The 56,276-nt window shown below is 68.9% G+C and carries 52 protein-coding genes (1 of these 52 running past the window's edge); 35 read left to right on the top strand and 17 right to left on the bottom strand.

Going from position 1 to position 56,276, the window contains the following annotated elements:
- From J1C47_RS04335 to J1C47_RS04305, 7 genes are all read left to right on the top strand, one after another.
- Positions 1 to 681: the final stretch of a chemotaxis protein CheA gene (locus J1C47_RS04335; RefSeq protein ID WP_207349506.1), read on the top strand. It extends 1,392 nt beyond the left edge of the window; 681 of the gene's 2,073 nt are visible here — the last part of the coding sequence; its start codon lies off the left edge, out of view; the stop codon is at positions 679 to 681.
- 41 nt (positions 682 to 722) lie between these two features.
- Positions 723 to 1,175: a chemotaxis protein CheW gene (locus J1C47_RS04330; RefSeq protein ID WP_207349505.1), complete on the top strand. Its 453-nt coding sequence runs from the start codon at positions 723 to 725 to the stop codon at positions 1,173 to 1,175.
- A gap of 14 nt (positions 1,176 to 1,189) precedes the next feature.
- The gene (locus J1C47_RS04325) at positions 1,190 to 2,929 is read left to right on the top strand and encodes a methyl-accepting chemotaxis protein (protein WP_207349504.1); all 1,740 of its coding nucleotides are present in this window, start codon (positions 1,190 to 1,192) and stop codon (positions 2,927 to 2,929) included.
- 76 nt (positions 2,930 to 3,005) lie between these two features.
- On the top strand, positions 3,006 to 3,470 hold the full coding sequence (locus J1C47_RS04320) for a chemotaxis protein CheW (RefSeq protein WP_207349503.1): 465 nt from the start codon (positions 3,006 to 3,008) through the stop codon (positions 3,468 to 3,470).
- Positions 3,471 to 3,514: 44 nt separating this feature from the next.
- On the top strand, positions 3,515 to 4,402 hold the full coding sequence (locus J1C47_RS04315; RefSeq protein ID WP_207349502.1) for a CheR family methyltransferase: 888 nt from the start codon (positions 3,515 to 3,517) through the stop codon (positions 4,400 to 4,402).
- Between the two features lie 141 nt (positions 4,403 to 4,543).
- A complete protein-coding gene (locus J1C47_RS04310) occupies positions 4,544 to 5,689 on the top strand; it encodes a protein-glutamate methylesterase/protein-glutamine glutaminase (RefSeq protein WP_207349501.1) in 1,146 nt (381 codons plus the stop codon).
- Positions 5,686 to 7,371 (top strand): coiled-coil domain-containing protein, encoded by a 1,686-nt coding sequence (locus tag J1C47_RS04305; RefSeq protein ID WP_207349500.1) that lies wholly within the window; start codon positions 5,686 to 5,688, stop codon positions 7,369 to 7,371. The genes J1C47_RS04310 and J1C47_RS04305 overlap by 4 nt, the downstream gene beginning before the upstream one ends.
- A 207-nt stretch (positions 7,372 to 7,578) precedes the next feature.
- Here the strand turns inward: J1C47_RS04305 and J1C47_RS04300 are convergent, their stop codons facing one another.
- Genes J1C47_RS04300 through J1C47_RS04265 form a run of 8 tightly spaced genes read right to left on the bottom strand, consistent with a single transcriptional unit; the run spans position 7,579 to position 15,014 of the window.
- Positions 7,579 to 8,442: an HpcH/HpaI aldolase family protein gene (locus tag J1C47_RS04300; RefSeq protein ID WP_207349499.1), complete on the bottom strand. Its 864-nt coding sequence runs from the start codon at positions 8,440 to 8,442 to the stop codon at positions 7,579 to 7,581.
- A complete protein-coding gene (locus J1C47_RS04295) occupies positions 8,432 to 9,490 on the bottom strand; it encodes an amidohydrolase family protein (protein ID WP_207349498.1) in 1,059 nt (352 codons plus the stop codon). The genes J1C47_RS04300 and J1C47_RS04295 overlap by 11 nt, the downstream gene beginning before the upstream one ends.
- Positions 9,491 to 9,508: 18 nt before the next feature.
- Complete coding sequence (locus tag J1C47_RS04290; protein WP_207349497.1) at positions 9,509 to 10,333, bottom strand: ABC transporter permease; 825 nt, start codon at positions 10,331 to 10,333, stop codon at positions 9,509 to 9,511.
- A 21-nt stretch (positions 10,334 to 10,354) separates the two neighbouring features.
- Positions 10,355 to 11,200: an ABC transporter ATP-binding protein gene (locus tag J1C47_RS04285; protein ID WP_245396354.1), complete on the bottom strand. Its 846-nt coding sequence runs from the start codon at positions 11,198 to 11,200 to the stop codon at positions 10,355 to 10,357.
- On the bottom strand, positions 11,197 to 12,078 hold the full coding sequence (locus J1C47_RS04280) for a substrate-binding domain-containing protein (protein WP_207349496.1): 882 nt from the start codon (positions 12,076 to 12,078) through the stop codon (positions 11,197 to 11,199). The genes J1C47_RS04285 and J1C47_RS04280 overlap by 4 nt, the downstream gene beginning before the upstream one ends.
- Entirely contained in the window at positions 12,071 to 12,961 is an 891-nt protein-coding gene (locus J1C47_RS04275) for an amidohydrolase family protein (protein WP_207349495.1), read from the bottom strand. The genes J1C47_RS04280 and J1C47_RS04275 overlap by 8 nt, the downstream gene beginning before the upstream one ends.
- Positions 12,962 to 12,993: 32 nt before the next feature.
- Positions 12,994 to 13,965, bottom strand: a complete 972-nt coding sequence (locus J1C47_RS04270) for an ABC transporter substrate-binding protein (protein WP_207349778.1) — start codon at positions 13,963 to 13,965, stop codon at positions 12,994 to 12,996.
- On the bottom strand, positions 13,965 to 15,014 hold the full coding sequence (locus J1C47_RS04265) for an ABC transporter substrate-binding protein (protein WP_207349494.1): 1,050 nt from the start codon (positions 15,012 to 15,014) through the stop codon (positions 13,965 to 13,967). Before J1C47_RS04265 ends, J1C47_RS04270 begins: the two co-directional genes overlap by 1 nt.
- A gap of 151 nt (positions 15,015 to 15,165) precedes the next feature.
- Between J1C47_RS04265 and J1C47_RS04260 the strand changes: the two genes are divergently transcribed.
- Positions 15,166 to 16,398, top strand: coding sequence for a LysR family transcriptional regulator (locus tag J1C47_RS04260; RefSeq protein ID WP_207349493.1), 1,233 nt, complete (start codon positions 15,166 to 15,168; stop codon positions 16,396 to 16,398).
- Between the two features lie 36 nt (positions 16,399 to 16,434).
- Here J1C47_RS04260 and J1C47_RS04255 read toward each other — a convergent pair whose 3' ends face one another.
- Positions 16,435 to 17,415: an asparaginase gene (locus J1C47_RS04255; protein ID WP_207349492.1), complete on the bottom strand. Its 981-nt coding sequence runs from the start codon at positions 17,413 to 17,415 to the stop codon at positions 16,435 to 16,437.
- 106 nt (positions 17,416 to 17,521) lie between these two features.
- Positions 17,522 to 18,541 (bottom strand): GntR family transcriptional regulator, encoded by a 1,020-nt coding sequence (locus J1C47_RS04250; RefSeq protein WP_207349491.1) that lies wholly within the window; start codon positions 18,539 to 18,541, stop codon positions 17,522 to 17,524.
- 423 nt (positions 18,542 to 18,964) lie between these two features.
- On the opposite strand from J1C47_RS04250, the gene J1C47_RS04245 reads away from it, so the two are divergent.
- From J1C47_RS04245 to J1C47_RS04185, 13 genes are all read left to right on the top strand, one after another.
- Complete coding sequence (locus J1C47_RS04245; protein WP_207349490.1) at positions 18,965 to 20,104, top strand: ABC transporter ATP-binding protein; 1,140 nt, start codon at positions 18,965 to 18,967, stop codon at positions 20,102 to 20,104.
- A gap of 115 nt (positions 20,105 to 20,219) precedes the next feature.
- Positions 20,220 to 21,053 carry an ABC transporter permease gene (locus J1C47_RS04240; protein WP_425354540.1) on the top strand — a complete coding sequence of 278 codons (834 nt, stop codon included), beginning with the start codon at positions 20,220 to 20,222 and terminating at the stop codon, positions 21,051 to 21,053.
- Between the two features lie 2 nt (positions 21,054 to 21,055).
- Entirely contained in the window at positions 21,056 to 21,898 is an 843-nt protein-coding gene (locus tag J1C47_RS04235; protein ID WP_207349489.1) for an ABC transporter permease, read from the top strand.
- A complete protein-coding gene (locus J1C47_RS04230; RefSeq protein WP_207349488.1) occupies positions 21,898 to 22,629 on the top strand; it encodes an SDR family NAD(P)-dependent oxidoreductase in 732 nt (243 codons plus the stop codon). Before J1C47_RS04235 ends, J1C47_RS04230 begins: the two co-directional genes overlap by 1 nt.
- Positions 22,630 to 22,645: 16 nt before the next feature.
- A complete protein-coding gene (locus J1C47_RS04225) occupies positions 22,646 to 23,410 on the top strand; it encodes an SDR family NAD(P)-dependent oxidoreductase (protein WP_207349487.1) in 765 nt (254 codons plus the stop codon).
- An 82-nt stretch (positions 23,411 to 23,492) separates the two neighbouring features.
- A complete protein-coding gene (locus J1C47_RS04220) occupies positions 23,493 to 24,725 on the top strand; it encodes an ABC transporter substrate-binding protein (protein ID WP_207349486.1) in 1,233 nt (410 codons plus the stop codon).
- A 61-nt stretch (positions 24,726 to 24,786) separates the two neighbouring features.
- Positions 24,787 to 25,872 (top strand): ABC transporter ATP-binding protein, encoded by a 1,086-nt coding sequence (locus tag J1C47_RS04215; RefSeq protein WP_207349485.1) that lies wholly within the window; start codon positions 24,787 to 24,789, stop codon positions 25,870 to 25,872.
- Positions 25,873 to 25,907: 35 nt separating this feature from the next.
- Positions 25,908 to 26,789, top strand: a complete 882-nt coding sequence (locus J1C47_RS04210; protein WP_207349484.1) for a polysaccharide deacetylase family protein — start codon at positions 25,908 to 25,910, stop codon at positions 26,787 to 26,789.
- A 58-nt stretch (positions 26,790 to 26,847) separates the two neighbouring features.
- Positions 26,848 to 27,174 carry a hypothetical protein gene (locus J1C47_RS04205; protein ID WP_207349483.1) on the top strand — a complete coding sequence of 109 codons (327 nt, stop codon included), beginning with the start codon at positions 26,848 to 26,850 and terminating at the stop codon, positions 27,172 to 27,174.
- A complete protein-coding gene (locus J1C47_RS04200) occupies positions 27,171 to 28,319 on the top strand; it encodes a CobW family GTP-binding protein (RefSeq protein WP_207349482.1) in 1,149 nt (382 codons plus the stop codon). Before J1C47_RS04205 ends, J1C47_RS04200 begins: the two co-directional genes overlap by 4 nt.
- Positions 28,316 to 29,551 (top strand): ABC transporter substrate-binding protein, encoded by a 1,236-nt coding sequence (locus tag J1C47_RS04195; RefSeq protein ID WP_207349481.1) that lies wholly within the window; start codon positions 28,316 to 28,318, stop codon positions 29,549 to 29,551. Before J1C47_RS04200 ends, J1C47_RS04195 begins: the two co-directional genes overlap by 4 nt.
- A 112-nt stretch (positions 29,552 to 29,663) precedes the next feature.
- A complete protein-coding gene (gene ggt, locus J1C47_RS04190; protein ID WP_425354535.1) occupies positions 29,664 to 31,439 on the top strand; it encodes a gamma-glutamyltransferase in 1,776 nt (591 codons plus the stop codon).
- Positions 31,440 to 31,612: 173 nt separating this feature from the next.
- Positions 31,613 to 32,950 (top strand): sensor domain-containing diguanylate cyclase, encoded by a 1,338-nt coding sequence (locus J1C47_RS04185; protein ID WP_207349480.1) that lies wholly within the window; start codon positions 31,613 to 31,615, stop codon positions 32,948 to 32,950.
- Between the two features lie 53 nt (positions 32,951 to 33,003).
- On the opposite strand, the gene ilvA is transcribed toward J1C47_RS04185, so the two are convergent.
- The gene (gene ilvA, locus J1C47_RS04180) at positions 33,004 to 34,269 is read right to left on the bottom strand and encodes a threonine ammonia-lyase IlvA (RefSeq protein ID WP_207349479.1); all 1,266 of its coding nucleotides are present in this window, start codon (positions 34,267 to 34,269) and stop codon (positions 33,004 to 33,006) included.
- 491 nt (positions 34,270 to 34,760) lie between these two features.
- Here ilvA and J1C47_RS04175 point away from each other — a divergent pair, with 491 nt between their 5' ends.
- The gene (locus tag J1C47_RS04175) at positions 34,761 to 35,951 is read left to right on the top strand and encodes a hypothetical protein (RefSeq protein ID WP_207349478.1); all 1,191 of its coding nucleotides are present in this window, start codon (positions 34,761 to 34,763) and stop codon (positions 35,949 to 35,951) included.
- A 404-nt stretch (positions 35,952 to 36,355) separates the two neighbouring features.
- On the opposite strand, the gene J1C47_RS04170 is transcribed toward J1C47_RS04175, so the two are convergent.
- Positions 36,356 to 38,170 carry an adenine deaminase gene (locus J1C47_RS04170; RefSeq protein ID WP_207349477.1) on the bottom strand — a complete coding sequence of 605 codons (1,815 nt, stop codon included), beginning with the start codon at positions 38,168 to 38,170 and terminating at the stop codon, positions 36,356 to 36,358.
- 467 nt (positions 38,171 to 38,637) lie between these two features.
- Between J1C47_RS04170 and J1C47_RS04165 the strand changes: the two genes are divergently transcribed.
- Positions 38,638 to 40,536, top strand: coding sequence for a methyl-accepting chemotaxis protein (locus J1C47_RS04165; RefSeq protein ID WP_245396353.1), 1,899 nt, complete (start codon positions 38,638 to 38,640; stop codon positions 40,534 to 40,536).
- 240 nt (positions 40,537 to 40,776) lie between these two features.
- Here J1C47_RS04165 and J1C47_RS04160 read toward each other — a convergent pair whose 3' ends face one another.
- Positions 40,777 to 41,235 carry a PRC-barrel domain-containing protein gene (locus J1C47_RS04160; protein ID WP_207349475.1) on the bottom strand — a complete coding sequence of 153 codons (459 nt, stop codon included), beginning with the start codon at positions 41,233 to 41,235 and terminating at the stop codon, positions 40,777 to 40,779.
- Between the two features lie 412 nt (positions 41,236 to 41,647).
- On the opposite strand from J1C47_RS04160, the gene J1C47_RS04155 reads away from it, so the two are divergent.
- Positions 41,648 to 42,061: a universal stress protein gene (locus J1C47_RS04155; RefSeq protein ID WP_207349474.1), complete on the top strand. Its 414-nt coding sequence runs from the start codon at positions 41,648 to 41,650 to the stop codon at positions 42,059 to 42,061.
- On the opposite strand, the gene J1C47_RS04150 is transcribed toward J1C47_RS04155, so the two are convergent.
- Together J1C47_RS04150 and cobT are read right to left on the bottom strand one after the other, a co-directional pair.
- On the bottom strand, positions 42,045 to 42,947 hold the full coding sequence (locus J1C47_RS04150; protein WP_207349473.1) for a 2-dehydropantoate 2-reductase: 903 nt from the start codon (positions 42,945 to 42,947) through the stop codon (positions 42,045 to 42,047). The two genes, J1C47_RS04155 and J1C47_RS04150, sit on opposite strands and share 17 nt — an antisense overlap.
- A gap of 113 nt (positions 42,948 to 43,060) precedes the next feature.
- Complete coding sequence (cobT, locus tag J1C47_RS04145) at positions 43,061 to 44,077, bottom strand: nicotinate-nucleotide--dimethylbenzimidazole phosphoribosyltransferase (protein WP_207349472.1); 1,017 nt, start codon at positions 44,075 to 44,077, stop codon at positions 43,061 to 43,063.
- 231 nt (positions 44,078 to 44,308) lie between these two features.
- Between cobT and J1C47_RS04140 the strand changes: the two genes are divergently transcribed.
- Positions 44,309 to 45,097 carry an adenosylcobinamide-GDP ribazoletransferase gene (locus J1C47_RS04140; protein WP_207349471.1) on the top strand — a complete coding sequence of 263 codons (789 nt, stop codon included), beginning with the start codon at positions 44,309 to 44,311 and terminating at the stop codon, positions 45,095 to 45,097.
- A gap of 21 nt (positions 45,098 to 45,118) precedes the next feature.
- Here the strand turns inward: J1C47_RS04140 and J1C47_RS04135 are convergent, their stop codons facing one another.
- A complete protein-coding gene (locus J1C47_RS04135) occupies positions 45,119 to 45,688 on the bottom strand; it encodes an iron transporter (RefSeq protein ID WP_207349470.1) in 570 nt (189 codons plus the stop codon).
- A 193-nt stretch (positions 45,689 to 45,881) separates the two neighbouring features.
- Here J1C47_RS04135 and J1C47_RS04130 point away from each other — a divergent pair, with 193 nt between their 5' ends.
- From J1C47_RS04130 to J1C47_RS04120, 3 genes are all read left to right on the top strand, one after another.
- Positions 45,882 to 47,240, top strand: a complete 1,359-nt coding sequence (locus J1C47_RS04130; RefSeq protein ID WP_207349469.1) for a sugar porter family MFS transporter — start codon at positions 45,882 to 45,884, stop codon at positions 47,238 to 47,240.
- A gap of 256 nt (positions 47,241 to 47,496) precedes the next feature.
- Complete coding sequence (locus J1C47_RS04125) at positions 47,497 to 47,706, top strand: cold-shock protein (protein WP_207349468.1); 210 nt, start codon at positions 47,497 to 47,499, stop codon at positions 47,704 to 47,706.
- Between the two features lie 112 nt (positions 47,707 to 47,818).
- A complete protein-coding gene (locus J1C47_RS04120; protein WP_207349467.1) occupies positions 47,819 to 48,046 on the top strand; it encodes a hypothetical protein in 228 nt (75 codons plus the stop codon).
- Between the two features lie 81 nt (positions 48,047 to 48,127).
- On the opposite strand, the gene J1C47_RS04115 is transcribed toward J1C47_RS04120, so the two are convergent.
- Positions 48,128 to 48,613 (bottom strand): MarR family winged helix-turn-helix transcriptional regulator, encoded by a 486-nt coding sequence (locus tag J1C47_RS04115; RefSeq protein ID WP_207349466.1) that lies wholly within the window; start codon positions 48,611 to 48,613, stop codon positions 48,128 to 48,130.
- Positions 48,614 to 48,816: 203 nt separating this feature from the next.
- On the opposite strand from J1C47_RS04115, the gene J1C47_RS04110 reads away from it, so the two are divergent.
- From J1C47_RS04110 to J1C47_RS04080, 7 genes are all read left to right on the top strand, one after another.
- Positions 48,817 to 50,520: an AMP-binding protein gene (locus J1C47_RS04110; protein WP_207349465.1), complete on the top strand. Its 1,704-nt coding sequence runs from the start codon at positions 48,817 to 48,819 to the stop codon at positions 50,518 to 50,520.
- Entirely contained in the window at positions 50,517 to 51,341 is an 825-nt protein-coding gene (locus J1C47_RS04105) for an enoyl-CoA hydratase-related protein (RefSeq protein ID WP_207349464.1), read from the top strand. Before J1C47_RS04110 ends, J1C47_RS04105 begins: the two co-directional genes overlap by 4 nt.
- A 22-nt stretch (positions 51,342 to 51,363) precedes the next feature.
- Positions 51,364 to 52,272 (top strand): SDR family NAD(P)-dependent oxidoreductase, encoded by a 909-nt coding sequence (locus tag J1C47_RS04100; protein WP_207349463.1) that lies wholly within the window; start codon positions 51,364 to 51,366, stop codon positions 52,270 to 52,272.
- Positions 52,273 to 52,319: 47 nt separating this feature from the next.
- The gene (locus tag J1C47_RS04095; RefSeq protein WP_207349462.1) at positions 52,320 to 53,333 is read left to right on the top strand and encodes a TRAP transporter substrate-binding protein; all 1,014 of its coding nucleotides are present in this window, start codon (positions 52,320 to 52,322) and stop codon (positions 53,331 to 53,333) included.
- Between the two features lie 388 nt (positions 53,334 to 53,721).
- Positions 53,722 to 54,258 (top strand): TRAP transporter small permease, encoded by a 537-nt coding sequence (locus tag J1C47_RS04090; protein WP_207349461.1) that lies wholly within the window; start codon positions 53,722 to 53,724, stop codon positions 54,256 to 54,258.
- Entirely contained in the window at positions 54,251 to 55,546 is a 1,296-nt protein-coding gene (locus J1C47_RS04085; RefSeq protein ID WP_207349460.1) for a TRAP transporter large permease, read from the top strand. Before J1C47_RS04090 ends, J1C47_RS04085 begins: the two co-directional genes overlap by 8 nt.
- A gap of 181 nt (positions 55,547 to 55,727) precedes the next feature.
- Positions 55,728 to 55,970: a DUF1902 domain-containing protein gene (locus J1C47_RS04080; protein ID WP_207349459.1), complete on the top strand. Its 243-nt coding sequence runs from the start codon at positions 55,728 to 55,730 to the stop codon at positions 55,968 to 55,970.
- The last annotated feature ends 306 nt before the right edge of the window (positions 55,971 to 56,276 follow it).

Genomic DNA, 56,276 nt, shown 5'->3' with positions numbered 1-56,276 from the left:
CGCGCCGAGGAGGCCGGGCTTCTGGCGGCCGGGCAGGCGATCTCCGAGGGCGAACTCAACCGGATGATCTTCCAGCCGGGCTTCTCCACGGCGGCGCAGGTGACGGCGCTGTCCGGCCGCGGCGTCGGCATGGACGTCGTCAAGAAGACGATCGACGGCCTGCGCGGCTCGATCGACGTCGACACGCTGCCCGGCAAGGGCACCACCGTGACGCTGCGCCTGCCGCTGACGCTCGCCATCATCGACGGGCTCCTGGTGCGCGTCGGCGACGACCGCTACACGATCCCCCTCGCCGCGGTCGAGGAGTGCCTCGAACTGCCCACCGGCGTCGACAAGGACGCGCGCGGCCGCAGCTTCCTCAACCTGCGCGGCGAGCTGGTGCCCTTCCTGAAGCTGCGCGGCCTCTTCCAGACCGAAGGTGAGCCGGACCCCTATCAGAAGGTCGTGGTGGTCTCCTCCGATTCCATGCGGGTCGGCCTCGTCGTCGATCAGATCATCGGCAACAACCAGACCGTCATCAAGCAGCTCTCGCGGCTGCATTCCGGCCTGAAGACCTTTTCCGGCGCGACCATCCTCGGCGACGGCACCGTCGCGCTCATCCTCGACGTGATGCATCTCGTCGGCTTCGGCCAGAAGCTCGAGGAACGGCGCCGGGCGGAAACTTTGGGCAGAGCGGCATGAGCGGCGGCCAGGCGACGACCACTTCCCGGGAGACCAGACCCATGCATGCCCTGACCATCCGGCTTCAGGACGAGATGTTCGCGCTCGAGGCGACGCATGTCCGCGAGATCCTCGACCCGGTGCCGATCACCCGCGTGCCCAATGCCGGCTCCTTCGTCGGCGGGCTGATCAACGTGCGCGGCAGCGTCGTGCCACTGGCCGATCTGAGGGTCAGCTTCGGCATGGACCGCCCGCCGCAGGACGCCGACACGCGCATCGTCGTCATGGAGATCAGCCTCGACGGCGAACCGATGGTCGCCGGCATCCTCGCCGACAAGGTCTACGACGTCACCGACATCGAGGCCGCCTCGATCGAGGACGCCCCCAAGGTCGGCATGCGCTGGCCCGCCGAATACGTCCGCGGCATCGGCCGCCGCGACGACGACTTCGTCATCATTCCCGACATGCAGCAGATTTTTGGGGCGAGAACCAACCTCGCCGCCGAGAACGGTTAACCAAGGACACCACGATGAAACTCTCGCTCAAGGCGAAATTCGCCACGGCATTCGGCATTCTTCTGATGGTCATAACCGGCCTTGCCGCCGTGGCGATCATCCAGATGTCGCAGATCAACGACAAGTCGACCGAGATCGCCCAGAACTGGCTGCCCAGCGTCGATGCGGTCAACCGCCTCAACACCGCGACCTCCGACTTCCGGATCCTCGAATTCCGCCACATCGTCTCGACCGATCCGGCGGCGATGCGCAACGTCGAAAGCGAGATCAAGGCGGCCGACCAGTCCCTCGCCCAGCTTCGCCAGAACTACGAGAAGCTGATCTCGTCGGACGAGGAAAGACGCATCTACGAGAGCTTTTCCCGGAAGTACGACGAGTATCTGAAGCTCAGCGACAGAATGCTGGAATATTCGCGCCGCAACGAAAACGAGCAGGCCGCGAACCTCATGCAGGAATCGCGCAAGGTCTATGACGACTTCTCCGGCGATCTGGTCAAGCTCGTCGACATGAATGCCCACGCCGGCGCGGCGGCGAGCGCCGAAGGCGACGCGATCTACGCCCGCGCCCAGACCATCCTGTTCACCGTGGTCGGCCTCGCGCTGCTCATCGGCGTCGGCACCGCGGTCTTCCTGACCCGCAACGTCCTCCGCGCCCTCGGCGGCGAGCCGGACTATGCCCGCGAAGTGATCCGCGAGATCGCCGGCGGCAATCTGACGATGCAGGTCACCACCCGCAAGGGCGACAACGACAGCCTCCTCGCCGCCGCCCGCGACATGGTGGGCAAGCTGCAGGCGATCATCACCGAGGTGTCGAGCTCTGCCCGCAACGTCTCGTCGGGCAGCCAGGAGATGTCGGCTGCCGCCGAGCAGCTCAGCCAGGGTGCGACCGAGCAGGCCTCGTCGACGGAGGAAGCCTCCTCGTCGATGGAGCAGATGGCGTCCAACATCAAGCAGAACGCCGACAATGCCAGCCAGACCGAGACGATCGCCCGGCAGTCCGCCCAGGACGCCCAGGCGAGCGGCGAGGCCGTCGGCAAGGCCGTCAAGGCGATGGAGACGATCGCCGAGAAGATCCTTGTCGTCCAGGAGATCGCCCGCCAGACCGACCTCCTCGCCCTCAACGCGGCCGTCGAGGCGGCCCGTGCCGGCGAGCACGGCCGCGGCTTCGCGGTGGTCGCCTCGGAGGTGCGCAAGCTCGCCGAGCGCAGCCAGGCCGCGGCCCAGCAGATCTCCGGGCTTTCCGGCGACACGGTGAAGGCCGCCCAGCAGGCCGGCGAGATGCTGACCCGGCTGGTGCCGGACATCCAGCGCACCGCCGAGCTGGTGTCGGAGATCTCCAACGCCAGCCGCGAGCAGAACGCCGGCGCCGCCCAGATCAACACGGCGATCCAGCAGCTCGACAAGGTGACCCAGCAGAACACCTCGGCGGCCGAGGAAATGGCCTCGACCTCGGAGGAGCTGGCGAGCCAGGCCGACCAGCTGCAGCAGGCGATCGCCTATTTCCGCCTCGACCAGGCGGCCCGCGCGCCGCAGGCCGCGGAAGCGCCCGCCCGGCGCAAGGCGGCGGCCGGCCAGGGCCGCAAGCCCGGCCTCGGCGTCGCCGACATGCACGAGGCGATCCGCGTCGCCGCGCCCACGATGTCCTCCGGCGTCAAACACGCCGGCAAGGGCAAGGGCGGCGGCTTCGACCTCGACATGGATGCCGGCGACGACGATCTGGACGGCCGCTTCGTGCGCAACGGCCGCGCCGCCTGACCGGCGGCAGTGACACGGCTTCCCGGCCCGTCAGGACCGGGAAGCTTGATGCGGACGAGCCGACGAGGACCATGAGATGGCCGACCTGAAGCAGTATGTGACGTTGGGGGTCGCGGACTCGCTCTTCGCGGTTCCAGTGACCCGGGTGCAGGAGATCCTGGAACCCCAGCCCTTCGCCCGGATGCCCCGCGCGCCGGCGGATTTTCTCGGCATCATCGACGTGCGCGGCCAGAGCGTGCCGGTCATCGACCTGCGCCTGCGGCTGGAGATGCCCGCCGCCGAGGACACCCTCGACACGCGGATCATCGTCCTCGACGTCGATCTCGGCGGCGCCATGCGCAAGGTGGCGCTGCGCGCCGACCGGGTGTTCGAGGTCGCCGAACTCGACGGACCGCTGGAGCCGCCTGCGAAGATCGGCATGGGCTGGTCGGCCGACTGCATCGACGGCGTCGGCAGGCGCAACGGCGCCTTCGTCACGGTGTTCGATCTCGACCGCCTGTTCCGCGCCGGCGACGTCGGCGGCGGCGAGATCGCCGCCTGACACCGACGATCCGACCGCAGCGTCATTCCAACGGGACCAGCGTGATGCCTTCCTTACAAGCGCTTGCCGAGCGATCGACTGCCGGACGTGGCGCCGCCGCGATCGACCAGATCGACGTCGCCGACTTCGAGCGCCTCGCCGCGCTCGTCACCATCGAGACGGGCATCAAGCTGCCGCCGGCCAAGCGGCTGATGATCGAGGGCCGGCTGCGCAAGCGCATGCGCGCCTGCAACCAGCCGAACCTCGATGCCTATTGCCGCTTTCTGTTCGACCAGGGCGGGCTGGAAAGCGAGATCACCCACGTCATCGACGTGGTGACCACCAACAAGACCGACTTCTTCCGCGAACCGGAACATCTCGACTTCCTCGAGCAGCAGATGGTGCCGGACCTCCTGGGGCGCCCGCGCTCCGGACGGCGCCTCAAGATCTGGAGCGCGGCGAGTTCGAACGGCGCCGAGGCCTGGTCGATCGCCATGGTGCTGGAAGACCTCGAGCGCAGCCGCCGCGACTTCAGCTACGCCATTCTCGGCACCGACATATCCAACGTGGTTCTGGCCCAGGCCTGCCGCGCGGTCTATCCGATGGAGGCGATGGCGCCCGTCCCCCGCGACAAGCGCCAGCGTTACGTCATGGACAGCCGCGATCCGGAACTGCGCGGCGCGGTGCGCATCGTGCCGGAGCTGCGGCGCCGGACGCGGTTCGAACGCATGAACCTGATGGACGAGCGCTATCCCTACGATCGCGACGTCGACGTGATCTTCCTGCGCAACGTCCTGATCTATTTCGACAAGCCGGACCAGGCGGCGGTCGTCGCGCGGCTCGCCTCGCATCTTCGGCCGGGCGGCTACCTGGTGGTCGGCCATTCCGAATCGATGGTCGTCCAGGAGAAGAATTTGCGGCCCGTCGGCCCGACCATTTTCAGGAAGGGTTAGGGCGCGAAGCGTAAGGATGGTCGCGGCCGGTTCCGCGCCCAGCCGGCCGGGACGCCGAGATAGTCAAGCGTCTCGTCGGCTTCGCCCGCAACGCCCCGGCAGGCCGTGCCGACACCCCGCCCGATGCTCCAGGAGAGCGAGATGTCCACAGAGCGTTCCCCCGCAGCCGCCGAGAAGATCCGCGTCCTGATCGTCGACGACTCCGCCTCCGTCCGCGCGACGCTGAGCGCCGTTCTCGCCGACGATCCGCAGATCGAGGTGATGGGCACGGCGGCAGACCCCTATCTCGCCGCCGAGAAGATCCGCCGCGAGATACCGGACGTCCTGTTTCTCGACATCGAAATGCCGCGCATGGACGGCCTGACCTTCCTGAAGAAGATCATGGCGCAGCGCCCGATCCCGGTGGTCATCTGCTCGAGCCTCGCCAGCGAGAAATCCGACGTGATGATGGAGGCGCTCGCCGCCGGCGCGGTCGACGTGATCACCAAGCCGCGCGTCGACACGAAGCAGTTCCTGACCGATTCCCGCATGCTGATCTGCGACGTCGCCAAGGCCGCGGCGCATGCCCGGGTCAAGGCCGGCGCCCGCCGCGAGGTGCGGCCGGTGATCGAGGCCAAGCACTTCGCCGACGTCGTCATTCCGCCGGTCTCGGAGGCCCGGGCCGCATCGCTGAAGCGCTCGATCCCGAAGACCGAGCCGCTGGTGTGCATCGGCGCCTCCACCGGCGGCACCGAGGCCCTGGCGACGGTGCTCTCGGCGCTGCCCGCCGCATCGCCGCCGATCCTCATCGTCCAGCACATGCCGGAAGGCTTCACCGCCGCCTTCGCCCGCCGCCTCGACGGCTTCTGCGCCGTCACGGTGAAGGAGGCCGAGGATGGCGATCTCGTCCTGCCCGGGCGCGTCCTGATCGCGCCCGGCAACCACCACATGCTGATGCGCCGCACCGCCAGCCGCTACACCGTGGCGATCCAGGAAGGGCCCTATGTCTGCCGCCACCGCCCCTCGGTGGACGTGCTGTTCCGCTCGGCGGCGCAGAATGCCGGGGCGAACGCCATGGGCGTGCTTCTGACCGGCATGGGCGACGACGGCGCCCGCGGCCTCGCCGAGATGAAGGCGATGGGCTCGCCCACCGTCGCCCAGGACGAGGCGACGAGCATCGTCTTCGGCATGCCGCGCGAGGCGATCGAGCTCGGCGCCGCCGGCAAGGTGCTGCCGCTCGGCAAGGTCGCCGAAGAGATCCTGCGGCATGCGATGGCCGCAGCTCCCGCCGCCAGGATCGCCTCGTGAGCGCCCTCGCCCTCCTTCCCGCCGCCTCGTTCGACGACGACGACCACGGCACCGCGACCGCCGGCGGCCTCGCCCCGCACCGCCGCGAACTCGACGCCACCATCGCGCAGATCGAAAGGGTCTTCGTCGGTCTCGGCGAGCGGCTGATCACCTGCGTCGGCCTGCTCGGCGAGATGCAGTCCGCCTTCGGCGCCATCACCGACGCCCATGCCAGCCCGGAACTCGCCTCGGCCGAGGCGGCGATCCGCGCTCTGGTCGGCGAATGCGACCGGCTGCTCGATCGCCTCGACCAGGAGCGCGGGCTGATCCAGCGCCTGACCCGCACCATCGCCACCGCCGCGCCGCAGATCGGCGACCTGCGCCGGACCGTCGCGATGATCGCGGCGATCGCCATCAATGCCCGGGTCACCGCGGCCGGCATGCGCAACCAGGGCACTTCCGAGCTGGCGGTCTTCACCGACGACGTCTTGGAGCTGTCGCGCCGGGCGACCAGCGTGGTGGAACGGCTGCAGGAAGGCCAGGGCCGGCTGCATGCGCTGCTCACCGACGCCGCCGCCCGTAGCGACGGCTTCGGCAAGACCTTCCGGGCGGCGACGGAGCGGCTGCGCGAGCGCATCGAGGTCGACCTGCGCGGCGCCGTCGACGAGCGCGAACGGGCCGCCGAGGTCGGCGCGTCGGCGAGCGCCGCCTGCCGCGCCCTCACCGACGAGGCCTCGGCCATCGTCGCCTCGCTGCAGATCGGCGACAACACCCGCCAGCGGCTCGAACACGCTTCTGCGGGGCTCGCCCTCGCCGACGACGAGCCCGCCGCGCGGCCGGTGATCCTGCGGCTCGAGATGGCCCAGATCGAGGACACCCGCGACCGGCTGGTCGAGGAGACCGGACAGGGCCGCGAGGCGATCCTCGCCCTCTCGCGCCGGATCGACCGCTCCTTCACGACGCTGCGGACCGATCTTGCCAAGGCCGGCGGCTCCGACGCCCCGGGCGCGAAGCGCCTCGCCACGGGCGTCGCCCAGGCGGCGGCGGAACTCTCCCGCTCCGAGGAGGAGCATCGCCACGTCGAGACGCTGGCCGAGGCGATCGGTGCGGACGTCGAACGGTTCGGCGCCTGCGCCGCCGAGATGCGGACGCTGGAGTTCGAGATGCGGCTGGTCAGCCTGAATACGGCGATCACCTGCTCCAAGCTCGGCCACGAGGGCAAGGCGCTCGGCGTCGTCTCGCTGCAGATGCGCGAACTGGTCGGCGAGATGGTGACGCGGGCCGAGAGCGTCTCGACGGCGCTCTGCGAGCTCGGCACCGTCACCGCCGAACTGACCGAGGCGCGCCGGACGTCGGCGGGCCGCAGCCTCGCCACGCTGGTGGCGGATGCCGAAAAGAGCCAGGCCTTCCTGCAGAGCGTCGACGCTCAGTTCCGCGCCGCCGCCACGGTGCTCGAAGACCTCGGCGGTCGTATTTCAGGGCTGACCTCGGACGCCGGCGCCGCCCTCGGCAGGCTGGACGGGCTGGTCGAGGAACTGACCGCGATCGAGGCCGCGCTCTCGGTCCATGCCGGGGCCGGCGGCGACGCGGCCGCAGCCGACGACCACCGCGACCTGACCGACAAGCTGCGCGCCGCCTACACGATGGAGATCGAACGCGTCGTCCACGACGCGGTGCTCGGGGCTTTCGACGGCGAAGAGTAATACGAGATCCGCTCGATCAGAGCGGGGCTCGTATCAAGCCCGCGCGGCGAATGAGCGTCTTTGTTTCCGGCATCACGACGTGATCTGCCGGAAACCGTATGAGGCGCAAGGCGGCAGGGCCGCAGACGCCACCCCGCCGGGACCCCGCATGATGCCCGCCCCCGCGACCGGTCGCGGGCGCCGGCCTCAGGCCGGCGAGCCCGTCCCTTAGCCGCCGGCCAACGTGGCGTCTCCGGCCGCGATCAGATGCTCGGCATGGCCGAAATTGCGCGGCGCCGCGCACATCAGGAAGCGGTAGCCTTCGTCGAGCAGCCGCGCGGCATTCTTCGGCCCGGCATGGGGATGCCCCACGACGACGCCGTGTTCGCCGCAGATCCTGACGATCGCGGCCATCGCGTCGAGCACCGCCTTGTGCTCGGTCTGCCGCGGATAGCCGAGTTCCTGCGACAGGTCGCCCTCGCCGATCAGCACGACGCCGATCCCCGGCACTTCCTTCAGCATCTGCGGCAGGTTGTCGATGCCGGCGGTATCCTCGATCTGGATGACGACGAGGATCTCCCCCTCCGGTGCCAGCGGCCAGACGTCGGCGCGGCGGTAGTATTCGGCCTGGGTGACGCCCCAGTAGCGGGCGGCCTGCATCGGCCCGTCGCCGCGGATGCCCGCCGGCTCGAAGCGCGGCTTGTCCTTCAGCCGGGCGTATCGGCAGGCCGCGACGGCGTTGTAGGCTTCCTCGGCGGTGCTGATATGCGGCCAGACCACCCCGTAGGCCCCGATGTCGAGGGCCTGCTTGGCGAGAAACTGGTTCATCTCGCAGCCATTCGCCGGTATCCGCGCGAGCGGCGTGACGGCGGGGGCGGGCGTGCCCTGCGACAGGATCTGGCCGCGATTGAGCAGATACTGCAGCGTATCGCGCAGCGCAGCGATGTCCCAGCCGCGGTGCTCGCCCTCGAAGACGACGCCGTGATAGGGCGAGGCCTGCAGCTCGACGGCGGTCTCCGGCACGGCCGGGGCGAACAGCGACAGCGCCACTTCGCCGCGCTCGAGGCGGCCGATCAGTCCGTTAAGACGCATGTGAACGCACCTGTGCGGGTTTGCCGGAAGCCATGTCCTTCAGCCGGCGGTCGAGGCGGGGATAGACGCGGCGGGCATTGCCCTCGAAGATCTTCTGGCGCGCGTCTGCGGCAAGGAAGTCGAGCGCGTCGACATAGCGTTTCGTGTCGTCGTAATTGTGCCCCGTCTCGGGGTCGATCCCCTTCACCGCCCCGAGCATCTCGGAGGCGAAGAGGATGTTGTCCTCGCAAATCACCTTGGCGAGCAGCTCGATGCCGGGAAGGTGGTAGACGCAGGTGTCGAAGAAGACGTTCCGCATCAGGTGCTCCGCCAGGAGCGGCCGCTTCAGCTCCTGGGCCAGCCCGCGATAGCGGCCCCAGTGGTAGGGCACCGCGCCGCCGCCGTGCGGGATGACGAATTTCAGCGTTGGAAAGTCGCGGAACAGGTCGCCCTGGATCAGCTGCATGAACACCGTGGTGTCGGCGTTGATGTAGTGCGCGCCGGTGGCGTGGAAGTTCGGATTGCAGGACGACGAGACGTGGATCATCGCCGGCACCTCGAGTTCGCAAATCGCCTCGAACAGCGGATACCAGCTGCGATCGGTGATCGGCGGCCCGAGCCAGCGGCCGCCGGACGGGTCCGGATTGAGATTGACCCCGACGAAGCCGAGCTCTCCGACGATCCGCCGCAGCTCCGGGATGCAGTCGGCCGGGTCCCGCCCGGGAAACTGCGGCAGCTGGCCGACCGGCGCGAAGTTCTCCGGAAGCAGCGTGCAGATCCGATGGATGAGGTCGTTGCTGACCCGCGTCCACTCCTCGGAGACCTGTGCCGTGCCGACGTGATGGGCCATGCCGGAGGCGCGCGGCGAGAACAGCGTCAGGTCGCCGCCCCTTTCCTTCTGCAGCCGCAGCTGCGGCTGGACGCTGGCGACCAGCTCGTCGTCGCCGATCTCGGGCACCCGCAGGCTGGCGCTTCGCGCCCCGTCGACGAGGGCGGCGAGCTGATGGTCGCGGAAGCTGCGCAGCGCCTGGGGCTCGGTGGTGTAGTGGCCGTGAATGTCGATGATCATGGCGGGGCTGAGCTCCTCTCACTCGTCCTCGGTGTAGCGCCACGGCGCGACCCAGCGCTCGAAGCGGATGGCGATGGCCGTGTAGACGACGCCCATCAGCATCAGGCAGATGATCGGCACGAACATCGCGGCGGTGTCGAACTGGTTGCCGTATTTGATGATCATCGCGCCGAGGCCGGTGATGGCGGTGAAGAATTCGGCGACCACCATGCCGATGATCGCGCGGCCGATGCCGAGCCGGATGCCGGTCATCATGTAGGGGAGCGAGGCCGGCAGGATGACCTTGACGAAGATCTCCCGCTCCGAGGCGGCGAAGGCGTTGCCGACGTCGATCAGCTGGCTCGAGACGTTGCGCACGCCGCTCGCCGTGTTGATGAGGACAGGGAAGATCGCCAGGATGAAGACGATGAACAGCTTGGCGCTGAAGCCGAGCCCGAACCACAGGATGACCAGCGGGGTGATCGCCACCAGCGGCGTCGAGTAGAGGGCGTTGACCAGCCAGTCGCTGGCGGCGTCGACATAGCGGTAGCGGCCGATGAGGAGGCCGAGCAGCACGCCGGCGATCGAGGCGAGCACGAAGCCGAGCGTCAGCGTCTGCATGCTGGAGAGGAAGGCCTCGCCGAGTTCGCCGCTTGCCGCCAGCTGCACCGCGGCCGCGGCGATCGCGCTCGGATAGCTCATGAACAGCGGGCTCACCTGCCGCCCGGCGACCTCCCACAGGAGCAGCACCGTGACGATCGAGACCGCCCGGACCAGCCAGTAGTGCTTCCTGGCGGATTTCTGGCCGAGCTCCTCCAGCTCGGTCTCGTCCGCCGCATCCTCGACATTCGTTGACAGCGTCATTGGTTCCTCCCGCCGCCGGTCTCAGTGGGTCGTCTGATTGCTGATGAGTTGCCAGATCCGCGCCCGCAGCTCCTGAAACTGCGGGTCGCCGCGCAGTAGCGGCAGCTCAGGGCGCTCGCTGCCGAAGGGGACCTTGATGATCTCCTTGACGCGGCCGGGCTTGGCGCCGAGCACGATGATCCGGTCCGAGAGATACAGCGCCTCGTCGAGATCGTGGGTGACGAAGATGATCGTCTTGTGGGTCTCGGCCTGGATCCGCAGCAGTTCCTTCTGCAGGACCTCGCGCGTCTGCGCGTCGAGCGCGCTGAAGGGCTCGTCCATCAACAGGAGCGCCGGCTCGATCGCCAGCGCCCGCGCCAGGCCGACGCGCTGCTGCATGCCGCCCGAGAGCTGGTGGGGAAACTGTTCGGAGGCGTGGCCGAGCCCGACGAGTTCGAGCAGATCGCGCGCCCGCCGCTCCCGCTCGGGCGCCGGCATGCGCAACAGTTCGAGGCCGAACTCGACGTTCTCGCGGGCCGTCCGCCAGGGCAGCAGGCTCGGCTGCTGGAAGACGAAGCCGCGATCGCGGCCCGGCCCCCTGACCGCCCGGCCCTCGACCGCCAGCTGGCCGGCGTCGTGGCGGATCAGCCCCTGGATGATGCGCAGGAGCGTGGTCTTGCCGCAGCCGCTCTCGCCGATCAGCGAGACGATCTCGTTCTGATAGGCCTCGAAGCTGACATTCTTCAGCACCTGCAGCAGCGAGCTCGGCTGGTTGACGCCGTGACGCACGCGGAACGCCTTGCTGACATTCGTCACCGTGAGCCGCGGCGTCTGTGCGGCCGCGCCGCCGGCCAGCGGCTCGGGGCGCGCGACCTCCATCGCCGTCATCGGCAGATCTCCCTGATGCGCGGATCGAACAAATCGCCCGGAGCGAGGCGCTCCGGAATCAGCCCCTGCTCGTGGGCGATGTCGATCAGGAACGCCAGCGAGGCCTCCAGCGCCTCGAAGCCGACCGGGTTCATGTCGATGCCCTGTTCCACCCGGCCGCCGCCGTCCTGCTTGGCCGCGACGGCCAGCCTGTAGAAGTCCCGCACCTTGTCGGGGTGGCGGTCGAGCATCGTCTCGCTGACGACGACGAGATGGTTGATCGGCACGATACGGGTCCGCTCGTACCAGGCGAAGGCGTCGCCCTCGGGATTTTCGAGGATCGGCTGCAGCCGCGCGTCGTCCTTCGGCAGCTCGTTGCCGATGATCGCCGCCTGCACCTTGCCCTCCTGCAGCCACTTCGCGACCTTGCTGCCTTCCGGCGCGCGGGTGACGCCGGCCGGGTCGCGGAACTCCGCGACATGGGCGTCCTCGAAGCTCACCCAGTTGATCTTGCGAAGGTCGACGCCGTAGTTGCGCGACATCAGGCCGCGCACCCAGGCGCCCGTCGTCTGGGCGTAGGAACGCACGCCGACCGTCTTGCCCTCGAGCTCGCTCACCTTCGGCAGGCCGAACTCGGTGTTGCCGACCAGGGTGCGCTGCTGGAACCGTGCCAGCATGGTGATCGGCAGCATGTGCACCCGCCGCCCCCAGACCTTGCCCTGGAGAAAGGTGACGCTCGCCATCTCGCCGATGTCGTAGGCCTGGCGGTCGAGCATCGGCTTGAAGGTCTTGGTGACCGGGGCCACCTCGGCGAAGGTGAATTCCGGGCCGGCGGTCTCGCGGATCTTGCGGGAGAGCGGGTAGTCGCCGAGGGCGACGGTGAAGGACTGGTCAGCCATGAGCCGCAACCTCCTGTCGACGGCCGGCCTCGGCCGCAAGGACGGGGTAGAGCTTCAGCGCCGTTCCCCCGAAGATCATGTCGAGTGTCTGAGACGGCAGGAAGGCGAGACCCGCCTCGGCCGTGGCGAGCAGCGCCTTCAGCCCGCCGGCCGAGGCGGGATGGTTCGAGCCCCAGGCGATCCGGTCGGCGCCGTAGGCCTCGACGAGGCGCTCGAAGAACGGCTCGGGCCGCGCCTTCGCGGCGGCCAGCGCCTCGAAGGCCCGCACCGTGAGCTTCAGATGGACCGTCGGGTGACCGGCGAAGTCGAAGAGTTTCGCCGCCTTGGGAAAGTCCGGCCCGCCGGAAAGGTCCGGCCGGGCGAGATGGTCGAGAATGATCGTCACCTTCGGGAAGCGCCGCAGGACGCCTTCGAGATCCGAAAGCCCGTCCTGCGTCATCTGCATGCAGACCGGCAGTCCGGCCTCCTGGGCATAGTCCCAGACCGGATCGGTCCGCCGGTCGGCGAACCAGGTCGCCTGTCCCGGCATGGTGCTGCCGGTAGTGAACAGGCGCAGCCCGGTCATGCCGCGCGCCTGCCAGTGGCGGATGCGCTCCACGGCGTCGTCGGCGAGGACGTCCACCGAACCGACGGCTGTGAACCGGCCGGGCTCGGCGGCGACGGCGTCCGTCACGTAGCTGTTGTCGTGGCCGTAGCAGGTGGACGCCTGGACGATCGCCGCCTGGTCGACGCCGGCCTCCTCCATGTCGGCGAGGAGCTGCTGCCAGGAGACCGGACGGTCGGCCGACCAGTTCGACTGGTTGCCGCCGACCGGCGCCATGGGGTAGCGCGCCGTGTCCGACGCGATGACGTGCGGATGGATATCGACGATGCGTCGAGACATCGAAAACCTCATTTTCGGGAATGGTCGGGCGGTCAGCGCGGGTCGAGGAACAGGTCTTCGACCGCCGGCCGCTCCGCAATCAGGCCTTGCTGCCAGGCATAGGTGACCAGCGCCTCGAGGGTCGGCCGGTTCGCTTCCAGCCCGTTCGGCAGCGGATCGTCGCCGACGAAGCCCATGACCTCTGCATATTTGGCGTGGTCGGGGGCTGCCGGGCCCTCGGCGTGCAGCCGCTCGAGCCACAGGCGCTTGGCCTCGTCGAAAGCTTCGTAGAGCGACCGCGCCAGGAACGGATGCGCCTCGAGGAGCGCCGTCTTCACGACGACGCAGCCATGCACGGGATAGATGCCGGTCCGCCGGTACCATTCGGCCTCGCGTTCGGCGGCATCCTCGAACAGTTCGCGATAGGTCGGCGCCTCGCCGCCGGCCGCTTCCCAGCCGGCCGTCGGCTTGCCCTTGCGGCCGATGCCGGCGCGCGCGCCGAAGCCGCCGTCGAGGCGCCCCTCGGCCATCATGTCGGCGAGCGAGGTACCCTCCGGCACGTGCCGCACGTTGTCCGGCAGGCGAAGCGACTGGACATGCTCCTCGTCGTCGACGAACCAGGTGATCTTGTCGTTGTCGACACCGTATTCGTTCATCAGGATGCCGCGGGTCCAGACCCCTGTGGTGACCGAATAGGCCCGCACGCCGAGGCGCTTGCCCTCGAGATCCTTGGGTGCGGCGATCCCCGCCTCCGGCCTGACGAGCAGGCCGGAATGGTGGAAGCGGCGGCTGACGAAGATCGGCAGCGCGGTGATCGGCACCCCGGCCATCCGGGCGATCACATAGGTGGTCGGCGCCAGTTCGCAGACGTCGAATTCCAGGCCGCGCACCATCCGCCGGAAGGCGGCGATGATCGGCTGCACCTCCACCGGCTTCAGCTCGACGCCTTCGACGGCGACGCGGCCGTCCTTGATCGCCTCGGTGCAGCCGTAGGAGCCGACCGCCATGCTCACCTGCGGACCCATCACGCCCGGCCCTCGACGAGAGCGACGGCATCCTTGGCGAGCGACATGTCGGCCACCTTGTCGAAGGCGAGCCGCTCCTTCTGGATGCCCAGTTCGAGGTTCAGGTCCTGCATGTAGTCGATCTGCTTCGGCGTGAGCATCAGGTCGCGGGCATAAGTTTTCTTCTCGCGCGTGAAGCGGATCATCATCTCGCCCTGGTCCTCGTCGCCGGTCCGGATGATACTGCGATAGGCGTCCATGAAGGCCTCGGGAGCCTTCGGATCGTCCATCATGAAGCGGTACATCTTGCAGTAGGCGGCGAGCACGCGCACCAGCCCGTCGCGCTTGTCGGCGATCGCCTGTTCGCTGGCATACGAGCCCTGATAGGGATAGTCGGGCAGTTCCGACCAGAAGTCGGCGATCGCCCTGACGCCGTATTTTTCCTGCTGGTCGTAGACGTCGGTCATCGCCGGCCCGGCGTCGACCCGGCCCGCCGCGACGGATTTGAACACCGCCCCGCTCGAACCGATGTTGACGAACTGGACCTCCGAGGGGTCGACGCCGTGCTTGCGCAGCAGCGCCACCATCATTTCGTGCAGGAGCGCGCCGGGAGCGCCGGTGCCGATGGTCTTGCCGCGCAGGTCCTTCACCGACTTCACGTCGGGATTGCTGGTGTAGAGCGCCTGGGCGATCAGGATGTTGGCCCCGGCAACGAGCTTCAGCGTCGCGCCCTTCTCGATCGCCGGCAGCACCTGCGAGAAGCCCGAGAGCAGGCAGATGTCGTTGCCGCCGCTGAGCAGGCTGCCGATCAGCTTGGAGCCGTCCTGAACGTTGATGGTCTTGGTCTCGACGTTGAACTCGTCGAGATAGTTGAGATTTTCGAGGAGCTTCTGCAGCACCAGCGTGGCGTTCGACCCGGTGTTGACGATGTTCACCGGGTAGGAGAGCTTCGGCAGGTCCTTGGCGGACTGAGCGAGCGCCAGGCCCGGCCGGAGCGCCGCGGCGAGGCCGGCACCGGCGCACATTTCAAGGACGCGGCGGCGCGACAGCCGGAATGCTGTATCGTTCATGTGGATCCTCCCTGTTGCCGGCTGGCCTGCAGCCGTCGTGGCGGTTCTCCCAACCGCCATCAAGCGTCACGGTCGTGGCCGTTGACGCCGGCGCACACTGATCCGAATCTGAGCGGCATCCAAATGAATTAGGCGCGGGCGGGTATAAGTTTTGTTTGTCGACGGCACCAAAAGGGAGGCCGGCCGCCCGAGCCTGCGGCAACTCCTCTACTTCGAGGCGATCGCGCGGCTCGGCAGCCTGAAGCGGGCATCGGAGGAACTGCACGTCACGCAGCCGGCCCTGACCTACAGCCTGCTGCGCCTCGAAACCCTGCTCGGCTGCCAGCTCTTCGACCGGCAGGCCGGCGGCAGCTTCCCGACCCGCGAGGGCGAGGTGTTCCTCCTGCGCGTCGAGCGGGCGCTGCGCTTCCTGCGCTCCGCCCTCGAAGGTTCGTCGCCGGGGCGGGACGGCGATACCGCCCGTCGCGGCCTGCTGTTGCGCAGCCTGACGGGACCGCAGCTGTCGGCCCTCGTCGCCATCGACGCGCAGCAGTCCTTCCGGCACGCCGCCGAGGAACTCGGCATCTCGCCCTCCGCCCTGAACAAGCACGCCCGCGACCTCGAACTGCTCGTCGGGCAGGAGCTGTTCCTGGCGGCGTCGAGCGGACGGACGACCAGCCGCTTCGGCAAGCGGATGGCGGGGCGGGTCCGCCTTGCCCTGCGCGAGGTCGATGCCGGGTGGGAGGAGACCGCCGACTTCAACGCCGTCGCGGCGAGCTCGATCGTCATCGGCATGCTGCCGATCTCGGCGGCGCGGCTGGTCTCGATCGCCATCGAGGGGTTGGCGGAAAGCTTTCCGAACGCCTCGATCAAGGTGCTGGAGGGTCCGTTCGAAAGCCTCGAACACTGGCTGCGCTCCGGCCAGATCGACGTCATCGTCACGACGCTGCGGTCGGACCGCGACCTGCGCGAGCTTCACCAGCATGCACTGTTTCCCGTGCCCTACAGCCTGGTGGCGCGCCGCAACCATCCGCTGGCGGCCAGAAGCGACATCCGCGACGTCGAAATCTGCGACTACGAGTGGATCCTGCCGCGGCTCGGCACGCCGCGGCGCGCGGCGGCCGAGCAGCTCTTCGCGCGGCTGCGGGTGCGCCCGCGCGCGCAGGTCGAGACGAGCTCCCTGACGCTCACCCAGCGGCTGCTGCTCGGCGGCGACCGGATCACCATCTTCTCCCGCGAGCAGTCGCTGCACGGCGACGAGGTGGACGCGCTGACGACGCTCGACTACCAGGTGCCCGGCAGCAACCGGATGCTCGGGACGATCACCCGCATCGACTGGCTGCCGACGGCCCCGCAGCGCTGCTTCCTCGATCGGGTCCGCGCCTGCCGCTACCAGGACCTGTGACCGGCTCGCCGGCCCCGCCTCGCCCTGGCGTCCGGCTCAGCCGCCGAGCGCCTCGATCTCGGCGCGCAGCCTGTCGCGGCCGTCCGGCAGGCCGAGCACCACCGCGGCGAGGATGCGGGCCTTCGGACCGGTCAGGTCGCCGGCGAAGATCGCTCCGGCGCGCTCGACGTCCTTGCCGCCGCCATTGCCGTAGACCGGCTTCACCCGCCCCTCGGGACAGCGGGAGGTGACGATCACCGGAACACCGGCGGCGACGGCGGCGGCGATTTCCTCGACCACGCCGGGCGTGGCGTTGCCGCGGCCGAAGGCCTCGACGACGATCGCCTTCGCCCCGTCGGCGACGAGGAAGCGGATCAGCCGCCCGTCGACCCCCATGGCGAGGCGCACGAGATGCACCTCGGGCTCGATCCTTTCGGGCGCATAGGTCCGGCGCAGCACCGGGCGGCGATGCACCAGCACCCTGTCGCCGTCGACCTCGCCGAGCTTGCCGTGCTCGCCGGAGCGGAAGGTGTCGGTGCGCGAGGCATGGGTCTTGGTGGCGTCGCGGGCGGCGTGGAAGTCGTCCTCGAAGAGGATCGTCGTGCCGAGCCCGCGGGCCGTCGGCGCGGCGGCGAGGCGCACGGCAGCGGCGATGTTGCGCGGCCCGTCGGTGTCGGGCCCGTCGGCGCTGCGCTGGGCGCCGGTGAACACCACCGGCTTGTCGCCCGGCACGATCAGATCGGCGAGGAAGGCGCTCTCCTCCATGGTGTCGGTGCCGTGGGTGACGACGACGCCGTCGCATTGCGGCCGCGCGACATGCGCGGCGATCCGCCCGGCGAGGGCGAAGGCCAGCGGCAGGTCGATGGCGAAGCTGCCGACGCGGCAGAAGTCGTCCACCGCGAGATCGATCCCGGCCAGCGGATCGTGCAGCGAGGCGCGCAGTTCCTCCCCGGCGACGGAGGCGACGACGTCGGCGCCGGCCGAAGCGGCGCGCGAGGCGATGGTGCCGCCGGTGGTGATCAGCTGGATGGTCGGCAAGGCGGGTTCCCCTGTTCGGACTGGCTGCTGTTCGGACTGGCCCTTGTTCGGACTGGCTCTGTTCGGCCAGGCCCCCATTCGGCCAAGTCCCTGTTCGGCCAAGCCACTATTCGGATTGGGCGTCGGTGCGCCGCAGATAGGGCGCGAGCGATATCGGCTGCGGGATCACCGCAACGATCTTCATCTGCGCGATGGTGCGCTGCTTGGCCGCCTCGATATGGGTGGAAAGCATCGAGGCGGCGGCATCCACCGCGCCGTGCATCAGGAGCTCGATCATCATCCGCTGCTCGACGATCGAGGCGCGGTCCTGCGGCAGCCCGAGCTGGCGCAGCACCTGCTGCGAGATCAGGACGGTGTGGAGGTTGCGCCGGATGAGATCCCGCAGGCTGAGATTCGGCGTCGCGAGGACGAGGTCGTTGACGAAGAGGTTGGCGAGGGCGGAAAGCTCGGCGTCGCTCGCCTGCGTCCCCTCGGCGGCGCGCAGCCGGTCGCGCGCCGCCTCGAGCTGGCGATGGTCGAGGAGCGGCGCCGCCGAGACGAGGCCGTGCGGCTCGAGGATCTTGCGCAGTTCGAATTGGTCCTTGATCGAGCGCGCCGTCAGCGGCCCGGCCACCCAGTGCGAACTGGCATTCTTGTCGACCAGCCGGCGCTCCTGCAGCCGGCCGAGCACGTCGCGCACGATGGTGCGGCTCACCTCGAAATGGTCGGCGAGCTCGGTCTCGACGATCCGGAACTGCCCGAAGACCAGACAGCGCGTGACGTCCGCCTCGACGGTCGCCTGGATCCGCCGCCAAGCCTGACGGTTGCCGAAGCCCTCGTCGGCCTCGAAGGGCAGGTCGAGGTCGAGCGTCGCGAGATCGACCTTGCGGCGGCTGACCTTCGGATCCGCGGCGCCGGCGAGATAGCCGCGGCCGGCAAAGCGGTGCACCACCCCCTCCTCCTCGAGCCGCGCCAGGGCCCGCTGCACCGGCGCGCGGGAGGTTCGAAAGAGCTCGGCGAGCGGGCCTTCGAGCAGGACAGTGCCGCGCGGGATGCGCCCCTCGCGGATATTCTGCCGCAGCACCTCGGCGACGACCTCGTAGCGGCGGGGAAGCGTCGCGGATGCCGTTGCCTGCGCCTGCGCCATAGCGGTCCCTTCGCCCGAGCCTCGAAAATCGGCCCCGTTCCATATCACGCGGACCGGCTTGTCAAAAAGCATGAAATGCATATTGCATACAAATGCTGCAGATGCACAGTGATCGCGCATGATCCACGGGCAAGAATGCGCGCCGGATACAGCGACGCACACGCCTTCCTCCGGGCGACCGGGCGCTCGAGATCGGTCAAATGCCCGTTTCGGGTGGAGTTTCCACCGGATCGACGGCTCGAAGCCGCGGAGTGGTGACCATCGCACACAGGAAGGGCGACCTCCCGCGATGCACATCGATGCGGCAAGCCGATCGTTTCGATGACGAAAAAATGACTATTGAATGCAGTATGCGTTATTGCTAACGTCGGGGCGGCAGCGCTTCACGGACCCGTCGCGCACCCACCGAGCCCCGGGGAGAGGATGACCGTAGTCCTGACGCTCAACGACGTGTCGAAGACCTATGGCGGCAAGCCGGCCGTCAGCGGCATCGACCTCGCCATTGCGGGCGATTCCTACGTCTCGGTGCTCGGCGCCAGCGGCTCCGGCAAGACCACGCTCCTGCGGCTGATCGCCGGTTTCGAGGAACCGGAGACCGGCAGCATCGTCTTCGAGGGCGAACGCATCGACGGCACGCCGGCGCACGAGCGCGGCATCGGCTTCGTCTTCCAGAACTTCGCGCTGTTTCCCCATCTCGACGTCGCCGGCAACATCGCCTTCGGCCTCGTCAACCGGCGGCGGGACCCGGTGCGCGACAAGGCCGAGCTCGACCGGCGCGTCGCCGAGGTGATCCGGCTCGTCGGGCTCACCGGCCTCGAGCGGCGCGGCGTTTCTCAGATCTCCGGCGGCCAGCGCCAGCGCGTCGCCCTTGCACGCACGCTCGTCACCCGGCCGCGCCTCGTCCTGCTCGACGAGCCGCTCGGCGCCCTCGACGCCCATCTGCGGGCCCGCATGCGCGACGAGCTCCGCCAGATCCGCAGGAGCCTCGGCGTCACCTTCCTGCATGTCACCGGCTCGGAGACCGAGGCGCTGACCATGGGCGACCGGCTGATCGTGCTCGACGACGGCAGGATCGGCCAGTTCGCCGCGCCGGCGACGGTCTACGCCGCGCCCGCCTCGCCGGCAGTCGCGCGCTATCTCAACGCCTACAACCTGATCCGCGGCAGCCGCTCCGGCGCAAGCTTCGTCAGTGCGCTCGGCCCGTTGCCGCTCGCCGCGTCGGGCGACGCCCGGAGCGCCTCGTCGAATCCCCCGCCGAGCGCCCCGTCGGGTACCTCGTCGAATCTGGGCCCCGCCGCGGCAGACGGCGTCTACGCCATCCGCCACGACCGCATCGAGGTCCGCGCGCCGGAATCTGTGCCGGGCGCCGACGAGATCATGGTCCCCGCCCGCTTCGTCGCCAGCGAATATGGCGGCGCCTCCATGCTCTCCTTCTTCGCGCTCGACACCGGCCAGATCGTCGAGGTCGAGGAGCATCTCAGCCGCGGCATGCCGCTGAGCCTCGTTCCGAATTCCCGCTACGGCCTCGCCTGGAAGCGCGACGCCGCCATCGTCTACGCCTGAGCGGAGCCTTCTGATGTCGAGAACCATCGAGGCGAGCGAAGAGCCGGCCATGCGTCAGGTCCCCGAGGCCGGCAGCATCTCCTCCGCCGCCGCGCAGCGGCGCAAGGCGCGGCGCATGTCCTGGCTGCTCCTGAGCCCCGGCGTCCTGTGGATGACGCTGTTCCTCGTCCTGCCGATGCTGATGGTGCTCTACGTCTCGTTCTGGACGCAGACCACCTTCACGGTCGAGCCGAAGCTGACCACCGCGAGCTGGGTGCGCTTCCTCACCAGCCCGACCTATCTCGACGCGCTTTGGACGACGGTGCGGATCTGGCTGCTCGTCCTCGCCTCGACCCTCGTCGTCGGCTATCCGGTGGCGCTGTTCATCGGCCTCCTCGTCCGCAACAAGACGCTGCAGACGGTGCTCCTCGTCCTCTGCGTCATTCCCTTCTGGACGTCCTTCCTGATCCGCGTCCTCGCCTGGCGCCCGATGCTCGGCACGCAGGGCGCGATCAACATGATCCTGATGAAGCTCGGCATCATCAGCCATCCCCTGGAGATGCTGCTGTTCTCCGAGCTGTCGGTGCTGATCGGCATGACGCAGATCTACTGCGTCTTCATGGTCGGCCCGATCACCTTCATGCTGTCGCGCATCGATCCCAACGTCATCGAGGCGGCCCGCGACCTCGGCGCCGGCTTCTGGCGGATCTTCCGCACCATCATCCTGCCGCTGTCGATGCCGGGTGTGGTGGTCGGCGCGATCTTCGTCTCGGTCATGGTGCTCGGCGAATTCGCCACCGCCGCCGCGCTCTCGGGCCGCAAGACCAACATGCTCGGCAACATCATCGTCAGCCAGGTCGGTTCGCTGAAATGGGCCTTCGCCGCGGTCGCCGGCGTGATCCTGACGCTTCTGATGGGCGTCGTCATCGCCGGGCTCCTCAAAGTCGTCAATCTGCGCAAGGAGCTCTGACGATGCAGGCCGGCGTCCTCAAACCGGTGCTCGCGGTCTACACCGCGCTGTTCATCGCCTTTCTCTACGGTCCCTTCATCGTCCTCGGGATCCTCTCCTTCCAGTCCGGGCCGGAAGGCGGGCCGCAGTTTCCGATCATCGAATGGTCGACCTACTGGTACCGCCACCTCTTCGGCCTGGTGCCGCCGTCGCGCGTCGCGCCGCTGCCGATCGGCGACAGCCTGATCCGCTCCCTGGCGCTCGCCTTCATGACCATGGTGGTCTCCACCGTGCTCGGCGTCGCCTCGGCGCAGGCCTTCCGTCAAAAATTCCGCGGCTCCGGCCCGGTGTTCTACCTGATCGTCCTCGGCATGATGGTGCCCGGCGTTCTGGTCGGCCTCGGCACCGCGCTCCTCGCCAATCTCGTCGGCGTCGACCGCTCCTGGTGGGGCACCGCCTTCGTCCTCCACGTCGTCTACACCTATCCCTTCGCCTTCCTGGTGATGCTGGCGATCTTCAACCGCTTCGACCGGTCGATCGAGGAAGCCTCCTGGTCGCTCGGCGTCTCGCCGGTCACCACCTTTCGCAAGGTGACCTTCCCGGTGATCTTCCCGGGCGTCCTGTCGGCGATGCTCTTCGCCTTCACGCTCTCCTACGACGAGTTCGCGCGCACCCTCTTCACCTCCGGGCCGAGGCTGACCCTGCCGCTGGCGATCTACGGCACCTTCGCGGTGGAGATCCATCCGAACGTCTTCGCCTTCGGCGTCCTCACCACCCTGTTCTCCTTCGCGCTGCTCGCGGTCTACGCCATCTTGATGATGCGTTCGGTCCGGCAGAGCCGCCAGGTTTCCGCGGAGGCCGCGTGATGCGCAGCGTCGTCGTTACCGGAGCCGCCTCCGGCATCGGGCTCGCCATCGCCGAACGTTTCGCCGCGGACGGCGACCGCGTCCTCCTCGTCGATCTCGACGGCGAGAAAGCGCTCGCCGCGGCCGCGGCGATCCGCGCTGCCGGCGGCGCCGCCGAAGCGGTCGCGGCGGACGTTTCGGACGAAGCCGCGGTCAGCGCCGCGGTGCGCCGCGCGGAAGCGGCGCACGGCCCGGTCGAGGTCCTCGTCAACAATGCCGGCCACGCCCACCAGTCCCGCTTCGTCGACCTTCAGCCCACCGATTTCGACCGGATGTTCGCGGTCCATGTGCGCGGCACCTTCCTGATGACCCGCGCCGTGCTGCCGTCGATGCTGGAGCGCGGCCGCGGCATCGTCGTCAACATGGCCTCGCAGCTCGGCCAGATCGGCGGCGTCGAGCTGGTGCACTATTCCGCCGCCAAGGCGGCGATCATCGGCATGACCAAGGCGCTGGCCCGCGAGGTCTCGGCGGCGGGCGTGCGCGTCAACGCGGTGGCGCCCGGGCCGATCAACACGCCGCTGGTCCGCTCCCTCTCGCCCACCTGGCAGGCGGCGAAGAAGGCCGAGCTGCCGCTCGGACGCTTCGGCGAGCCGCAGGACGTCGCCGGCACGGTGGCGTTCCTCGCCTCCCCCGACGCGGCGATCTTCGTCGGCCAGACGCTCGGACCGAACTCCGGCGACGTGATGCTGTGAAACCACGGAAGCTCCCATGACCAGCGACAGCCGCATCGTCCTCATCACCGGCGCCGGGATCGGCATCGGCCGGGCCACCGCAGAAGCCTTCGCGAAGGCCGGCGACCACGTCGTCGTCACCGACGTCCTTTCCGGTGAAGGCGCCGCCGCGGCGGCGGCGATCGAGAGCGCCGGCGGTTCGGCCGAGTTCCTGCGCCTCGACGTCACCGACACCGCGGCGGCCGACGCCCTCGTTTCCGACGTCGAGGCCCGGCACGGCCGCATCGACGTGATCGTCGCCAATGCCGGCATCGCCCACCGCGTGCCGCTCGCCGAGCTCTCCGACGAGAAGTGGGACCACACCTTCGAGATCGACCTGAAGGGCATGATCCGGGTGATCCGGCCGGCGGTGCCCGGGATGCGGGCGCGCCGCGCCGGCGCCATCGTCTGCCTCTCCTCGATCATGGGCGTCGCCTATGGCTGGGACGAGCACGTCCACTATTCGGCGGCGAAATCCGGCGTCGTCGGCCTGGTCCGCGGCCTCGCGGTCGAGCTCGCCAAAGACGGCATCCGCGTCAACGGCGTCGCGCCCGGCTACATCCGCACAGCCCAGCTCCTGTCGGAAAAGCATTCGCTCGGGCCGGCCGGCGCCGACGCGGCCGCCGCCTTCATTCCGATGGGGCGGCTCGGCGAGGCCTCCGACATCGCCGACGTCATCCATTTCCTCGCCTCGCCGGCGGCCCGGTACATGACCGGCCAGACCGTCGCCGTCGACGGCGGCCTCCTGGTCGGGCGCTACTAGCGCGCCCGCACGAAATACCGCCGGCAGGAGCCGGCGTGACCCGCAGCCACCGAAGATCACGACCTTCAAAGGGGAGTCCGGCATGACAAGCAGATCCATCGACAGGCGCAAGCTTCTCAAGCGCACCGCAGGCGCGATGGCGCTGGCGATCGGCGGCGGCACACCGTTCCTCAACGCGCGGGCCGCCTTCGCGCAGGCCAAGGACCTTGCCGCCGAGAGCCTGCGCACCACCGGTCTGTCGGTCACGGTGCAGGACCGTATCCTGCAGGACTTCAAGCAGAAGTCGGGCGTCGGTTCGGTGTCGGGCACCGCCGCGACCTATCCGGACGCCCAGACCAAGATCCTCTCCGGCTCGTCGGACTACGACTGCTGGGAAATCATCGGCGAGCGTCTCCCGGCGATCACCATGACCGACCACGCCGAGCCGATACCGGCCGCCAACCTGAAGAACTGGGCGAACATCCGCGACACCTTCACCAAGGTGGACCCGAAATGGGACCGTTCGGCCCAGATCGTCGGCCAGATCTGGACGGACGAGAACCAGACCGATCTCTGGATGGTGCCGGCGGTCTACAACTACGATTCCATCGGCTACAACCCGGACCTCGTCTCCGACGAGGAGGCCAACACCTGGACGGCGATCTTCGACGACAAGTTCAAGGGCAAGTCCGGCCTCAACACCGATCCGCTGATCGCCTTCGGCCAAGCCATCCTGGCGATGAACAGCCTCGGCCTCAGCGAGGTGCCCAATCCCGGCAACCCCTCGACCGACCAGATCGACGAGGCCTCGAAATTCCTGATCTCGAAGAAGAAGGGCGGCCAGTTCCGGGCGCTGTGGGGCGATTTCGGCGAACTCGTCAACCTGCTCGCCTCCGGCGAGATGGTGGTCTGCGACGCCTGGCAGCCGGCGGTCATGGCCGTGAAGGCGCAGGGCAAGGCCTGCAAATACGCCGTGCCGAAGGAAGGCTACCGCGCCTGGGCGATCGGCCCCGCCATGCTGAAGGGCACCCCCAACGCCGACGCCGTCACCGCCTATGCCGACTACTGGCTTTCGGGCGAACCCGGCATCACCGTCTCGGAGCAGGGCTACTACTCGCCGTCCACCAACATCAAGGACGTGATGGACCCGAAGAAGTACGCCTTCTGGTACGAGGGCAAGCCGTGGGACGGGCCGGCCGAGCGGGGCATCGAGCCCGGCGACCTGCGGGACGGCGGCTCGCTGGAGACCCGCGCCGCCAACGTCGCCTACTGGCACCAGTGGCCGGACGAATACGACTACCTGATCCAGAAGTGGGACGAGTTCCTCAACGCCTGACGGCCTTCGGGGGAGGCCCGCCTCCCCCGCCACCCTTGTCTTTCCCACACGGACGGCGACGATGCACGATCTCGAACTGATCAATGTCGGGAAGGTCTACGACGACGGCACGGTGGCCGTCGCCGGCTTCGATCTCGCGGTCGAAAAGGGCGAGTTCGTCGCCTTTCTCGGACCGTCCGGCTGCGGCAAGACCACCACCTTGCGGATGATCGCCGGCTTCGAGACGATCACCTCCGGTGACGTCGTCATCAAGGGCCGCAACGTCAGCGACCTGCCGCCGGAGCGCCGGCCGACCTCGATGATCTTCCAGAACTACGCGCTGTTTCCGCACATGAACGTCTTCGAGAACGTCGAATACGGCCTCAAGGTGCGCGGCCTGGCGAAGGCCGAGCGGCAGGAGCGGGTCGGGCGCATTCTCGACAAGTTCGGCCTGTCGGCGATCGCGCAGGAGCGTGCCGACAACCTGTCCGGCGGCCAGCGCCAGCGGATCGCGCTCGCCCGCGGCCTCGTCGTCGAGCCGGACATCCTTCTCCTCGACGAGCCGCTCGGCGCGCTCGACGCCAATCTGCGCCGCGTCATCCAGGACGAACTGAAGATCCTGCAGCGCGAACTCGGCATCACCTTCGTCTTCGTCACCCATGCCCAGTCCGAGGCGCTCGGCCTCTCCGACCGGGTGGTGGTGATGAGCAACGGCAAGGTCGAGCAGATCTCGACCCCGCGCGAACTCTACACCCGCCCGGCGACGCCCTTCGTCGCCGGCTTCATCGGCGCGAACACGATCTTCCGGGGCGAGGCCTCGCAGGGCGGGGCTCCCGGCCGGTGCCGGATCGACACCAGGTTCGGGCCGATGGAAGGCGTCGGCGACGCCGGCGCGCTCGCCGGCCGGTCCGCGATCATCGCCATTCCGTCGGACGCCATCGCCGTCCATCCCGCCGGCTGGTCCGGCAGCGGCATCAACACCGTCACGAGCACCGTCCTGTCTCGCGACGTCGTCGGCCATATCGGCCATCTGAGCCTCGCCCTCGACGGCGCGGAGCCGATCCTGGTCGAATCGCATGTCGACAGGTTCGCCGGCCTTCAGGCCGGACCCGGCGACACCGTCACCATCACCTGGGAGCCGGAGCGCTCCTCGGTCCTTGCAGCCTAGTCACGAAGACGATCACGGATAGGGAGATCTCAACAATGGCGAAGGAAATTCTCTGCGGCTTCGGCATCGACGTCGATGCCGTCGCCGGCTGGCTCGGCTCCTATGGCGGCGAGGACTCGCCGGACGACATCTCGCGCGGCCTGTTCGCCGGCGAAGTCGGTTCCCCGCGCCTGCTGAAGCTGTTCGAGCGGCTCGGCCTGAAGACCACCTGGTTCATCCCGGGCCACTCGATCGAGACCTTCCCGGACCAGATGAAAGCGGTGGCCGAGGCCGGCCACGAGATCGGCATCCACGGCTACAGCCACGAAAATCCGATCGCCATGACGCGCGAGCAGGAGACCGCCGTCCTCGACAAGTGCATCGACCTCGTCACCCAGCTCTCCGGCAAGCGCCCCACCGGCTACGTCGCGCCCTGGTGGGAATTCTCCACCGTCACCAACGAGCTGCTGCTCGAGCGCGGCATCAAGTACGATCACTCGCTGATGCACAAGGACTTCATGCCGTATTACGTGCGGGTCGGCGACAGCTGGACCAAGATCGACTATGCCGGCAAGCCGCAGGACTGGATGCAGCCGCTGAAGCGCGGCCACGAGACCGATCTGATCGAGATCCCGGCCAACTGGTATCTCGACGACCTGCCGCCGATGATGTTCATCAAGAAGGCGCCGAACAGCCACGGCTTCGTCAATCCGCGCGACATCGAACAGATGTGGCGCGACCAGTTCGACTGGGTCTATCGCGAGATGGACTACGCCGTCTTCCCGATCACCATCCACCCCGACGTCTCCGGCCGGCCGCAGGTGCTGTTGATGCTGGAGCGGCTCTACGAATACATGGCCGGCCACGAGGGCGTGCGCTTCGTGACGATGAACGAGATGGCCGACGACTTTGCCGCGCGCTTCCCGCGCGCCAAGTAGACCGCCCGTTGCGGCCGCCCTTCGGGGCGGCCGCGTTCCCCCCGCGAGGAGATCCGACATGTGCTCGCTGTGCGGCATTCTCGGCGTCGAGAACCACTGGACCGACGCGGTCGCGCGGCCCGGCGTCTTCTCGCGCAACGACGAGACGCGCTCGCGCCGGCTGGAACGCGCCCGCCGCATCCGCCTCGCCAACCGCGTGCTCGCGGCCTACCGGCTGCAACTCGGCGACTGGCAGGGCCGCGCCTATCTCCTGTCGACGGCGACCGGCAAGACCGAGGTGATCGACAGCCTCGCCCATCTCTGGCCCGCGGCGGAACAGTTGTCGGGCCGCAGCTTCGATCCGCTCGACCCGGACCTCCTGTCGCGCCTGACGGCGCGCCGATGAGCGGGCATCCCGGCTTCATCCCGGTGAACCTCCTCACCGGCTTCCTCGGCTCCGGCAAGACGACGCTGCTGCGCCGGCTGCTGCAGGACCCCTCGCTGGCGGGGGCGGCGGTGCTGATCAACGAATTCGGCGAGGTCGGCCTCGACCATCACCTGATCGAGCGGATCGACGAGACGACCGTGCTGCTCAAGGCCGGCTGCGTCTGCTGCACCATCCGTGGCGAACTCTCCGAGGCGATCCGCGATCTCCATTCGAAGCGCGAGCGCGGGCTGGTGCCGTGCTTCGACCGGCTGGTGATCGAGAGCACCGGGCTCGCAGACCCGTTCCCGATCCTCTCGACCGTCAGGGCCGATCCTGTCCTTTCGAGCCATTTCACCCTCGGCAACGTCGTCGCCACGGTCGACGCGGCAACCGCCGCGCGGCAGACGCTGCGCCGGCCGGAATGGTTGAAGCAGGTCGCGAGCGCCGACCGGATCGTCCTGACCAAGACCGACATCGCCGCCCCCGACGCCGTCGCGGCGCTTTCGGCCGAACTTCTCGCCCTCAATCCGACCGCCGAGGCGGTGGACGTCCACGGCTCAAGCTGGTCTGCCGCCTGGCTGATGGCCGAGGACGCCGCGACGGGCGATCCGCTGGCGCGAAGGCCCGCCGAGGAGCATGGCGAACCGCACGGCGACCACGATCATCATCCCCGCGCCGGTCAGGCCCCGGACCAGAACCAGGGCCACGGGCATCACGACGGGCACGGGCACGGGCATGGGCATGGGCATGGGCATGGGCATGGAAACCGGCACGATCCGAACCGGCACGACGCGACCATTCACGCCTTTTCGGTGACGCTGGACCGCCCGATCGACTGGACCGGCTTCGGCATCTGGCTGACCATGCTGCTCAACCGGCACGGCGCGAAGGTGCTGCGGGTGAAGGGCATCCTCGATCTTTGCGGCGAGGAGAGGCCGGTCGCCGTGCACGGCGTCCAACATCTCGTCCACCCGCCGGTCCACATGGCGGCATGGCCGGCCGGGCCGCGCCAGTCGCGCCTCGTCTTCATCGTCGACGGCCTCGCCGAAGCGACGGTCCGCGCCTCGCTGGAGACCTTCATGGCGCTCGCGGACGACATGCCAGCCGGCGAAGCCGCGGCATGAACGAGGCCTCCAGGATCCGGGGCCGGACCGCGGGCCGCACGGTCGCGGCGCCGGCGGTCCACGCGCGGGGCAAGGTGCTGCTGCGGGTCCTCGGCACCGAGATCACGCTGCTCGAGCAGTTGCGCCGGCGGGCCGAGGCGGACCTCGGCATCCGCCTCGCCTTCGACAATCTCGATTTCCTCGGCGCGCAGAGCAAGGCGGCGCGGTCGCCGGAGGCCTACGACGTCTACGACCAGTGCTTCCACAATCTCGACATCGTCTGGTACTGGCGGGCGATCCAGGCGATCGACACCGACCGCATCCCGCTGTTTGACGAGGTGTCGAGCCTCACCCGCACCGGGACGATCGGCCCGTCCGGCCACATCGGCCATGGCGACGTGCCGGTGGCCAAGCTGTTCGTGCAGCCGGACCAGTCGCTCTCGGCCAATCCGTCGCGGCTGATCTCGATGCTGCCGACGGTGCACAATTTCGATTCCTTCGGCTATGTCGAGGACGCCGCCGGCGTCTCGGCGAGCCGCGTCTCCTCCTGGGCGGCGCTGCTCGACCCGGCGCTGCACGGCCGGGTGTCCTTCGTCGACGAGCCGGCGATCGGGATCTTCGACGTCGCGCTCGCCGCGCAGTCGGCGAAGCTGATGCAGTTTCAGAACATCGGCAATCTCTCCGTCGACGAGATCGACGCCCTCGTCCGCATCCTCGTCGAGAAGAAGCGCGAAGGCCATTTCGCCGGCTTCTGGAAGACCGCCGCCGAAGCGACCGCGATGATGGCCTCCGGCCGCTTCTGCGTCGGCAGCCTGTGGTCGCCGAGCGTGATTGCGCTGAAGCGGCGCGGCGTCCACGTGCGCCAGGCCGTGCCGGTCGAGGGCTACCGCGCCTGGCATGGCGGCCTCTGCCTGTCGAGCCGGCTCGGCGGCCGCGAGCTCGACGCCGCCTACGACTATCTGAACTGGTGGCTCTCCGGCTGGCCGGGCGCGGTTGTGGCGCGCCAGGGCTACTACATGTCGGTCGTCGACCGGGTGCGCGACAATCTCACCGAGGCCGAGTGGGCCTACTGGTACGACGGCCGCCCGGCGGCGACCGACCTGCCGGATCCCGACGGCGAGACCGCCATCGCCAAGGGTTCGCTGCGCAGCGGCGGCTCCTACTGGAGCCGCGCCTCCAACATCGCCGTCTGGAACACGACGATGGACGAGCACAACTATCTCGTCCGGCGCTGGGGCGAGCTCGTGGGCTGATTTTTCCCGACGGAGAGCGCCCGGCCGATCCCGCGCCGCCGGCGAGGCTTCCGCTCGCGGCGCTCCGGCCCTACCTTGCCGTTCGAGCCCGCCAGACCGTTGGAGCCAAGCCGTGACGAAGTTCCGCCTGCCGCTCGCCGCCGCCGCCGCCATCGCCGGCCTGCTTTTCAGCTTTCCCGCTGTCGCGCAGCAGGCCGCCGACCGGCTGCAGCCGGAAGCGGCAAGCGGCATGCGGCCGGCCGCTTCCGAACCGGCGAAGGCGAAGACCTTCATGGTCGCCGCCGCCAATCCCGTCGCCGCCAGGGCCGGCTTCGACATACTGAAGAAGGGCGGCAACGCCATCGACGCGATGGTCGCGACGCAGCTCGTCCTCAATCTGGTCGAGCCGCAGTCCTCGGGCATCGGCGGCGGCGCCTTCCTGGTCTATTTCGACGCCAAGGCGGGCCGGCTGACGACCTTCGACGGCCGCGAGACGGCCCCCGCCGGCGCCGATCCGAAACTCTTCCTCGACGAGGCCGGCGACCCGCTGGAATTCTACGACGCCGTGGTCGGCGGCCGCTCGGTGGGAACGCCGGGAACGCTGCGGCTTCTCTACGACACCCACCAGCGCTTCGGCGCGCTCGACTGGAAGACCGTCGTCGAACCGGCGATCACGCTTGCGAAAATCGGCTTCGAGGTGTCGCCGCGCCTCCACGCGCTGATCGCAGCGGAGGGCGACCGCCTGAAGCGCTACGCCGCCGCCCGCGAATACTTCTTCGACGCCAAGGGCGAACCGCTGGCGACCGGGACGCTCCTGAAGAACGAGGCCTTCGCCGAGACGCTGCAGACCATCGCCGAAAAGGGTGCCGCGGGCTTCTACGAGGGGCCGGTCGCCGAGGCGCTCGTCGCGACCGTGCAGAATGCCGAGGGCAATCCCGGCCGCCTGGCGCTGTCCGACCTTCGCAACTACCGCGTCGTCGAGCGCGAGCCGGTCTGCGCCGCCTATCGCGTCTACGAGGTCTGCGGCATGGGCCCGCCCTCCTCCGGCGCCCTCACGGTCGGGCAGATCCTCGGGCTGATCGAGCCCTTCGACATCGCCGGGCTCGGCCCCGGCAGCGCCGAGGCCTGGCGGCTGATCGGCGACGCCTCGCGCCTCGCCTTCGCCGATCGCGGCCGCTACATGGCCGACATCGACTACGTGCCGATGCCGCTGAAGGGCCTTCTCGACAAGGACTATCTCACCGGCCGGTCTGAGCTTCTGCGCGGCGGCCGGGCGCTTTCGGACGACGCGGTCGCGCCCGGCACGCCGCCCTTCGACCACGCCATGCTCCGCGGCGACGACGATGCCATCGAGCTTCCCTCGACCAGCCACTTCGTCATCGTCGACGGCGCCGGCGACGTCGTCTCGATGACGACGACGATCGAGAACGGCTTCGGTTCGCGGCTGATGACGGGCGGCTTCCTGCTCAACAACGAGCTGACCGACTTCTCCTTCGAGACCCACGACGAGGAAGGCCGGGTGATCGCCAATGCCGTGGCGCCCGGCAAGCGCCCGCGCTCGTCGATGTCGCCGACGGTGGTGATGCGGGAGGGCAAGCCGGTGCTCGCCCTCGGCTCGCCCGGCGGAAGCCAGATCATCGGCTACGTCGCCGAGGCCCTGATCGCCGTCCTCGACTGGGACATGAACGTCCAGCAGGCGGCGGGGCTGCCGCATCTCCTCAACCGCTTCGGCCCGTTCGAGGTCGAGGCCGGCACGAGTGCGACGCAGCTTTCCGGGGCGCTGCGCGACCTCGGCTTCACGGTGAAGGAGACCGACCTGAATTCCGGCATCCAGGCGATCGCCATCACCCCCGACGGACTTTCCGGCGGCGCCGACCCGCGCCGGGAGGGTGTCGCCCTCGGCGAATGAGCGGGCGTGGAGCCCCGGCCCGTCCCCGCCCCGCCGGCTTTGCTGCAGTGCCGCGAGAAACTGCGCGTCGCCGGCAACCACTCGCTAACCATGTCCGGTCCTCGGCCGGCTTCCGCCGGCAACCTTTCGGCGCCGCCCGAGCTTTCAGCATCGGGTCTGCGGGGCGAACGGCAATGGACAAGGCTTTGACACGAAACAACTCTTGCACCGTCGGCGGTGGCGCGCCGCGGATCGGCCTGCCACGCTCGGCCGTGATCTCGGAATACGCGCCGGACGCGACCCTCATTGCGGCCAACGACGATTTCCTGGCGCTGACGCAGTACCGGGCGGAGGAGGTTCTCGGCCGGCCGCACGGCTTCTTCATGGTCCCGGAGGACCGCGACGATCCGCAGTATCCGGCGATGTGGGAAGCGCTCCGCGCCGGCGAATTCATGCAGAAGGAATCGCGCCGGCTGCTGCGCGACGGCCGCGAGGTCTGGGTGCAGGCGAGCTATACCCCGGTCTTTGCCGAAGACGGCACGGTCAAGAGCGTCATCGAGATGGCGACGGACGTGACCGCCGCAAAGCGCCGGGCCGCCAATCACGAGACCATCCTCGCGGCGATCTCCCGCTCGACGGCGATGGCGGAGTTCGCCATGGACGGGACGATCCTCGCGGCCAATTCGAACTATGGCGAGCTGATCGGCTGCCCGCCCGCCGATCTGCTCGGCCGCAACCACTTCGACTTCGTGACCACCGGCGACGCGCAGGACAACGCGGCGCTGGCCTTCTGGACCCGCCTCAGATGCGGGCAGTGCATCCAGGCGGACGTCTTCTCGACCATTGCCGACGGCAGGCGGGTCTGGATGCAGGCGAGCTACACCCCCGTCCTCGACGCCTCGGGCTGTCCCGTCAAGGTGATGAAGATCGCCACCGACATCACCGGCCGCATGGAGCGGAATGCCGAGGCGGAGCGCCTGGCGCTCCTCGATCCGCTCACCGGCGTCTCCAACCGCCGCGGCTTCGACCTCGCGCTCGCCGCGGCGATGAGCGAGCACGGCAGCGCGGGCGGCGGTCCGATCGCCCTGCTTCTCCTCGACGTCGACCATTTCAAGGCCTTCAACGACACGTTCGGCCACCAGATCGGCGACCGCTGCCTGCGCACCATCGCCGAGACCATCGAGCGCGTGGTGCAGGGGCCGGAAAGCCTCGTCGCCCGCTACGGCGGCGAGGAGTTCGCGGTGCTCCTGCCGAACTGCAGCGAGAGCGAGGCAGCGCGGATCGCCGAGGTGGTCCGCGCCGAGGTGCAGAAGCTGTGCATCGAACACGCCGGCAATCCGGGCTGGTGCGTCGTCACCGTCAGCACCGGCGTCGCGACGCTCGGCCAGGCCGGCGATGGCAGCGCCGGGGGCTCGGCGCTCGTCGCCGCGGCCGACGCCGCGCTCTATGCGGCCAAGCGCCAGGGCCGTAACCGGGTGATCGATGCGGGCGCCATGCTGCCGCGGACAGGCCGCCTGGCGGCCGCCGGCTGAGGGCGGCCGCCGCGCCAGGGCGCCAGAGCGCCCCCGCCCAGCTCCATGTCTCGTCAGATCAGCAGATCGGCGACGATCTGGTCCTCGGTGATGTCCTGGTAGCGGATGCCCGCCGCCTCGAAGCGCCGGATCAGCGCCGGAAAGTTCGCCGGATCCCGGGTCTCGATGCCGAGCAGGATCGAGCCGAAGTCGCGGGCCGACTTCTTCAGATATTCGAAGCGGGCGATGTCGTCGTCCGGGCCGAGGAGATTGAGGAAGTCCTTCAAGGCGCCGGGACGCTGCGCCAGCCGCAGGATGAAATACTTCTTCAGCCCGGTGAAGCGCAGCGCCCGCTCCTTGACGTCCGGCAGCCGCTCGAAGTCGAAATTGCCGCCGGAGACGACGAGCACCGCCGTCCTGCCCTCGACCTCGCCCTTCAGGTCGGCGAGGGCGTCGATCGCCAGCGCCCCGGCGGGCTCGAGCACGATGCCCTCGACGTTGAGCATTTCCAGCATGGTGTTGCAGAGCCGGCCTTCCGGCGCCAGCACGACGTCGGCCGGGGCAAAGCGCGTCAGCGTCTCGAAGGGGATCGCGCCGATCATCGCGACGGCGGCGCCGTCGACGAAGCCGTCGATCTGCGGCATGCGGGTGAGTTCGCCGCGTTCGAGGCTGGAGCGCAGGCTCGGCGCGCCGAGCGGCTCGACGAAGCGCAGCGCCGGCCTGCCGCAGGTCTCGGCGTCCTCGCCGTCGAAATAGCGCGTCATGCCCGAGGCGAGGCCGCCGCCGCCGACCGGCATCACCACGACGTCGAGGCTCTCGCCGCCGAGCTGGTCGCGGATCTCGCGGGCGACGCTCGCCTGGCCCTCGACGATGTCCTCGTGGTCGAAGGGCGGCACGAAGGTGGCGCCCTCCGCCGCGGCATAGGCCTTGGCCGCGGCATAGCAGTCGTCGAAGAAATCGCCGGTCAGTTCGATCGTGATCGCCTCGCCGCCGAAGACGCGGGTCTTGTCGATCTTCTGCTGCGGCGTCGTCACCGGCATGAAGACCCGGCCCTTCACGCCGAAATGCCGGCAGGCGAAGGCGAAGCCCTGGGCGTGGTTGCCGGCGGAGGCGCAGCAGAAGGTCCGGCCTGCCGCCGTCTCGGCCATCGCCTTGCGCATGAAGTTGAAGGCGCCGCGGATCTTGTAGGAGCGGACCGGCGTCAGGTCTTCGCGCTTCAGGAAGATCCGGCCGCCGTATTTCTTCGAAAGATGCTCGTTGAGCTGCAGCGGGGTCGCCGGGAACAGGTCGCGCAGCGCGGTTTCCGCGGCCGCGACCCTCAGATGGAAGTCGTCGTTCATGTCGGTCGAATGTCTCGTCTTGCAGGACAGGTCGGAACGTTCGGCGGGAGCCGCGGCGCAAGGCCCGGTCCGGGGCGGTTCCTCGCCTGCCCGCGCCGCCGGTCGGCGGCCAGAATCAGCGGGAAGATCGCCGGAAGGATGGCGCTGGCGCCATGTCCGGCGGCCGGTCGCGGCCGTCAGCCCCGGGTCTGGCCCAGGCCTTCGGCGGCGCCGGCGCCGATAATGCGAATGCAACGCCCGGCGAGGACCGTCGGTAGCGAAATGAGCTTCGCGGGCCGATCCATCGACATTTCGGGCGCTCCCTTCCTGGCCGTTGCCGCAACTTTCCGGCGGTGATGCGCCAGGAACGGCGTTTTGTCAAAGTCGGCCCCGGTGCGGCATTCACGCGGCCATGGCGGGAAACCGCCGGCTCCGGCTCGCCAGCGCCGGTCCGTGCCCCTATGAGGGACCGCCCGCCCGAACGGTTCCGGCGGCGTTTTCGCAAGGATGCCATGACCGACGCGCTCGTCGTCCTTCTGACAGTTCTCACCGCGGTCGTCCTCGCACTGCCGCTGGTGCGCCGCAACACGCTGTGGCAGGCGACGGTGACCCCGCTCGCCTCGATCATCGGCAGCGGCTTCCTGGTGCTCGGCCCGATCCTGACCAGCGAATACGGCAGCTACGCCCCGCTGGTCATGGCGATGCTGTGCCTTGCCGCCTGGAGCTTCGGCGCGGCGGTCAGAAGCAACATCCGGGTGCGGGCCGAAAAGGCCGAGCGCTCGCAGGCGGAGGAATGGCTGGAAGCGGCGGCCTCCTGGGCGCTCGCCTTCGCCTATGTCGTCTCGGTCGCCTACTATCTCAATCTCTTCGGCGCCTTCGCCCTGCATCTGACGCCGTTCGATTCGCCCTTCGAGGCGCGGCTCCTGACGACCGCGATGTTCGCCCTCATCCTCGTCGTCGGCTGGGGCTTCGGCTTCAAGGCGCTGGAGCGGATGGAGACGGTGACGGTCGGCCTGAAGCTCGCGATCATCGCCGGCCTGATCGCCGGCCTTTCGATCTTCGTCTACGGCCTCTGGCGGAGCGGCGGGCTCAACGACAATCCCGAGCCCTCGACCGCCTGGCACGGCATCGCCCTCGCCTTCGGCCTCATCGTCACCGTCCAGGGCTTCGAGACGTCGCGCTATCTCGGAAAGACCTACGACGCGCCGACGCGGATCGCCTCCATGCGTCTCGCCCAGGCGGTCTCGGCGGCGATCTACCTCGTCTACATCGGGCTGCTGACGGTGGGCTTTCCGGCCGGCGAGGGCCACCTCACCGAAACCGCGATCATCGACATGATGGGGGTGGTCGCGCCGATCCTGCCGCTGATGCTGGTCGCCGCGGCGCTCGCCGCGCAGTTCTCCGCGGCGGTCGCAGATACCGGCGGTTCCGGCGGCCTCGTCGTCGAACTGACGCGCGGCCGCCTCAGCCAGCGCCAGGCCTATGCCGTCCTGTGCCTTCTCGGCACCGGCCTCACCTGGACCTCGAACGTCTTTGCGATCATCGCCTATGCCTCGCGGGCCTTCGCCCTCTACTACGCGCTGCAGGCGGCGATCGCCGCCATCGCGATGCACCGTGCGAAGCGGCCGGCACGCGCGCTCGCCTTCGTCCTGCTCGTCTGTCTCGGCGCGGCGATCGTCGTCTTCGGCATCCCGGCCGAGTGAGCACCGGCCCAAATCGCAACGTTTCGTTCGAAGCGACCGTTGCGAAACAGAAACGCTGGCGAAACATGGCCGGGACTTCGACGCCATCCCCGCGAAACATCCCCGGTCTAACCTTCATCCCATCGCAGCCAGGACAACACGTCCCCGCATCGAAGGCTGCACAAATCTCCCCGGGGCGCATGCCGCTGCGGTCCGGGATTAGACGGCTCCGACGATCAACGCCCCAAATCGTCGGAGCCGCCGCCATTTCTGCCGAGGCCGGGCCCGACGCCCCCGACGACACGCCTTGGCTCTCTCGCCCGATCCTGCCCTTCCTCGCGCACAAGCCTGGCTCGCGCCGAATCCGGCCGTGCCCGCCCTGCCGTGCCCTGCCGAACGACGGGGCGCGTCTTCCGGCGGCAGCCTCAGACGAAGAGGTCGACGAGGCGGAAGTTCACGCTGTCGACGATGCCCTTGTCGGAGATCCGCAGCGACGGGATGACCGCCAGCGCGAGCAGTGAGTGCTGCATGTAGGCGTTGTTGAGCGTGCAGCCGGCATCGCGCATGGCGGCGATCAGCCGGTCGGCCTTTTCGGCGACGGTCTCCGCCCGCTCGTTCGACATCAGCCCGGCGATCGACATCTCGATCAGCGCCTTCTCCTTCCCGCCGGCGAAGAAGGCGACGCCGCCGCCCACCGCGCCGAGCCGGTTGGCGGCGAGCGCCATGTCCTCGGCGCTGGTTCCGACGACGATCATGTGGTGGCAGTCGTGGGCGACGGTCGAGGCCATGGCACAGGAGCCCCGGTAGCCGAAGCCCGAGACGAAGCCGTTGGTCACCGCGCCGCTGCCGCGATGGCGCTCGACGAGGGCGATGCGGCACACGTCGGCGGCCTGGTCCGTCATGACGACGCCGTCCGAAACCGTCAGGCGGGCCGTCAGCGCGCGGGTCGGCGCCTGGTTCTCCACGACGCCGATCACCCGAGCCGTCACCTCGCCGCCGGCGCCCGACGGTGCCTTCACCGCGAAGTCCTCCGCCGTCAGCCCGCGGCCGAGCCGCACCGTGCCGGTCGCCGAGGCCGGATAGCTGCGGGCCGGCATGTCGGCTTCCAGCCGCCCGGCGGCGGCGAGCCGGACGCCGCGTCCGTAGACGGCGTCGATCGAAAGCGCCGCGAGGTCGGAGACGATCAGGAAGTCGGCCCGCCGGCCGGGGGTGACCGACCCGATCTCGCGCTCGAGCTTGAAGTGCTCGGCGGTGTTGATGGTCGCCATCTGGATCGCGGTCATCGGCTTCAGGCCGCAGGCGATGGCGTGGCGGACGACGCGGTCCATGTGGCCGTCGCGGACCAGCGTGCCGGAGTGGCAGTCGTCGGTGCACAGGATGAAGTGGCGCGAATCGAGCCCCATCTCGGTGATCGCCTTGACCTGGCTGGCAACGTCGTACCAGGCCGAGCCGAGCCTCAGCATCGCCTTCATGCCCTGGCGCACGCGGGCCGCGGCGTCCTCCATCCGCGTGCCCTCGTGGTCGTCCTCCGGCCCGCCGGCGACATAGGCGTGGAACGGCCGCCCGAGATCGGCCGAGGCGTAGTGGCCGCCGACGGTCTTGCCCGCCGCCCGGGTCGCGGCGATCTCGCCGACCATCACGGCGTCGTTGGCCGCGACGCCGGGAAAGTTCATCACCTCCCCGAGACCGATGATCGCCGGCCAGCCCATCGCCTCGGCGACGTCGCGCGGGCCGAGCACCGCCCCGCCCTCTTCGAGACCGGGCGCGGAGGGCACGCAGGACGGCATTTGGACCCAGACGTTGACCGGCTGGTCCATCGCCTCGTCGTGCATGAGCCGCACCCCCTCGAGGCCGAGGACGTTGGCGATCTCGTGGGGATCGACGAACATCGAGGTGGTGCCGTGGGGAATGACCGCCCGGCAGAACTCGGTCACCGTGACCATGCCGCTCTCGACATGCATGTGCGCGTCGCAGAGCCCGGGCACGACGTAGCGCCCCTCCGCCTCGACCACCGTGGTATCCGGCCCGATCGTGTGCGAGGCGTCGGCCCCGCAGAAGGCGAAGCGGCCTGCGGCGACGGCAATGTCGGTGCCGGGGATGATCTCACCGGAATGGACGTTGACCCAGCGGGCGCCGCGCACCACCAGATCGGCCTTCTGCCGGCCCATGGCGACGTCCACCAGCCGTGGCGCCACCGCCTCGAACGGCTCCATTGCCATCACACTGCGCGTTTCGCTCATGCGCCGCTCCTGCTTCTGCCGCCACCGGTCGATCCTTTGTATTGCCAAGTTTGCGGCCGGACGGGAAGCCGGTCACGGCGAGTGCGCTGCGAGGAAATCCCTCGAGGCTCCCGCGCGGCCTCGCGGCGTCGCCGGCCTCTCCGGCATCGGAGAAAGCAAGCCTCATCCTGCCGTTGCGAGACATCCGGCGGACGACCCGGAACCGGACGACGCAGCGTCCAAAGAGGCTTGGCCCGACCTGCAACGATGCGCGCATGAACATATTGCGCTACAGGATATATTTGTATTCGCGACAATAACCGCGTCGCCCTTGGAGAGTTTGCGGTCCGACGAGCCGGAAACGAAATTTTTATCCTTACACGGGAAGGTGAACGCGACTTCGTTCGTAAGCAGCAGGTATGCATTTCCGGCCCGGGCGTCCTGCTGCCGAAAGAGTCGATCCGCTTTTCAGTGTCGCAGGTCCCACGATGTTCAAATCCAGCCTCTCGGCAAAAGTCTCGGCGATGGTGCTCGGCGCCATCGCGATCGTCGCCGTCGCCCTTTCGGCGATCGCGCTGATCGAAGTCAGCAACGACGGCATCGAGCGCGCCAACGAGCGCCAGGAAGCCAACATGCGTGTCGCCTGGGACGTGATCGGCCGCTACGGCTCCTGGTTCAAGGTCGACAACGGCAAGCTCTATGCCGGCTTCCAGCCGCTGAACGAGTTCAACACCCCGGTCGACCGGATCAAGGAACTCGTCGGCGGCACGGCGACGATCTTCATGGGCGACACGCGGGTCGCGACCAACGTCCAAAAGCCGGACGGCAGCCGGGCGATCGGCACGAAGCTCGCCCCGGGGCCGGTCTATGACGCGGTGATCAAGGACGGCAAGCCGTATCGCGGCGAGGCCGACATCCTCGGAACGCCGTTCTTCACCGCCTACGATCCGATCAAGGGCAAGGACGGCCAGACCATCGGCATCCTCTATGTCGGCGTTCCGAAGTCGGAATTCTTGACCTCCGTCTCGGCGCTGCAGCTGCGCTTCAGCATCATCGCGGTTCTCGTCGCCCTCGTCGTCGGCCTGCTGGCGCTCGTCACTTCGCGCCGCATGTTCCAGCCGCTGCAGGGCCTCGCCAGGACGATCAGCGACGTCGCCGAAGGGCGCGTCGACGGCAAGGTCGAAGGTCTCGGACGCCGCGACGAGATCGGCCAGATGGCCCGCTCGGTCGAGCAGCTGCGCCATGCCGTCATCGAGCAGCAGAGCCTGAAGCAGGAGGCGATCGACGCCGCGGCGCAGAAGGAGATCGAGCGCCGGCGCCAGGACGAGATGGGCGAGGAATACGTCCGGGCCCACCACTTCTTCATGTCCGAGGTCGAGACCGGCTTCGGCCGGCTCGCCGGCGGCGACCTCACCGTCCGCCTCGACAAGCCCTTCTCCTCCGACTACGAGGGCGTCCGCAAGCTCTTCAACGAGAGCGTGACCGCCCTCGAGGCCGCCTTCGGCGAGGTCATGAAGCTGATCGCCTCCAACAAGACCGGCATCTCGGAGATGATCGTCGCGACCAACGACATCGCCCAGCGCACCGAGCAGCAGGCGGCGAGCCTCGAAGAGACCGTCGCCGCCCTCGGCGAGGTGACCGGCGGCGTCAACCGCACCGCCGATGGCGCGAGCCACGCAAGGCAGACCGCCGAGACGGCCCGCGAAAAGGCCCGCAAGGGCGGCGAGATCGTCGCCCAGGCGGTGACGGCGATGAGCCAGATCGAGGCATCCTCGCAGCAGATCAACCAGATCATCGGGGTGATCGACGAGATCGCCTTCCAGACCAATCTCCTGGCCCTCAACGCCGGCGTCGAGGCGGCGCGGGCCGGCGAAGCCGGCAAGGGCTTCGCGGTGGTGGCCCAGGAAGTGCGCGCCCTCGCCCAGCGCTCGGCGGAAGCCGCCAAGGAGATCAAGGGGCTGATCAACGCCTCCTCGGAACAGGTCGAGAAGGGCGTCACGCTGGTGACCGCCTCGGGCAAGTCGCTGGAGGAGATCGTCGCCGAGTTCGCCGCGGTCAGCGGGATCATCGCCGAAATCGCCAAGAACGCCTCGGAACAGGCGACGAGCCTGAAGGAGGTCTCGACCGCCGCCGACCAGATGGACAAGGTGACCCAGCAGAACGCCGCGATGGTCGAACAGGCGACGGCCGCCTGCCAGACCCTCGGCGGCGACACCGACAGGCTCGCCGAGATCGTCGCCGGCTTCAAGACGCGGGCCGGCGCCGAGGCGGCGCGCGGCGCCCCGGCCGCGAGGCAGAGGCCCGTCGCGCAGATGCGCAGCGCCGGCGGCAGCGCCAAGGCCGCCCCCGCCGCCGCGAACGACGAAGAAGTCTGGGACGAGTTCTGAAATTACAACGGCCGGCGACCGCAAGCACCGCCGGCCGTCCTGTTTCTCCACGCCCCGAATCATGCCATGATGGGCGGCCAGACGATCCTCGCATCGTCCCGCCGCCCGGCGTGGCGCTTCAAACGTCGAGGCCATGCCATCGGGCGGATCACGCCAGCGTCACGATCGCCCCGGACGCCGGCACCATCCCACCCTGCTACCCGCACGATGCGCGGATGAGCCGCGCCGGGGATTGGCGTGTCAGCCGCCGAAGGCCGGCAGCTTTTCGATCTGGTCCTTGGTCAGCGGCGTCTTGACCCGGCCCATGTCGAGCGAGACGTCGGAGAGCATCAGGATCACCGTCTTCTGGCCGATGCCGAGGAAGCCGCCGACCTCGACGGTGATCGCCTTGGCGTTGCCGTTCGCATCGCCGAGGACGTCGTCCACCTCGCCGACCGTCTCGCCGTTCGGCCCGACGACGTCCATCTCCTCGACCTGACCGACCATGAGGTTCAGCTGCGGCACCGGGGCCTCGTCCTCGCCGAGCGCCGCGAGCACGCCGGCCGCCGCGTCGGAGGGGATCTGGTTGCCGGCGGGCGCGGCCTGGCCGGCCTTGGCGGCATCGTCCGGCTGGGTGGTGCCGCCATCCTGGGCGAGCGCTTGGCCGGCGGCGCCGGCAAGAAGAAGGGCGGCGAGGCCGGCGGACAGGAAGGGCTTCAAGAACGTCTCCATTTGTCGGAGGGGATCAACGGCGGTCGAAGTATCGCAGGCGGTCGAAAGCATCGCAGGCGAGGGAACGGAGCGGCTGCCGGCCCGCCTGAGAGCCTTCAATCGCGCAGCGCCCCGGCCTCGCTGCGCCGATGCCTGAGAGAGGTCGCGGGCAGCGCCATGGGCCGCACCACGCGGCGCCTCGTCCGATCGACGGAACCGCCCCGCCGGCCGAAGGTTCCCCGAAAGGGCAGCGGGTCACAGGCTGCGGAACGTCGTCGCCGGTCTCCGCTCGTCGCCGGTGACCCACCGGCTTTTCCCGTCACCGGCTCCGGACCGCCCGCCCCCGTCCCGCCGGCAGCCGCGCGACGATGCTCGCGCTGCCCGAATCTCGACCCCAGCCCGCAGGAAGGAAGGGCCCGCCATGTACGAGAAGATCATCGTCCCCGTCGATCTCGCCCACGTCAAGACGCTGGAGAAGGCGCTCCGGACGGCTGCCGAACTCGCCAAGCTCTACGGCGCGCGTCTCAGCTATCTCGGCATCACCGCTTCGAGCCCCGGGCCGATCGCCCATACGCCGGAGGAATTCGGCGAGAAGCTCGATGCCTTCGCCAAAGAGCGCTCCGGCAAGGACGGGGTCGCCGCCACGGCCGAGTACAAGGTGGTGCCGGATCCCGCCCGGCAGCTCGATCACGCCTTGCTCGCCGCCATCGACAAGAGCGGCGCCGACCTCGTCGTCATGGCCTCGCACCGGCCGGGCTTTGCCGAGCACTTCTTCGCCGCCCACGCCGGCCACGTCGCGGCCCATGCGAAGGCCTCGGTCATGGTCGTTCGATAGGCGTCCGGTCGACGGCGCCGAGGAGCGCGAGGATCGCGGCATTGAGCGGCGTCGGCACGCCGTGCCGCCTTCCCGCCGCCACCACCGCGCCGGTGAGATAGGCGTGCTCCAGCGGCCGGCCGGCCAGCCGGTCGTAGAGCATCGACGACCCACTCTCCGGATTGACGCCGTCATAGAGCTTCAGCGTCCGTTCCAGCTCGTCTTCGCCGAATTCTGCGCCCGCCGCCCGGCCTGCGGCGACCGCTTCGGCGAGAAGCGCGATGCCGAGCCGCTGCACCGCCTCGTCGCGGAAAACGTCCATGCGGCGCAGCGTCAGGGCGGTGACCGGGTTGGCGACGACGTTCGACAGAAGCTTGCGCCAGGCGACGGTGACGAAGTCGGGCACCCGCTCGACGGAGAGCGCCGAGCCGGCGAAGAGGTCCGCGACCCGCCGGCCGGCCGCATCGTCCGGCACGATGATCCGGCTGCTGTAGTGATGGACGATCGCCCCCGGCGAAACCCGTTCGGCCGCGACGTAGACCACCGAGGGGACCACCGTCCCGGCGAGGCCGAATTCCGCGATCCGTGCCGCATGGTCGACGCCGTTCTGGGCCATCAGGACCAGCGTCCTTTCGCCGGCGAGCACTTCCAGCCAGGGCCGGGCGCTCGCCGTATCCTGCGCCTTGGTCGCCACGACGACGAGGTCGCAGGGCTTCGACGCGTCGGCGATCGCGTCCGGATCCGCGGCGATCGCCGCGGCGACCTTCCTGCGGCTCCCCTCGTCTTCGAGGGTCAGCTCTTCGAAGGGCGTGCGCACGCAGAGCGTCACCTCGTGCCCGGCATCCGCCAGCATCGCCGCCAGATAGCCGCCGATCGCGCCGGCCCCGATCACCGCAGTCTTCGTCATCGTCCCACCCCCGGTGGTTTCGCCGGCCGCGCCGGCCGGTCATGTCGAGAGACATAAGATCAGCCGGGCTGCCGGCGAGCGACCCGAAAAGCCGAAAGCGGCGGCGGCCCGCCTCAGTCCCGGTTCGAGACCGCGGCCTCGGCGAAGGTCGCCATGTCGCGGTGGCAGCGCGCGGCGGCCTTGACGATGCTTGCGGCGAGCGCCGCGCCGGTGCCCTCGCCGAGCCGCATGCCGAGGGCGAGCAGCGGCACCTTGCCCATCGCCTCCAGCGCCTTCATGTGGCCGCGCTCGGCCGAGACGTGGCCGAACAGGCAGTGGTCGAGCGCCCGCGGGTCGAGCCTGTAGAGCACCGCGGCGGCGGCCGAGGCGACGAAGCCGTCGATGATGACCGGCACCTTCTGGTGCCGCGCGCCGAGGATCGCCCCGGCCATCGCGGCGATCTCGCGGCCGCCGAGGCGGCGCAGCACTTCCAGCGGATCGCCGAGATGGCTCCTGTGGAAGGCAAGGCCGGCGTCGATCACCGCCGCCTTGCGGGCAAGCGCCTCGCCGGCGAGGCCGGTGCCGGCGCCGGCCCAGTCGGCGCCGGTGCCGCCGAAGAGGCCGGCATAGAGCGCGGCGGCGACGGCGGTGTTGCCGATGCCCATCTCGCCGATGCACAGGAGATCCGGCTTGTCCATCAGCACCTCCATGCCGAAGGCCATGGTGGCCGCGCAGGTCCGCTCGTCCATCGCCGCAGCCTCGGTGAAATCCTCGGTCGGGATCTCGAGGGCGAGGTCGTAGACCTTCAGGGAAAGGTCGAAGGTCGCGCAGATCTGGTTGATCGCCGCGCCGCCGGCGCCGAAATTCGCCACCATCTGGGCCGTCACCTCCGGCGGGAAGGCCGAGACGCCCTGTCGCATCACGCCGTGATTGCCGGCGAAGACCGCGACCAGCGGCCGGTCGACATGCGGCACGCCGCCCTGCCAGGCCGCGAGCCACTCGGAAATCTCCTCCAGCCGGCCGAGCGAGCCGGCCGGCTTGGTCAGCTCCTGCTCCCGGTGGCGGGCGGCGTGGGCGGCCGCGACGTCGGGCGCGGGCATCGTCCTCACGAGATCGCGGATGTCGTCGAAGGGAAGGCCGGTGGTGGACATCGGGGGCTCCTTGGTGTTCTGCCGCCGGGCGGGCCGCGCTTCGCCGCCGGGCGGATCCGGGCAGCTTTGGGGCAACGGCAGGGGATCGTCGAGATGGGCGTCTTGGATCAGGTCACGGCCGTCTACGCCGCAACCATGCGGGCCTCGGCCTTTCTCACCCGCCTTAGCATTTCCGGCCGACACTTCGAGGGGGCCGGAAGCCGCGCACCGGCCCAATCCCCCGGAAATGACATGGCCCTCCAGCCGGAGGACACGGCGACAGGACAGGGTTCGAACGGCGATCCGGCGAAGGGCACCGGCGCCGCGACGCCCGCGGCCGACGCCCCGGCCCGCTACCGACTCGGCGAGGACGCCGCGGTCTTTCCGCTGGTCGGGCTGATCGCCGCGGCACCCGCCGCGCTCCTCGTCCTCGTCCTGCCGGTTCTCGGCCCGTCGCCGCTCGTCGTCGGCATTCTCGCCACCGCCGCCCTCGTCGCGGCGACGGGAGCCCTGCACGAGGACGGGCTCGGCGACGTCGCCGACGGCCTCTTCGGCCACCAGCCGAAGGAGCGGGCGATCGCGATCATGCATGACAGCCGGGTCGGCAGCTACGGCGCCATCGCGCTCGTGCTCTCGCTCATGCTGCGGGCGGGCCTCGTCGGCGATCTCGTCGCCGACGATCCGGCGCGCGCGGCCCTTGTCGTCCTCGCCGCCGCCGCCGCAAGCCGCGGCGCGATGGCGTTCATCTGGGCGACGACGCCCTCGGCCCTCGATTCGGGCCTCGCGGCCAGGGCCGGGCAGCCGCCGCGCGGGAAAGGCCGCCGGTCGCTTCTGATCGGGGCCGGGATCGCGGTGCTTCTCGTTCTGCCGGCCGCCGGGCTGGCGCAAGTGCTTCTCGCCGCCATCCTCGCCGCGCTCGTGCTTTCCTGGTTCCGACGCTTCATCCTGCGCCGCATCGGCGGCCAGACCGGCGACTGCCTCGGCGCGGCCCAGCAGCTTTGCGAGATCGCCATCCTTTTCGGACTCGCGACGTCCGGGTGAGCGGCGCGGCGCCGTCGCCGGTCACTCGTGGCCGGTCTCGACCTTGATGCCCGTGAACGCGACCTCGACCGCTTCGCCGTAGCGCCGTCCGTTATCTTCGTCGTGGCGCGGAAAGGCGGGTGCGGCGATCCGGATGCTGAGGTCGTAGGTGCCGTCGCCGTCCGGCAGCGTCAGGTCCTTGCCGTAATGATAAAGGCCCGGATGCCACAGGAACTCCGGCTTGAAGGAGACGACGTCCCGCCCGTCCTTGGACAGGACGCAGTCGATGTCGAGATAGGGAACGAAGCGGCCGTCCGCGGCGTCGGCGACGGCGATCTCCATGTGGCAGTTCATCGTCTCCGGCGCCTCGACCCATTCGAGAGCGCCGCCCTTCAGGTGATACATCCCCTCGGCGCGTTCCTGGGCGAAGGCGACGATGTAGTCGCCGGCGCGGGTCTTGCCGCCGGCGTCGGCGACTTTCGTCGCCATGTAGTCGAGCGAGGCGAGATATTTCTCGCCTTCCGCCTTGGCCATGTCCAGCTGGTTCCGGTCGGCTTCGTCGCTGGGCCTTGCGGGGGGCTGGTGGGCTTTTGTTCCGGTGGCGTCGGCCATGATGTCTCTCCTCCTTCGGATCGGGCTGCGTGACTGCTCCGGCCGGCCGGACGAGGCCGCCGACCGATGGGCGAACGAAGCTTGCGGGTGCTTCGCTCCATGACAAATCGGCAAGCGCGGGCGCCCGGCGGCCGGAACCATTCGTCGCGCTGACAGTTAGCCGGGTCCAACCTTCGATCGCGAGCGGCGGGCCATGAGTTTCGGCAAGATCGCGGCGACCGCATCCCTCGGCGGCCTGCTGTTCGGCTACGACACCGGCGTCATTTCCGGCGCCCTCCCCTTCATCAAGGACCAGTATGGTCTGAGCGCCGGCGACCAGGGGCTGGTCGTCTCGATCGCGCTCGCCGGGGCGGCGCTCGGCGCAGGCTTTGCGGGCGGCATCGCCGACAGTCTGGGCCGCCGCAAGGTCATCATCGCCGCTGCGGCGCTGTTCGTCGTCGGCGCCCTCCTCTGCGCCTTCGCCGACAGCTACCTGCTGCTGCTCGCCGGCCGGCTGGTGCTCGGCCTCGCGATCGGCGTCGCATCGATGCTGACGCCGCTCTATCTTTCCGAGATGGCGCCGGCGGACAAGCGCGGCGCGGTCGTGTCGCTCAACCAGATGTGCATCACCAGCGGCATCCTGATCTCCTATCTCGTCGACTACGCCTTCTCCCATGTCGACGGCGGCTGGCGGTGGATGCTCGGCCTCGGCGCGGTGCCCGGCATCGTCCTCAGCGTCGGCATGCTGTTTCTCCCCGACAGCCCGCGCTGGCTCGCCGGCCAGGGCTCTCTCGACGACGCCCGCGACGCGCTGCGCCGGATCAACGGACCGCGCGATGCCGACGCCCAGCTGCAGGAGCTGCGCACCGACCTGAAGCGCGAGAACGGCCGCGTCGCGCCGTGGTCGGAAATGTTCACCGGCAAGGCGAAATACGCCCTCATCGTCGGCGTCGGGCTTGCCGTCTTCCAGCAGATCACCGGCATCAACACGGTGATCTATTTCGCCCCGACGATCTTCAACTCGGCCGGGATGCCGGACACCTCGGCCTCCATCCTGGCGACTGCGGGCGTCGGCGTCGTCAATGTGGTGATGACCTTCGTGGCGCTGCGGCTGATCGACCGGGCCGGCCGCCGCTCGCTGCTCCTCACCGGCCTCGTCGGCATGGCGGTGACGCTGGCGATCCTCGCCGGCGGGTTCTTCCTCGGCAATTCCGGCCTGCTCGCATGGATCACCACCCTCTCGGTCGCGGCCTATGTCGGCTTCTTCGCCATCGGCCTCGGCCCGGTGTTCTGGCTGCTGATCGCCGAGATCTTTCCGCTCGCCGTGCGCGGCCGCGGCATGTCCATCGCGACCGTCTCAAACTGGGTGTCGAACCTCGTCGTCTCGCAGGTCTTCCTGCTGCTGATCGACGGGGTCGGCTCGGGCTCGACCTTCCTCCTGTTCGCCGTCCTCACCGTCGCGGCGATCCTTTTCACCCTGCGCCTCGTCCCCGAGACCAAGGGGCGGTCGCTGGAAGAGATCGAGGCGGATCTCGGCGACGAAAGGCATCCGCAGGCCGCCGCCGCTGCGTGATGAAGCCGTGGCGCGGAACCGCAACCGCCACGGCGACGCGGCGGCCTACCGGGGTCGATGCGGGCCCGCCACCGAAATAATCGCGCCTGGCGCCTTGTTCCGGACGCGTTTCTCCTACATATGAACCGCATCGATCTTGCAGGTAAATTTTGGTTTCGCGCGCCGCGCCTCGACTGATCTTCTCTTCAATATCGAACTTCAAGGCCGGCTCGCGCCGGCAGATCAGCTACTTCCAGTCGATACGCAGGAGATCGTCATGGCCGTTGGAACGGTAAAATTCTTCAACACCCAGAAGGGCTACGGCTTCATCGCCCCCGAGGATGGCGCGACCGACGTGTTCGTCCATGCCACCGCCGTCGAGCGTGCGGGCATGCAGCCGCTCGTCGAAGGACAGCGGGTGAATTTCGAGGTCGTCAAGGACCGTCGCACCGGCAAGAGTTCGGCCGACAACCTGTCGGCCGCCTGATTCGGCCTCGCCCGTGCTGGAGAGACCCGCACGGGCTTGAAGTCGAGAGGGAAAAGGTCGGGCTCGCCCGGCCTTTTTTGTTTTACAGCTCGTTTTCGTCGGGAGAACTCAGATGAACGAGAAGATCCGCGAGAAGGCCGATCGGGTTTTTCCCAATCAGAACGATCGGCACGAAAAAGGCTCGGCGATGACGCTGATCCGTCAGGCGACCGAGGCCCAGAGGGCGAAGTCGGCGCGGCTTCGCGCCGAGCGCATCGCCCGCGACGACGAAGCCGGCGCGGCCCCCGCCGAGCCCGTGAAGGCCAAGCGGGCGAAGACCGTTCGCCGCGGCCGCAGCTGACGACCGCGGGCGCCGCCCCGGGCGCCCGTTTCCGCCGCAGCCCGGCTCGCCCGGCCGGTCGCGCGGCAGACGCCGGCGGGCTCAGCCGCCTTCCGCGTTCCGCATGTTGAGGATCATGCGGTCGAGCGCCCGCAGCGCGGCCCCGACCTCTTCCTGCGACAATCCTTCGGTCAGCATCGCATCGTGCCGCCGGCTCTCGGCGAGCAGTTCGTCGACGACGCGGCTGCCCATTTTCGTCAGCCAGATGCCGTTCGAACGGCGATCGCCGCGCACCGGTCGGCGCTCGACCAGCCCTTCGCCGGCAAGAATGTCGAGGATCGTCACAAGGCTCGACCTGCGCAGCGCCACGGCCTCGGCGAGCCGGCTCTGCGGCTGGCCGGGATGGTTGCGGATGATCGCCAGCAGTCCGAGATAGCGCGGCGCCCGGCCGCGGTCCGAGAGCTTTTCCTCGAAGGCGCGGAAGGCGAGGATCTGGGCCAGTCTCAGCTTGTAGCCGACCGTCGCCTCCGCCTCCCCGGCGGTCAGCAGAAACGTCTGCGCACCGTCATCTTCCGCTTCCTGCGCCAACGCTCCTCCCCTCCGCCCGGATCGCCCTCTCGGCTGGCCGCGCCGCCCTGTGGCGCACCAGACCCGCTTGACGCCCGGCGGCGATGCCGTATTGTTCGACATCGAACAATCCAGGGTCGGCCGTATCCATCTTGGACGAAGGCGCTGCGCCGGGCAACGGCGAGCAGCACGCCGCTGTGCGAAAGCTTTGGGAGGAGCGTCGCATGGGACTTGCGGGTCCGCTCTCGCACTGGCTGCCTGAAAGCGACGGCGCCGCGCTGCGGGACATCACGCTCGGCGCGCTGCTCGCCGAGCAGGCGGGCCGCTTTCCGGAGCGTCCCGCGCTCCTGTTCGACGGGCCGCTCGGCACCGTCCGATACGGCTACCGCGACCTCGACGCGGCGGTCGACCGTCTCGCCAAGGCGCTGATCGCGATCGGCGTCGGGCATCGGGACCGCGTCGCGGTGATGGCGGCGAACTCGCCGGAATGGGTGCTGCTCGAATATGCGCTTGCCCGGATCGGCGCCGTGCTCGTCACCGTCAATCCGGCCCTGCGCCGGGCAGAGCTCGATTATCTCCTGGCCCAGAGCGGAGCGGCGATGCTGTTTGCGGCCGGCGAACATCGCGGCTTCCCGATCGCCGACATGCTGTGCGAGATGATGCCGGATTTTTCCGGCCGAAACGGCGGCGCGCGCGCCGGCGACGGAGCCTATCCGGCCCTTAGGCGCGTCGTTTCGATCGGCGGGCCGCAGATCCCCGGCGCCCTCGCCTTCACCGCCCTTCTGGCGCGGGCCGAAGAGATTTCGGACGAGGTGCTCGCCACCAGAGCCGCCGCCGTCGCGCCGGCCGACATCGTCCAGATCCAGTACACATCCGGCACCACGGGCAAGCCGAAGGGCGCGATGCTCACCCATCGCGGCATCGTCAACAACGCCCTTTTCGCCGGCCGGCGCGCCGGCTACCGGGAGAGCGACGTGATGGTCTCGGCCATGCCGTTCTTCCACACCGCCGGCTGCGTCTGCAACGTCGTCGGCATGGCGGCCGTCGGCGGCTCGCTCGTCGCCATGGAGAGTTTCGACGCCGGCCCGATGCTCGACCTTCTGGAGCGCCACCGCGGCACCATCGTCAATGCCGTGCCGACGATGTATGTGCGGCTTCTTCAGGACGAGGCGCTGCGCAAAGGCCGGCGCGACCTGTCGGCCTGGCGCATCGCCTATGTCGGCGGCACGTCGATCCCGCCGAGCCTGATGCTGGAACTGAAGGAGACGGTCGGCTGCGACCCGGCGATCATCATGGGGATGACCGAGTGTTCGCCGATCATCACCCAGACCGTGCCGGACGAGCCGCTCAAGGAGAAGGTCGCGACCGCCGGCGTGCCGCTGCCGCATGTCGAGATCCGCATCGTCGATCCCGCGACCGGCGAGATCGTGCCGATCGGCCGGGAGGGCGAACTGCAGATCCGCGGCTTCCTCGTCACCGCCGGCTATTTCGACATGCCGGAGGCGACGGCCGCGGCGATCGACGCCGACGGCTTCCTGAAGAGCGGCGACATCGCGGTGATGGACGAAGGCGGCCATCTGAGGATCGTCGGGCGGATCAAGGACATGCTGATCCGTGGCGGCGAGAACGTCTATCCGGTGGAGATCGAGGACCGGCTGCTCGCCCATCCCGACGTCGCGGAGGCGCAGGTGGTGGGGGTTCCGGACGCAGAATTCGGCGAGGAGATCTTCGCCTTCGTCGTTCCCCGCGACGGCCGGACGGTCGAGCCCGAGGCGCTCAGGAACTGGTGCCGGCAGCACATGGCGCGGCACAAGATGCCCCGCCATGTCGCGGTGATCGAAGCAACGCCGAAGACGGCGAACGGCAAGGTGCGGAAGGTGGAATTGCGGGAACTGGCGAAGACGATGATCGCGGAGGGCCGGGCGTGAGCGGCGGCGGCGGCGAGCCGCATCTCCTCGAAGAGCGGTGCGGCGACATCCTGCTCCTGACGCTCAACCGGCCAAGGGCGCGCAACGCCATCAGCCCCGAGATGGCCTGCCGCCTGTCCGACGCCTACGGCCGCTTTGCCGAGGACGAAGCCTTGCGCGTCCTCGTCCTCACCGGCGCGGGCGACAAGGCCTTCTGCTCGGGCGGCGATCTCGCCTTGACGATGCCGCTGCTTTCCGGCGCCCGGCAACCGGCGGACGCGTGGGACCGCCGCGTCCTCGACGATCCGGCGGTGATGGACCGCTCGGCGCTCCGCCACACGGCGATCGACAAGCCGATCGTCGCCGCGATCAACGGCACGTGCCTCGCCGGCGGTCTGGAGACGATGCTCAGCACCGACATCCGCGTCGCCTCCGAGACCGCGCGCTTCGGCCTGCCGGAGGCAAAACGCGGGCTGATTCCCTTTGCCGGCTCGCTCGCCCGCCTGCCGCGGCAGCTGCCGCATGCGATCGCGATGGAAATGCTTCTGACCGGCGAGACGATCGACGCGCCCCGCGCCCTCGCCTTCGGCCTCGTCAATCAGCTCGCGCCGCAGGAGGAGGTTCTCGGCCGCGCCATCGCGCTCGCCGAGACGATCGCCGCGAACGGGCCGCTGGCGATCCGTGAGATCAAGCGCACGGTGAGGCTTGCAACCGGCGTCCCGCTCGAACAAGGTTTCGCCCTGGAGGACGAGGCCCGGCGGATCGTCATGGCCTCGAAGGATGCGCGGGAAGGGCCGCGCGCCTTCATGGAAAAGCGCCCGGCGCGCTTCGAGGGGCGCTGATGGCGGCGGGGGAGAATCGGACATGAGCGCCAACGAGGTCCGGCTCGACGGCCGCAGCGTGGTGATCACCGGCGCTGGCCGGGGGATCGGCCGCGCCGCGGCGCTCGCCATGGCGAAGGCCGGCGCCAGCGTCGTCGTCAACGACGTCGCCGCGGAAGCCGCCGGGAACGTCGTCGCCGAGATAACGGCGGCGGGCGGCAGCGCCGTTGCCGCCGTCGCGGCGATCGGCTCGGCGGAGGCGGCCGATCTCTGCGTCAAGACCGCGCTCGAGGCTTTCGGCCGGCTCGACGTGATGGCGACCAATGCCGGCATCCTGCGCGACCGCGTCTTGTGGAACACCACCGACGAGGATTTCGACGCCGTCGTCGCCACGCATCTGCGCGGCACCTTCACCTGCGCGCGGGCCGCGGCGCGCCACTTCCGCGCGGCCGGCCACGGCGGGCGGCTGATCCTCGTCTCCTCGATGGCCGGCCAGCGCGGCAATTTCGGCCAGACCGCCTATGCCGCGGCAAAGGCCGGCATCGCCGCCTTCGCGCGCACCTGGGCGATGGAGCTCGCCAAGGCGGACGTCACCGTCAACGCCGTCGTCCCCAACGCCCTGACCACGATGACCGCGACCGTGCCGATGCTGAAGCCCTTCGCCGAGATGCTGGAGCGCGGCGAGGCGCTGCCGGAAAAGGTGCGCAAGGACTTCGGCCTCGGCGGGCCGGAGGACGTCGCCGCGCTCTTCGTCTATCTCGCCTCGGAGCGCTCGGCGGGCGTCACCGGCCAGGCGATCGGCCTTGGCGGCGACCGGCTGTCGGTCTGGGCGCATCCGGCCGAGGCGGCCCATGCCTTCCAGGACGGCGGCTGGAGCGCGGAGAAGATCGCCGCGGCGATCGAGACGGAGCTTGCCGGCGCCAAGCAGAGTGTCGGCATCGACTTCATGTGACGACGCAACGCCCTTCGGGAGAAAGGGCACAATCGGGAGGAAATGCGATGAAGAGACTTCTGATCCTCGCCGCGGCGCTGGCCGCGACGACCTTCGCCGCGCGGGCCGAGACGACCCTCAGGCTGTCGCACTGGCTGCCCGCCACCCATCCGATGCACACAAACGGCATCGTGCCCTGGGCGAAATCGATCGAGGAGGATTCCGGCGGCGAACTGAAGATCGAGATCTATCCGGCGCAGCAGCTCGGCGCCGCACCCGACCACTACGACATGACGCGCGACGGCATCGTCGACATCGGCTACGTCAATCCCGGCTACACCGCCGGCCGCTTCCCGGTCTACGAGCTGACCGGCGTTCCCTTCGAGGCCAATGACGGGCCGAAGGCGGCCAAGGCCATCCACGAATTCTACAAGAACGGCGGCTATGCGGAAAAGGAGATGGGCGACGTCTATTTCTGCCTGGTCAATCCGCACAATCCCGGCCGCTTCCACGCCAACTTCCCGCTGAAAGTGCCGGCGGACGTCGCGGGCAAGTCTGTGCGCCCGGCCCACTCCACAATGGCGCGCTACATCAACTCGCTCGGCGGCACCTCGGTGCAGGTGCCGGCGCCGGAAGCCCGCGACGCCATCGCCAAGGGCACGGCCGACGCCGTCACCTTTCCCTACGAGGCGATGAAGAGCTTCAAGATGGCCGACGTCGTGAAGTTCCACAACGACCTGCCGCTCTACCTCTCCTCCCAGGTGATGCTGTTCAACAAGGACAGCTACGACGGGCTTTCCGACACGCTGAAGAAGGTCATCGACGATCACTGCACGCCGGAATGGTCGCAGAAGATCTCCGAGGGCTGGTCGAAATACGACAACGAGGTGCGCCAGGAGATCCTCGCCGATCCGGCCCACACCGTCTACGAGCCGACGCCGGACGAGGTGAAGCTGTGGAGGGACAGCGTCAAGCCGACGATGGAGGCCTGGAAGGCCGACGCCAAGAAGGCCGGCTACGATGCGGAAAAGGTGCTGTCGGAATACGAGAAGGCGCTCGCGGACAACGGCGCGAAGTATTGAGGCTTTGACGGGGCCAGGCGGCGCGTCGCATGCGCTGCCGGGCCCTTCTGTTCCGTCGGATCCCGGGCTTATGCCTTGGCCGACGCCGTCATTCTTGCCACTGCCTTGCGGTACCAAACGCCCAAATGCTCGACGCCGTGCTCCTGTACCCCCCTCTGCCCTGCCGGGCATCTCCCCCACAAGGGGGGAGATCGGCAGCGTTGCCGTCTGCCGCCCATTCTTCAGACCTTGCTGCAGGGGGCGTCTATCGACGAGCAGACGACTGCATCGACGCCGCATCGATCTCCCCCCTTGTGGGGGAGATGCCCGGCAGGGCAGAGGTGGGTACGCTAGGCGCCGACCTTTCCGCTTGTGCTTTACCCGCAGCCGCCGCGCGGGCACCCCGGACATGACCCGCTCCCGCCTCACCGAGCGCGTCGTCACCATCGTCGAGCGCATCGCCGCGGTGATGCTCGGCCTCGTCACGATCCTCGTCTTCGTCTCGGCGATCGGGCGCTATCTCTTCGCAAGCCCGGTGCCCGACGCCTTCGACCTGTCGCGGCTGTCGCTGGCGATCGCGATCATGTGGGGCTTCGCCTCGCTCGGCTTTAGGGGCAGCCACATCAAGGTCGACATCCTCGCCGAAATGCTCGGGCCGCGAGCCCGCCGCGTTCTCGATCTTCTCGCCTGGCTGGGGCTCCTGCTCTTCACCCTGCTTCTCGTCTGGAAGCTCGGGGGCCGCGTCCTGTCGCAGATGCCGGGCGGCGAGACGACTATGGATCTGCGCCTGCCGCAATGGCCGTTCCTCGCTTTCGTCGTCGCCGGCCTCGTCATGGCCGTGGTCACGACGCTGATCCGGCTCTGGCTGGTGTTGAGATGGGGCGAAGGGCTCGAGCCCTACGAGACGCTGGCCGACGACGAGGCGCACGGGGCCGCCCATGAGTGAGAAGGATCTCGTCGCCGCCGGCGGCTTCGTCGTCCTGTTCCTGATGATGATCGTGCGCGTGCCGATCGGCGTCGCCATGGGGCTCGTCGGCATCGGCGGCTTCGGCATGACCGTCGGCTGGCGCCCGGCGCTGAACCTTCTCGCCACCTCGCCGCTGAGGACCGTCACCGACTTCAACCTGACGCTCATCCCCTTCTTCATCCTGATGGGGGTGCTGGCGACGCGCTCGGGCATGAGCCGCGAGCTCTTCCGGGCGGCGAACGCCACCTTCGGCTCGCTCCGCGGCGGGCTCGGCCTTGCGACGGTCGGGGCCTGCGCCGGCTTCGCGGCGATCTGCGGCTCGTCGGTCGCGACCGCCGCGACGATGACCAACATCGCCCATCCGGAGATGCGGAAGGCCGGCTATCCCGACGACGTCTCGACCGGGGTGATCGCCGCCGGCGGCACGCTCGGCATCCTGATCCCGCCCTCGGTGGTGCTCGCCGTCTATGCCTACATCACCGGCCAGGACGTCGGCCGGCTGTTCATCGCCGGCATCCTGCCGGGCATCCTGGCGGTTTTCATGTACATGGCGACGGTGCGCCTGTGGTACGGGCGCCGGCTGCCCGCCGGCACACGCTTCAGCGCCCCGGAGGCGTTGCGGGCGCTCTCGGGCGTCTGGGCGGTGGCGCTGCTCTTCGTCGCGGTCATTCTGTCGATCTATTTCGGCGTCGCGACGGCGACCGAGTCCGCCGCCGTCGGCGCCGTCCTGACGGCGCTGATCGGCCTCGTCCGTGGCCGCCTCGGCGTCAAGAGTCTTCTCGAAAGCCTCGTCGAGGCGCTGCGCACCTCGGTCGCGATCTACACGATCCTCATCGGCGCGATCCTCTTCGGCTATTTCCTCGCCGTCACCCGCGTGCCGCAGAATCTCACGGAGTTCCTGATCGGCCTCGACATCGGCAGCTACGGGACGCTGGTCCTGATCATGGTGCTCTTCGTCGTCATGGGCTGCTTCCTCGACGCCATGGCGATGATCATCCTGATGGTGCCGATCGTCTTTCCGGTGATCGTCGCAATGGGGTTCGACCCGGTCTGGTTCGGCGTCATCATCGTCATGACGGTGGAGCTCGGGCTGATCACGCCGCCGGTGGGCATGAACGTCTTCGTCATCAACACCATCGCCCGGGACGTCAGCCTCGTGACGATCTTCCGCGGCGTCTCGCCCTTCGTCGTGACGGACCTCATCCGCCTGGCGATCCTCATCGCCGTGCCGTGGATCGTCCTGTTCCTGCCGCAGACGATGGGGTGAGGCAGGGAGGGCGCGGGTCGGCACCGCCGACCGCAGGCACGCACGTCGTCTCTTCGACAAAAGCCGATGCGTGGCCTTTCGCCATTGACCGGCGCCTCGCCATGACCACAATTCGAGATTGACGGTCGTAACCCCGGGGACGATCTGATCGATACAATCGAGGAAGAGGAGATCCGATCACATGCAGCACGCCACCATCGTCGTGCGGGCCGAGTGGGACGAAGAAGCGGGCGTCTGGGTCGCCAGCAGCGAAGACGTGGCCGGACTTTCGTTGGAAGCGGACAATCTTGAGCGCCTGAAAGACAAGGTCCTCGGGGCGCTTCACGATCTCATCGAGCTGAACGGCCTTCGCTATGAGACGCCGGACATCCCGGTCCATTTCATGGCCGAACACCTCTATCGAATCCGCAATCCGTGCCAGTAGGACATGCCAGGCTACAGCCGCGAACTAAAGGAAATGCTTCAGGCCGCAGGGTGCCACTTTCATCGTCAGGGGAAGGGCGATCACGAGATCTGGTACAGTCCGCTCAGCAAGCGCTATTTCACGGTCGACTCCAACATCGTCATCCGTGAAGTATCGATAACGGCTTGATAGGGTTTGGCTTTTTGGCTTCGGCAAGGTTTCGATTTTGCAGGAAAGCTGGGTTTTGACACCGGGTTTCTTGCGATTTCGGATTCCCAATTCCGCCGGTTTGTGGTCCGATTCACCTCGCGATCAGCGGAGGGTTCG

The sequence above is a fragment of the Jiella sonneratiae genome (genome assembly GCF_017353515.1).
GTDB lineage: Bacteria > Pseudomonadota > Alphaproteobacteria > Rhizobiales > Rhizobiaceae > Jiella > Jiella sonneratiae.
The sequence above is the reverse complement of the archived record's forward strand: the minus strand, read 5'-3'. Positions and strand labels throughout refer to the sequence as shown.

Excerpts from the sequence above, each read along its gene's own strand:
- J1C47_RS04330 (WP_207349505.1), top strand. The coding sequence starts at position 723 with ATGCATGCCCTGACCATCCGGCTTCAGGACGAGATGTTCGCGCTCGAG.
- J1C47_RS04325 (WP_207349504.1), top strand. The coding sequence starts at position 1,190 with ATGAAACTCTCGCTCAAGGCGAAATTCGCCACGGCATTCGGCATTCTT.
- J1C47_RS04320 (WP_207349503.1), top strand. The coding sequence starts at position 3,006 with ATGGCCGACCTGAAGCAGTATGTGACGTTGGGGGTCGCGGACTCGCTC.
- J1C47_RS04315 (WP_207349502.1), top strand. The coding sequence starts at position 3,515 with ATGCCTTCCTTACAAGCGCTTGCCGAGCGATCGACTGCCGGACGTGGC.
- J1C47_RS04310 (WP_207349501.1), top strand. The coding sequence starts at position 4,544 with ATGTCCACAGAGCGTTCCCCCGCAGCCGCCGAGAAGATCCGCGTCCTG.
- J1C47_RS04300 (WP_207349499.1), bottom strand. The coding sequence starts at position 8,442 with ATGCGTCTTAACGGACTGATCGGCCGCCTCGAGCGCGGCGAAGTGGCG.
- J1C47_RS04295 (WP_207349498.1), bottom strand. The coding sequence starts at position 9,490 with ATGATCATCGACATTCACGGCCACTACACCACCGAGCCCCAGGCGCTG.
- J1C47_RS04290 (WP_207349497.1), bottom strand. The coding sequence starts at position 10,333 with ATGACGCTGTCAACGAATGTCGAGGATGCGGCGGACGAGACCGAGCTG.
- J1C47_RS04285 (WP_245396354.1), bottom strand. The coding sequence starts at position 11,200 with ATGACGGCGATGGAGGTCGCGCGCCCCGAGCCGCTGGCCGGCGGCGCG.
- J1C47_RS04280 (WP_207349496.1), bottom strand. The coding sequence starts at position 12,078 with ATGGCTGACCAGTCCTTCACCGTCGCCCTCGGCGACTACCCGCTCTCC.
- J1C47_RS04275 (WP_207349495.1), bottom strand. The coding sequence starts at position 12,961 with ATGTCTCGACGCATCGTCGATATCCATCCGCACGTCATCGCGTCGGAC.
- J1C47_RS04270 (WP_207349778.1), bottom strand. The coding sequence starts at position 13,965 with ATGGGTCCGCAGGTGAGCATGGCGGTCGGCTCCTACGGCTGCACCGAG.
- J1C47_RS04265 (WP_207349494.1), bottom strand. The coding sequence starts at position 15,014 with ATGAACGATACAGCATTCCGGCTGTCGCGCCGCCGCGTCCTTGAAATG.
- J1C47_RS04250 (WP_207349491.1), bottom strand. The coding sequence starts at position 18,541 with ATGGCGCAGGCGCAGGCAACGGCATCCGCGACGCTTCCCCGCCGCTAC.
- J1C47_RS04245 (WP_207349490.1), top strand. The coding sequence starts at position 18,965 with ATGACCGTAGTCCTGACGCTCAACGACGTGTCGAAGACCTATGGCGGC.
- J1C47_RS04240 (WP_425354540.1), top strand. The coding sequence starts at position 20,220 with ATGTCCTGGCTGCTCCTGAGCCCCGGCGTCCTGTGGATGACGCTGTTC.
- J1C47_RS04235 (WP_207349489.1), top strand. The coding sequence starts at position 21,056 with ATGCAGGCCGGCGTCCTCAAACCGGTGCTCGCGGTCTACACCGCGCTG.
- J1C47_RS04230 (WP_207349488.1), top strand. The coding sequence starts at position 21,898 with ATGCGCAGCGTCGTCGTTACCGGAGCCGCCTCCGGCATCGGGCTCGCC.
- J1C47_RS04225 (WP_207349487.1), top strand. The coding sequence starts at position 22,646 with ATGACCAGCGACAGCCGCATCGTCCTCATCACCGGCGCCGGGATCGGC.
- J1C47_RS04220 (WP_207349486.1), top strand. The coding sequence starts at position 23,493 with ATGACAAGCAGATCCATCGACAGGCGCAAGCTTCTCAAGCGCACCGCA.
- J1C47_RS04215 (WP_207349485.1), top strand. The coding sequence starts at position 24,787 with ATGCACGATCTCGAACTGATCAATGTCGGGAAGGTCTACGACGACGGC.
- J1C47_RS04210 (WP_207349484.1), top strand. The coding sequence starts at position 25,908 with ATGGCGAAGGAAATTCTCTGCGGCTTCGGCATCGACGTCGATGCCGTC.
- J1C47_RS04205 (WP_207349483.1), top strand. The coding sequence starts at position 26,848 with ATGTGCTCGCTGTGCGGCATTCTCGGCGTCGAGAACCACTGGACCGAC.
- J1C47_RS04200 (WP_207349482.1), top strand. The coding sequence starts at position 27,171 with ATGAGCGGGCATCCCGGCTTCATCCCGGTGAACCTCCTCACCGGCTTC.
- J1C47_RS04195 (WP_207349481.1), top strand. The coding sequence starts at position 28,316 with ATGAACGAGGCCTCCAGGATCCGGGGCCGGACCGCGGGCCGCACGGTC.
- J1C47_RS04185 (WP_207349480.1), top strand. The coding sequence starts at position 31,613 with ATGGACAAGGCTTTGACACGAAACAACTCTTGCACCGTCGGCGGTGGC.
- ilvA (WP_207349479.1), bottom strand. The coding sequence starts at position 34,269 with ATGAACGACGACTTCCATCTGAGGGTCGCGGCCGCGGAAACCGCGCTG.
- J1C47_RS04175 (WP_207349478.1), top strand. The coding sequence starts at position 34,761 with ATGACCGACGCGCTCGTCGTCCTTCTGACAGTTCTCACCGCGGTCGTC.
- J1C47_RS04170 (WP_207349477.1), bottom strand. The coding sequence starts at position 38,170 with ATGAGCGAAACGCGCAGTGTGATGGCAATGGAGCCGTTCGAGGCGGTG.
- J1C47_RS04165 (WP_245396353.1), top strand. The coding sequence starts at position 38,638 with ATGTTCAAATCCAGCCTCTCGGCAAAAGTCTCGGCGATGGTGCTCGGC.
- J1C47_RS04155 (WP_207349474.1), top strand. The coding sequence starts at position 41,648 with ATGTACGAGAAGATCATCGTCCCCGTCGATCTCGCCCACGTCAAGACG.
- J1C47_RS04150 (WP_207349473.1), bottom strand. The coding sequence starts at position 42,947 with ATGACGAAGACTGCGGTGATCGGGGCCGGCGCGATCGGCGGCTATCTG.
- cobT (WP_207349472.1), bottom strand. The coding sequence starts at position 44,077 with ATGTCCACCACCGGCCTTCCCTTCGACGACATCCGCGATCTCGTGAGG.
- J1C47_RS04140 (WP_207349471.1), top strand. The coding sequence starts at position 44,309 with ATGGCCCTCCAGCCGGAGGACACGGCGACAGGACAGGGTTCGAACGGC.
- J1C47_RS04135 (WP_207349470.1), bottom strand. The coding sequence starts at position 45,688 with ATGGCCGACGCCACCGGAACAAAAGCCCACCAGCCCCCCGCAAGGCCC.
- J1C47_RS04130 (WP_207349469.1), top strand. The coding sequence starts at position 45,882 with ATGAGTTTCGGCAAGATCGCGGCGACCGCATCCCTCGGCGGCCTGCTG.
- J1C47_RS04125 (WP_207349468.1), top strand. The coding sequence starts at position 47,497 with ATGGCCGTTGGAACGGTAAAATTCTTCAACACCCAGAAGGGCTACGGC.
- J1C47_RS04120 (WP_207349467.1), top strand. The coding sequence starts at position 47,819 with ATGAACGAGAAGATCCGCGAGAAGGCCGATCGGGTTTTTCCCAATCAG.
- J1C47_RS04110 (WP_207349465.1), top strand. The coding sequence starts at position 48,817 with ATGGGACTTGCGGGTCCGCTCTCGCACTGGCTGCCTGAAAGCGACGGC.
- J1C47_RS04100 (WP_207349463.1), top strand. The coding sequence starts at position 51,364 with ATGAGCGCCAACGAGGTCCGGCTCGACGGCCGCAGCGTGGTGATCACC.
- J1C47_RS04095 (WP_207349462.1), top strand. The coding sequence starts at position 52,320 with ATGAAGAGACTTCTGATCCTCGCCGCGGCGCTGGCCGCGACGACCTTC.
- J1C47_RS04090 (WP_207349461.1), top strand. The coding sequence starts at position 53,722 with ATGACCCGCTCCCGCCTCACCGAGCGCGTCGTCACCATCGTCGAGCGC.
- J1C47_RS04085 (WP_207349460.1), top strand. The coding sequence starts at position 54,251 with ATGAGTGAGAAGGATCTCGTCGCCGCCGGCGGCTTCGTCGTCCTGTTC.
- J1C47_RS04080 (WP_207349459.1), top strand. The coding sequence starts at position 55,728 with ATGCAGCACGCCACCATCGTCGTGCGGGCCGAGTGGGACGAAGAAGCG.